General features: G+C 36.6%; 54 protein-coding genes and 1 pseudogene (2 of these 55 running past the window's edge). 15 read left to right on the top strand and 40 right to left on the bottom strand.

Features of this window, described 5'->3' with window-relative positions:
* On the bottom strand, nucleotides 1–14 hold the beginning of the coding sequence (locus ACFVRR_RS01125) for a MerR family transcriptional regulator (protein WP_387323798.1). Its footprint begins 403 nt before the window's first position; 14 of the gene's 417 nt are visible here — the first part of the coding sequence; it begins with the start codon at nucleotides 12–14; the stop codon falls past the left edge of the window.
* A 245-nt stretch (nucleotides 15–259) separates the two neighbouring features.
* Between ACFVRR_RS01125 and ACFVRR_RS01120 the strand changes: the two genes are divergently transcribed.
* Together ACFVRR_RS01120 and ACFVRR_RS01115 are read left to right on the top strand one after the other, a co-directional pair.
* Complete coding sequence (locus ACFVRR_RS01120) at nucleotides 260–1,300, top strand: NAD(P)-dependent alcohol dehydrogenase (RefSeq protein ID WP_387323795.1); 1,041 nt, start codon at nucleotides 260–262, stop codon at nucleotides 1,298–1,300.
* 140 nt (nucleotides 1,301–1,440) lie between these two features.
* Complete coding sequence (locus tag ACFVRR_RS01115) at nucleotides 1,441–1,854, top strand: cupin domain-containing protein (protein WP_387323793.1); 414 nt, start codon at nucleotides 1,441–1,443, stop codon at nucleotides 1,852–1,854.
* 234 nt (nucleotides 1,855–2,088) lie between these two features.
* Here ACFVRR_RS01115 and ACFVRR_RS01110 read toward each other — a convergent pair whose 3' ends face one another.
* The 5 genes from ACFVRR_RS01110 to ACFVRR_RS01090 form a co-directional block, all read right to left on the bottom strand.
* Nucleotides 2,089–2,853, bottom strand: coding sequence for an ABC transporter permease (locus ACFVRR_RS01110; protein WP_387323791.1), 765 nt, complete (start codon nucleotides 2,851–2,853; stop codon nucleotides 2,089–2,091).
* A 2-nt stretch (nucleotides 2,854–2,855) separates the two neighbouring features.
* Nucleotides 2,856–3,614, bottom strand: a complete 759-nt coding sequence (locus tag ACFVRR_RS01105) for an ABC transporter ATP-binding protein (protein ID WP_387323789.1) — start codon at nucleotides 3,612–3,614, stop codon at nucleotides 2,856–2,858.
* Between the two features lie 82 nt (nucleotides 3,615–3,696).
* On the bottom strand, nucleotides 3,697–4,041 hold the full coding sequence (locus ACFVRR_RS01100) for a DUF1048 domain-containing protein (RefSeq protein ID WP_097976037.1): 345 nt from the start codon (nucleotides 4,039–4,041) through the stop codon (nucleotides 3,697–3,699).
* Nucleotides 4,042–4,059: 18 nt separating this feature from the next.
* Nucleotides 4,060–4,437 (bottom strand): DUF1048 domain-containing protein, encoded by a 378-nt coding sequence (locus ACFVRR_RS01095; RefSeq protein WP_387323787.1) that lies wholly within the window; start codon nucleotides 4,435–4,437, stop codon nucleotides 4,060–4,062.
* A 1-nt stretch (nucleotide 4,438) separates the two neighbouring features.
* Nucleotides 4,439–4,762, bottom strand: coding sequence for a PadR family transcriptional regulator (locus ACFVRR_RS01090; RefSeq protein ID WP_098231526.1), 324 nt, complete (start codon nucleotides 4,760–4,762; stop codon nucleotides 4,439–4,441).
* 493 nt (nucleotides 4,763–5,255) lie between these two features.
* On the opposite strand from ACFVRR_RS01090, the gene ACFVRR_RS01085 reads away from it, so the two are divergent.
* Entirely contained in the window at nucleotides 5,256–5,561 is a 306-nt protein-coding gene (locus ACFVRR_RS01085; RefSeq protein WP_387323785.1) for a DUF899 family protein, read from the top strand.
* A gap of 50 nt (nucleotides 5,562–5,611) precedes the next feature.
* Here the strand turns inward: ACFVRR_RS01085 and ACFVRR_RS01080 are convergent, their stop codons facing one another.
* Entirely contained in the window at nucleotides 5,612–6,952 is a 1,341-nt protein-coding gene (locus ACFVRR_RS01080) for an aminotransferase-like domain-containing protein (protein ID WP_387323783.1), read from the bottom strand.
* Nucleotides 6,953–7,087: 135 nt separating this feature from the next.
* Here ACFVRR_RS01080 and ACFVRR_RS01075 point away from each other — a divergent pair, with 135 nt between their 5' ends.
* On the top strand, nucleotides 7,088–7,711 hold the full coding sequence (locus ACFVRR_RS01075) for a nitroreductase family protein (RefSeq protein WP_335487680.1): 624 nt from the start codon (nucleotides 7,088–7,090) through the stop codon (nucleotides 7,709–7,711).
* Nucleotides 7,712–7,862: 151 nt separating this feature from the next.
* Complete coding sequence (locus ACFVRR_RS01070; protein WP_387323781.1) at nucleotides 7,863–8,798, top strand: DMT family transporter; 936 nt, start codon at nucleotides 7,863–7,865, stop codon at nucleotides 8,796–8,798.
* A 238-nt stretch (nucleotides 8,799–9,036) separates the two neighbouring features.
* Here the strand turns inward: ACFVRR_RS01070 and ACFVRR_RS01065 are convergent, their stop codons facing one another.
* The gene (locus tag ACFVRR_RS01065; RefSeq protein WP_387323779.1) at nucleotides 9,037–9,873 is read right to left on the bottom strand and encodes an alpha/beta fold hydrolase; all 837 of its coding nucleotides are present in this window, start codon (nucleotides 9,871–9,873) and stop codon (nucleotides 9,037–9,039) included.
* Between the two features lie 277 nt (nucleotides 9,874–10,150).
* Between ACFVRR_RS01065 and ACFVRR_RS01060 the strand changes: the two genes are divergently transcribed.
* Together ACFVRR_RS01060 and ycaC are read left to right on the top strand one after the other, a co-directional pair.
* Nucleotides 10,151–10,708, top strand: coding sequence for an NADPH-dependent FMN reductase (locus tag ACFVRR_RS01060; protein WP_387323777.1), 558 nt, complete (start codon nucleotides 10,151–10,153; stop codon nucleotides 10,706–10,708).
* A 121-nt stretch (nucleotides 10,709–10,829) separates the two neighbouring features.
* Nucleotides 10,830–11,474 carry an isochorismate family cysteine hydrolase YcaC gene (gene ycaC / locus ACFVRR_RS01055; RefSeq protein WP_097976051.1) on the top strand — a complete coding sequence of 215 codons (645 nt, stop codon included), beginning with the start codon at nucleotides 10,830–10,832 and terminating at the stop codon, nucleotides 11,472–11,474.
* Nucleotides 11,475–11,661: 187 nt separating this feature from the next.
* Here the strand turns inward: ycaC and ACFVRR_RS01050 are convergent, their stop codons facing one another.
* The 5 genes from ACFVRR_RS01050 to ACFVRR_RS01030 form a co-directional block, all read right to left on the bottom strand.
* Entirely contained in the window at nucleotides 11,662–12,369 is a 708-nt protein-coding gene (locus ACFVRR_RS01050) for a response regulator (RefSeq protein ID WP_387323773.1), read from the bottom strand.
* On the bottom strand, nucleotides 12,366–13,967 hold the full coding sequence (gene dcuS / locus ACFVRR_RS01045; protein ID WP_387323771.1) for a DcuS/MalK family sensor histidine kinase: 1,602 nt from the start codon (nucleotides 13,965–13,967) through the stop codon (nucleotides 12,366–12,368). Before dcuS ends, ACFVRR_RS01050 begins: the two co-directional genes overlap by 4 nt.
* A 269-nt stretch (nucleotides 13,968–14,236) precedes the next feature.
* Nucleotides 14,237–15,946 carry an NAD-dependent malic enzyme gene (locus ACFVRR_RS01040; RefSeq protein ID WP_387323768.1) on the bottom strand — a complete coding sequence of 570 codons (1,710 nt, stop codon included), beginning with the start codon at nucleotides 15,944–15,946 and terminating at the stop codon, nucleotides 14,237–14,239.
* A 225-nt stretch (nucleotides 15,947–16,171) separates the two neighbouring features.
* Nucleotides 16,172–17,140, bottom strand: a complete 969-nt coding sequence (locus tag ACFVRR_RS01035; protein WP_387323766.1) for a 2-keto-3-deoxygluconate permease — start codon at nucleotides 17,138–17,140, stop codon at nucleotides 16,172–16,174.
* 471 nt (nucleotides 17,141–17,611) lie between these two features.
* Nucleotides 17,612–17,812 (bottom strand): hypothetical protein, encoded by a 201-nt coding sequence (locus ACFVRR_RS01030; protein WP_387323763.1) that lies wholly within the window; start codon nucleotides 17,810–17,812, stop codon nucleotides 17,612–17,614.
* 76 nt (nucleotides 17,813–17,888) lie between these two features.
* Here ACFVRR_RS01030 and ACFVRR_RS01025 point away from each other — a divergent pair, with 76 nt between their 5' ends.
* A complete protein-coding gene (locus ACFVRR_RS01025) occupies nucleotides 17,889–18,608 on the top strand; it encodes a 3-ketoacyl-ACP reductase (RefSeq protein WP_069033091.1) in 720 nt (239 codons plus the stop codon).
* A gap of 620 nt (nucleotides 18,609–19,228) precedes the next feature.
* Here the strand turns inward: ACFVRR_RS01025 and bcaP are convergent.
* The 3 genes from bcaP to ACFVRR_RS01010 all read right to left on the bottom strand — a co-directional run bounded on the left by bcaP (nucleotide 19,229) and on the right by ACFVRR_RS01010 (nucleotide 23,273).
* The gene (gene bcaP, locus ACFVRR_RS01020; protein WP_387323761.1) at nucleotides 19,229–20,638 is read right to left on the bottom strand and encodes a branched-chain amino acid transporter BcaP; all 1,410 of its coding nucleotides are present in this window, start codon (nucleotides 20,636–20,638) and stop codon (nucleotides 19,229–19,231) included.
* A gap of 431 nt (nucleotides 20,639–21,069) precedes the next feature.
* Entirely contained in the window at nucleotides 21,070–21,987 is a 918-nt protein-coding gene (locus ACFVRR_RS01015) for a response regulator (RefSeq protein ID WP_387323759.1), read from the bottom strand.
* Between the two features lie 5 nt (nucleotides 21,988–21,992).
* The gene (locus ACFVRR_RS01010) at nucleotides 21,993–23,273 is read right to left on the bottom strand and encodes an ATP-binding protein (protein WP_387323757.1); all 1,281 of its coding nucleotides are present in this window, start codon (nucleotides 23,271–23,273) and stop codon (nucleotides 21,993–21,995) included.
* Nucleotides 23,274–23,427: 154 nt separating this feature from the next.
* On the opposite strand from ACFVRR_RS01010, the gene gltP reads away from it, so the two are divergent.
* Nucleotides 23,428–24,714 carry a glutamate/aspartate:proton symporter GltP gene (gene gltP / locus ACFVRR_RS01005; RefSeq protein WP_387323754.1) on the top strand — a complete coding sequence of 429 codons (1,287 nt, stop codon included), beginning with the start codon at nucleotides 23,428–23,430 and terminating at the stop codon, nucleotides 24,712–24,714.
* Nucleotides 24,715–25,131: 417 nt separating this feature from the next.
* Here gltP and ACFVRR_RS01000 read toward each other — a convergent pair whose 3' ends face one another.
* Entirely contained in the window at nucleotides 25,132–26,031 is a 900-nt protein-coding gene (locus ACFVRR_RS01000) for a DMT family transporter (protein WP_387323753.1), read from the bottom strand.
* 1,287 nt (nucleotides 26,032–27,318) lie between these two features.
* Here ACFVRR_RS01000 and ACFVRR_RS00995 point away from each other — a divergent pair.
* Nucleotides 27,319–27,516, top strand: a complete 198-nt coding sequence (locus ACFVRR_RS00995; RefSeq protein ID WP_387323750.1) for a hypothetical protein — start codon at nucleotides 27,319–27,321, stop codon at nucleotides 27,514–27,516.
* A 322-nt stretch (nucleotides 27,517–27,838) separates the two neighbouring features.
* Here ACFVRR_RS00995 and ACFVRR_RS00990 read toward each other — a convergent pair whose 3' ends face one another.
* Nucleotides 27,839–28,078 carry a WGxxGxxG family protein gene (locus tag ACFVRR_RS00990; RefSeq protein ID WP_387323748.1) on the bottom strand — a complete coding sequence of 80 codons (240 nt, stop codon included), beginning with the start codon at nucleotides 28,076–28,078 and terminating at the stop codon, nucleotides 27,839–27,841.
* Nucleotides 28,079–28,274: 196 nt separating this feature from the next.
* Between ACFVRR_RS00990 and ACFVRR_RS00985 the strand changes: the two genes are divergently transcribed.
* On the top strand, nucleotides 28,275–28,787 hold the full coding sequence (locus ACFVRR_RS00985; protein ID WP_387324896.1) for a DUF3231 family protein: 513 nt from the start codon (nucleotides 28,275–28,277) through the stop codon (nucleotides 28,785–28,787).
* Between the two features lie 49 nt (nucleotides 28,788–28,836).
* Nucleotides 28,837–29,037, top strand: coding sequence for a cold-shock protein (locus ACFVRR_RS00980; RefSeq protein ID WP_387323746.1), 201 nt, complete (start codon nucleotides 28,837–28,839; stop codon nucleotides 29,035–29,037).
* A 389-nt stretch (nucleotides 29,038–29,426) separates the two neighbouring features.
* Here the strand turns inward: ACFVRR_RS00980 and ACFVRR_RS00975 are convergent, their stop codons facing one another.
* Together ACFVRR_RS00975 and ACFVRR_RS00970 are read right to left on the bottom strand one after the other, a co-directional pair.
* Nucleotides 29,427–29,675, bottom strand: coding sequence for a hypothetical protein (locus ACFVRR_RS00975; RefSeq protein WP_387323744.1), 249 nt, complete (start codon nucleotides 29,673–29,675; stop codon nucleotides 29,427–29,429).
* Between the two features lie 883 nt (nucleotides 29,676–30,558).
* The gene (locus ACFVRR_RS00970; protein ID WP_387323741.1) at nucleotides 30,559–32,499 is read right to left on the bottom strand and encodes a PhoX family protein; all 1,941 of its coding nucleotides are present in this window, start codon (nucleotides 32,497–32,499) and stop codon (nucleotides 30,559–30,561) included.
* 1,305 nt (nucleotides 32,500–33,804) lie between these two features.
* On the opposite strand from ACFVRR_RS00970, the gene ACFVRR_RS00965 reads away from it, so the two are divergent.
* Entirely contained in the window at nucleotides 33,805–35,271 is a 1,467-nt protein-coding gene (locus tag ACFVRR_RS00965) for a spore germination protein (RefSeq protein WP_387323739.1), read from the top strand.
* Between the two features lie 278 nt (nucleotides 35,272–35,549).
* On the opposite strand, the gene ACFVRR_RS00960 is transcribed toward ACFVRR_RS00965, so the two are convergent.
* From ACFVRR_RS00960 to ACFVRR_RS00950, 3 genes and pseudogenes are all read right to left on the bottom strand, one after another.
* Complete coding sequence (locus tag ACFVRR_RS00960) at nucleotides 35,550–36,224, bottom strand: DUF6944 family repetitive protein (protein ID WP_387323736.1); 675 nt, start codon at nucleotides 36,222–36,224, stop codon at nucleotides 35,550–35,552.
* A gap of 50 nt (nucleotides 36,225–36,274) precedes the next feature.
* On the bottom strand, nucleotides 36,275–37,462 hold the full coding sequence (locus ACFVRR_RS00955) for an oxalate decarboxylase family bicupin (RefSeq protein ID WP_387323735.1): 1,188 nt from the start codon (nucleotides 37,460–37,462) through the stop codon (nucleotides 36,275–36,277).
* A 277-nt stretch (nucleotides 37,463–37,739) separates the two neighbouring features.
* Nucleotides 37,740–38,448 (bottom strand): annotated as a pseudogene (locus ACFVRR_RS00950) (cupin domain-containing protein); the annotation flags it as partial.
* A 418-nt stretch (nucleotides 38,449–38,866) separates the two neighbouring features.
* On the opposite strand from ACFVRR_RS00950, the gene ACFVRR_RS00945 reads away from it, so the two are divergent.
* The gene (locus ACFVRR_RS00945) at nucleotides 38,867–40,399 is read left to right on the top strand and encodes a multicopper oxidase family protein (protein WP_387324893.1); all 1,533 of its coding nucleotides are present in this window, start codon (nucleotides 38,867–38,869) and stop codon (nucleotides 40,397–40,399) included.
* Between the two features lie 695 nt (nucleotides 40,400–41,094).
* Here the strand turns inward: ACFVRR_RS00945 and ACFVRR_RS00940 are convergent.
* From ACFVRR_RS00940 to ACFVRR_RS00870, 15 genes are all read right to left on the bottom strand, one after another.
* Nucleotides 41,095–43,473: a YhgE/Pip family protein gene (locus ACFVRR_RS00940; RefSeq protein ID WP_387323733.1), complete on the bottom strand. Its 2,379-nt coding sequence runs from the start codon at nucleotides 43,471–43,473 to the stop codon at nucleotides 41,095–41,097.
* Between the two features lie 77 nt (nucleotides 43,474–43,550).
* On the bottom strand, nucleotides 43,551–44,123 hold the full coding sequence (locus ACFVRR_RS00935; protein WP_387323731.1) for a TetR/AcrR family transcriptional regulator: 573 nt from the start codon (nucleotides 44,121–44,123) through the stop codon (nucleotides 43,551–43,553).
* Between the two features lie 572 nt (nucleotides 44,124–44,695).
* The gene (locus ACFVRR_RS00930) at nucleotides 44,696–45,739 is read right to left on the bottom strand and encodes an FUSC family protein (RefSeq protein ID WP_387323729.1); all 1,044 of its coding nucleotides are present in this window, start codon (nucleotides 45,737–45,739) and stop codon (nucleotides 44,696–44,698) included.
* A 589-nt stretch (nucleotides 45,740–46,328) separates the two neighbouring features.
* Nucleotides 46,329–46,736: a phBC6A51 family helix-turn-helix protein gene (locus ACFVRR_RS00925; protein ID WP_387323727.1), complete on the bottom strand. Its 408-nt coding sequence runs from the start codon at nucleotides 46,734–46,736 to the stop codon at nucleotides 46,329–46,331.
* A gap of 13 nt (nucleotides 46,737–46,749) precedes the next feature.
* Nucleotides 46,750–47,181 carry a hypothetical protein gene (locus tag ACFVRR_RS00920; protein ID WP_387323725.1) on the bottom strand — a complete coding sequence of 144 codons (432 nt, stop codon included), beginning with the start codon at nucleotides 47,179–47,181 and terminating at the stop codon, nucleotides 46,750–46,752.
* A gap of 131 nt (nucleotides 47,182–47,312) precedes the next feature.
* Nucleotides 47,313–47,660 (bottom strand): DUF2577 domain-containing protein, encoded by a 348-nt coding sequence (locus tag ACFVRR_RS00915; protein WP_387323722.1) that lies wholly within the window; start codon nucleotides 47,658–47,660, stop codon nucleotides 47,313–47,315.
* Nucleotides 47,660–49,576, bottom strand: coding sequence for a phage tail tape measure protein (locus ACFVRR_RS00910; RefSeq protein ID WP_387323720.1), 1,917 nt, complete (start codon nucleotides 49,574–49,576; stop codon nucleotides 47,660–47,662). Before ACFVRR_RS00910 ends, ACFVRR_RS00915 begins: the two co-directional genes overlap by 1 nt.
* The gene (locus ACFVRR_RS00905) at nucleotides 49,566–49,931 is read right to left on the bottom strand and encodes a hypothetical protein (RefSeq protein ID WP_387323718.1); all 366 of its coding nucleotides are present in this window, start codon (nucleotides 49,929–49,931) and stop codon (nucleotides 49,566–49,568) included. The genes ACFVRR_RS00910 and ACFVRR_RS00905 overlap by 11 nt, the downstream gene beginning before the upstream one ends.
* Nucleotides 49,932–50,092: 161 nt before the next feature.
* Nucleotides 50,093–50,803, bottom strand: coding sequence for a hypothetical protein (locus ACFVRR_RS00900; protein ID WP_387323716.1), 711 nt, complete (start codon nucleotides 50,801–50,803; stop codon nucleotides 50,093–50,095).
* Between the two features lie 370 nt (nucleotides 50,804–51,173).
* On the bottom strand, nucleotides 51,174–51,575 hold the full coding sequence (locus ACFVRR_RS00895) for a hypothetical protein (protein ID WP_387323714.1): 402 nt from the start codon (nucleotides 51,573–51,575) through the stop codon (nucleotides 51,174–51,176).
* Nucleotides 51,576–51,840: 265 nt separating this feature from the next.
* Nucleotides 51,841–52,068 (bottom strand): helix-turn-helix domain-containing protein, encoded by a 228-nt coding sequence (locus ACFVRR_RS00890; RefSeq protein WP_387323712.1) that lies wholly within the window; start codon nucleotides 52,066–52,068, stop codon nucleotides 51,841–51,843.
* 96 nt (nucleotides 52,069–52,164) lie between these two features.
* Nucleotides 52,165–52,893, bottom strand: a complete 729-nt coding sequence (locus ACFVRR_RS00885; protein ID WP_387323710.1) for a hypothetical protein — start codon at nucleotides 52,891–52,893, stop codon at nucleotides 52,165–52,167.
* A 331-nt stretch (nucleotides 52,894–53,224) separates the two neighbouring features.
* Nucleotides 53,225–53,695, bottom strand: coding sequence for a hypothetical protein (locus tag ACFVRR_RS00880; RefSeq protein ID WP_387323708.1), 471 nt, complete (start codon nucleotides 53,693–53,695; stop codon nucleotides 53,225–53,227).
* Between the two features lie 652 nt (nucleotides 53,696–54,347).
* The gene (locus tag ACFVRR_RS00875) at nucleotides 54,348–54,587 is read right to left on the bottom strand and encodes a hypothetical protein (RefSeq protein ID WP_387323706.1); all 240 of its coding nucleotides are present in this window, start codon (nucleotides 54,585–54,587) and stop codon (nucleotides 54,348–54,350) included.
* Nucleotides 54,588–54,604: 17 nt separating this feature from the next.
* The gene (locus tag ACFVRR_RS00870) at nucleotides 54,605–54,979 is read right to left on the bottom strand and encodes a hypothetical protein (RefSeq protein WP_387323704.1); all 375 of its coding nucleotides are present in this window, start codon (nucleotides 54,977–54,979) and stop codon (nucleotides 54,605–54,607) included.
* Nucleotides 54,980–55,127: 148 nt separating this feature from the next.
* On the opposite strand from ACFVRR_RS00870, the gene ACFVRR_RS00865 reads away from it, so the two are divergent.
* Nucleotides 55,128–55,355 (top strand): helix-turn-helix domain-containing protein, encoded by a 228-nt coding sequence (locus tag ACFVRR_RS00865; protein ID WP_387323702.1) that lies wholly within the window; start codon nucleotides 55,128–55,130, stop codon nucleotides 55,353–55,355.
* On the opposite strand, the gene ACFVRR_RS00860 is transcribed toward ACFVRR_RS00865, so the two are convergent.
* Together ACFVRR_RS00860 and ACFVRR_RS00855 are read right to left on the bottom strand one after the other, a co-directional pair.
* The gene (locus ACFVRR_RS00860; protein WP_387323700.1) at nucleotides 55,356–57,509 is read right to left on the bottom strand and encodes a type IV secretory system conjugative DNA transfer family protein; all 2,154 of its coding nucleotides are present in this window, start codon (nucleotides 57,507–57,509) and stop codon (nucleotides 55,356–55,358) included. It abuts the gene before it with no gap.
* On the bottom strand, nucleotides 57,506–57,671 hold the end of the coding sequence (locus tag ACFVRR_RS00855) for a hypothetical protein (protein WP_387323698.1). It continues 272 nt past the right edge of the window; the window shows 166 of its 438 coding nt (coding positions 273–438); its start codon lies off the right edge, out of view — the gene reads right to left on this strand; its stop codon occupies nucleotides 57,506–57,508. Before ACFVRR_RS00855 ends, ACFVRR_RS00860 begins: the two co-directional genes overlap by 4 nt.

Below are 57,671 nucleotides of genomic sequence, written 5' to 3'. Positions count from 1 at the left end.
GAATATGTCTTCAATATTAATCTTCCTTTCATTTAGATCTAGACCTCGAGTTAACTCTATTATTATGAATGGATTTTATCACGTTATTTTTTTGATGTCATTTTTAAGTACACAAAAGTTCTTCATTTATAAAAATTTAATTTAATCACTTGACCTAGAGTTAACTCGAGGGAATATCATTGTGGTGAAAGAGAATTGAATTATTCACATCGAATGTTTAATTTGTTTTCTTGAAAAATAATTTTATGGAGGTTTTATTATGATAACTGCAAAAGCAAGAGCTGTAGATGGTCCTGACAAATCCTTTCGAGTTGCTGAAATCAAACGACGTGATCTTGATTTAAATGATGTTCTAATTGAAATTAAATATGCTGGAATATGCCATTCTGACATTCATACTGCACATGGAGAATGGGGTCATGTGCACTACCCACTAGTACCAGGACATGAGATTGCTGGAATAGTTACAGATGTAGGTGCAGAAGTAACAAAATACAAGGTTGGTGACAGAGTTGGAGTAGGCTGTATGGTAGACTCATGTGGCCATTGTGAAAACTGTCGTAAAGGAGAAGAACAATATTGTCTCAAAGGAAATACTCCCACTTATGCTGGTGTTGACAAATACGGCGAGCCAACTCAGGGTGGTTATTCAACCCACATTGTAGTAACGGAGGATTTCGTAGTTAGAATTCCTGATAACATTGAACTAGGTGCTGCTGCACCATTACTTTGTGCTGGTATTACTACATATTCACCATTAAACCATTGGGGAGCAGGACCAGGTAAAAAGATAGCTGTAATTGGTATGGGCGGTCTTGGTCATATGGCTGTAAAAATTGCAAATGCAATGGGTGCAGAAGTAACCGTTCTATCACAAACATTGAACAAAAAAGAAGATGGCTTACAATTTGGAGCAAGCCACTACTATGCTACAAACGATGCAGGAACATTTGAAAAGCTTGCAGGAACTTTCGACTTAGTTATTAACACTGTAAGTGCAAAGATTAATTTGGATGCCTATTTAAGATTATTAACTCTTGATGGTACGTTAGTAAATGTCGGTGCTCCAGCAGAGCCGTTGTCACTAAGTGTTTTTTCACTTATAGGACATCGTCGCTCATTTGCAGGTTCAATGATTGGAGGAATTCGTGAAACTCAGGAGATGTTAAACTTCTGTGGAGAACATAATATAGTTCCTAATATAGAAGTTATTTCTGCTGATCAAATTGACGAAGCATACAAGCGAGTTCTAGCTTCTGATGTGAAGTATCGATTTGTTATCGACACTAGCACTATGTAAGTTTTAATTTTTTCTCGAGATGTCCTAAAATCATTGCTTTTATGGCATCTTTTTTAATATGAAATGCCTAAGTAAAACTGTCTTATAATCACGACTAACTGTTTAACGGTTAAAAATATAAATTATAGGAGGAAGTAATAATGATAAAACATGAAGAAGTTAAGAATGGTGTCATATTCCCTGTTGGCGATAAAAATGAAGCTTACGCACAATTTTTTGTAGGACAAAGTTATCTTAAAACCTTAATTGCCGATCCTAAAGTGAATGTTGGTGTTGGGAACGTGACCTTTGAACCTGGTTGTAGAAATAATTGGCATATCCATCATGATGGATTTCAAATTTTATTAGTAACCGGCGGAGAGGGTTGGTACCAAGAAGAAGGTAAACCCGCTCAATTCTTAAAGGCTGGTGATGTGATTGTTACTCACGATGGTGTGAAACACTGGCATGGTGCTGCAAAGGATAGTTGGTTTGAACATATTGCCATAACTGCAGGTACACCAAAGTGGTTGGAATCTGTTTCAGACGAAGAGTATGAAAATTTAACCAAATAAATTTTATAAACTAGCGCAAAAAAACCCCTGTATTACAAAAGGATTTTTAAAAATAGTCTATCGTCTAAATACTTTTTCTTCAATTTTAATATATTGTAATATGCATTTTCTTACCAAATATTACCTTTCCAAAAGAGGGACTACGGTTTCTCTTTTTTTATTTAAAATCTTTGGAAATATATACCAAGAAAAAAGTACAGACTGAAAGTATTCCCCACCCTGTACTTCGTCATTTTATTTCATGCGTTTTTTATATACCTTCATCGAAATTACATAAAACAAAATACCAATTGCCACTAACCATATTAATGCTGTTACAATCGCACCAAAGTCCGGCTGCCCAGCTAAAAGGGAACGTACACTTTCGGCAATTGGTGTCATTGGCTGATTTTCGGCAAAAGCTCGAAGTTTGCTACCCATATTATTTGTTGGAACAAAAGCAGAACTTACAAACATTAAGCCCATTAGCAGATATGAGAACACGCTCGCACCTTCATACGATTTTGACATTAGCCCGCATGCTACTGCAATCCAAGTGAAAGAAAATACCGTAAGCAGGATCATACCAGCTGCTAATAACCATTCCACAAAATTAGCGTGAGGACGGAATCCCATGATAAATGAAATGAGAATCACTGCAGCAACTGATAATATGTTTAATAGTAAAGTTGAGATGACATGCCCTCCCAATATCGATGATTTGGCGATTGGCATGGAATGGAATCGATCAAAGATCCCTCTAGTCATGTCTGTATTCACTCGAACTGCTGTATAGGAAATCCCCATTCCAATACACATAAGCAACACACCTGGTACGATAAAATTCACATAATCTACTTTATCCATTGTCATTGCACTACCGAAAATATAGACAAAAGCAAGCATAAGCATAATCGGCATAAGAATCGTTGTGATAATTGTGTCAATACTTCGAAGTGAATGCTTCATCACCCGAGTACTCATTGTAATGGTATCGCTGAAAAAATGGTTTCCACTCATTACTATTCTCCTTTCTTTCCGGTAACAGCGAGGAAAATTTCCTCAAGGTTCGGTTGTTTTTCCACGTATTCCACTTTTTTAGGTGGAAGAATTGCTTTTAATTCATCTAATGTTCCTTGAACAAGAATCTTTCCTTCATGTAAAATCGCAATGCGATCAGCTAGTTGTTCGGCTTCTTCTAAATACTGGGTAGTGAGAAAAACGGTAATACCAGCATTCGCCATATCACGAATCACTTCCCACAAAGCTAACCGTGCTTCAGGGTCAAGTCCAACAGAAGGCTCATCAAGAAAAACAAGTTCAGGAGACCCAAGTACTGTCATTGCTAAATCCAAGCGTCGTTTCATACCGCCTGAATAAGTAGCAAGAGCACGATTACCAGCTTCAACTAAATCAAAACGTCGTAGACTTTCTTCCACAGCTTCTTTCCGATTAGGTAAGTGGCGAAGTTTTGCTACTAGATCGAGATTTTCACGTCCTGTCAAAATATCATCTACTGCAACGTTTTGTCCCGTTAGACTAATTTTTTCACGTACTTGTTGTGGGTTTGTTTGAAGGTTGGCATTACAAACTTCAATTTCCCCTTTATCCGCTTGTAATAATGTAGTCAAAATTTTAATGATAGTTGTTTTACCGGCACCATTAGACCCTAGTAAAGCGAAGACAGTGCCTTTTTCTACATCAAAATCTACACCTTTGAGAACTTCAATTTCCTTGAAGGATTTTTTTAGCCCTTTCACTGAAATTGCTATATTGCTCATAATTATTTCCCTCCCATATATGAAGTTGAAGGCGCGTTTCACTGCGTCCTTGCGCCTTCAACTATTTTTGTATATATCAAGCTTATTTTTTCTTACCCACACGATCTAGAATGCTTTTGTTCAAATTATTGCGTAACTTATCATCCCATCTTTTCGCTTGATCGGTAAGTCCATTAGCAAATGCTGTCAAGTCTTCTCCCGTTACTTCCAATACGTCTTTACCATCTGCCGCACCAGCTTCAAACAAATCAATGAGATCATATTGGATTCTCAGCATATCCATGCCACTTCCAGAGGCGAAACTCCACATATAATTGCAGATTGTTTTGTAGGCTTCTGAGTAGTTTCCAGGCAAAGCTTCCACACGCGCCATCATTTCTTTGTACTCTTTTTTGTCATCAAGTATCTTTTTGATAAAATTTATCATGATCTTTAGCCCCCTAATTTATTTTTTATTCGTCCATATTTTTACTTGTTGTTCTACTCTACTCTCAATATCTTTTTTCAAATCTACTTGCTTTCCTAATATACTTGCCGATTCTCCATCTAGTTTTGAGAGAGCCATCAATTCGTCAGCAAATGCCGCCACGTCTTCACCCGTAACATCTAGCACATGCTTACCTTCTGCTGAACTTTCTTCAAACAATTCATACAAATTGATGATTTCCTCACCAAATCCATATCCGAAATTCCACATGTATTTTTGAATCTTTTTGAACACAAATGCGTAATCTTTCGGAAGGGCATTTACTTTTTTCATAAATGCTTTATATTCCTTCTTGCTTTCTAAATCGCCAATGATTAGCTCTATAAATTTCTTCATATTACTTCTCCCCTTTTAAGCTATTTATTTTCGATGAAACAAAATCCCATTTTTTCCAAAATTGCTGTAATTCCTCATGCCCAGCTTCCGTTAATGAATAAAACTTACGAGGTGGGCCCATTTCAGAACGTTTTTTCTCGATATTTACTAATTCCTTCTTTTCGAGCCTGATCAGAATCGTATAGACTGTACCTTCGACAACCTCTGTAAAACCTAAATCATTAAGTAGTCGAGTAATCTCGTAGCCGTAAGTATCACCTCGACTGATGATTTCAAGTACACAACCTTCTAACGAACCTTTGAGCATCTCTGTTAAATTTTCCATGACTTACACCTCCTCTATTCGTTGGTTAAATTAGTTTTCGGTCTAAATTGAATAGATAAAACCGTTTTTCAAGCTAATTAGTAATACAGATATTCAGTGTCACTTAGTACCAGTTAAAAAAAATATCTATAGCCTATAGTTCAAGGTTATCATATGATAATTTTTAGATGAACTCTATTTAGCGTTACTGATATTCAGTGTTACTTAGTAATAGTATATTGTATTACTAAGTAGAGAAAATGTGAACCATTTTATAAAAAAATTTATAAAATTTTCAACTATTTAGTATTACAGATATTCAGTATTACTTAGTACCATTACATAGTATCACTAAGTAGCTTTGTAATCAAGTTGTTAACAAAAAAATTTTAAATGCTTTGTTTTATCCTGGAAACGAAGGTTTTTGAGTAAATTTTATATGTACAAGCAAAAGAATATGCAAGGATTTTTCGGAAAGAATAGATGGGTAAATCAAGTTTGAAGAGGTGTTGTTATGGAACATAAAGTGCCGCATAGAAAAGAATGGATTGAAGCAAGGAAAAAACTCTTACAGAAAGAAAAAGACTTCACAAAGTTAAGGGATAAACTTACACAGCAGAGACGAGATTTACCATGGGAAGCCGTTAGCAAGTCTTACATATTTGACGGTCCGAACGGTAAGGTATCATTAGCAGATCTATTTAATGAAAGAAGTCAGTTGATCGTTTACCATTTCATGTTCAGTCCAAATAGTCCTTCGAATCATTTAGATTCTCAGGACTATTTTTATATCATCTACTATAAGGGTAGAGTCTACTAGTTGGTGCTTTTGGTAATTTAATAGGTTACTTTACCGATACGTATCATTGTTCATACATAGTAATTGTTAGTGTTATTTAATGAATTAGCAATTTGTCTTATTCCTTTTTCAATATCTGTAGGTTCACAATTGGAAACATTGATTTTTAATAATTTTTCTTGAAAAAAGTTATCTAAATAGTTTTGCTTAATAGATTTCACCTGAATATTTTGTTCATTTAATTGTTTAATTAATGCAGTCATATCAACTTGTTTGGGCAATACAATATGACTGTGCATTACGAGGTCGGTTGCGTACTTGAAATTTATTAGATGAGTTTTTAAAGACGTTTGAAGTATTTGAGCACGAGCTAGATATTTATCTCTAACTTGTTTTTGATAGTGTTCAAACATACCACTTTTTAGATACAGCTCTATAGCTGCTTGTGAAATCATTGAACTATCGATATCATTTACTGTTTTATATTGCTGAAAAGTTTCTATTAACGAATCAGGTAAAACTGCTATACCAATACGTAAACCTGGGAACATTATTTTCGAAAAACTTTTCAAGTAAATAACACGGCCATGCAGATCATTTGCAAACAGTGGATCATTTTTATTCATATATTCAAAATCTGCTAAATAATCATCCTCTACAATATAAACATTGTATTTATAAGCTAATTTTAAGATTTCTAATTTTTCTTTTTTATTATAGGAAGTACCTAATGGGTTTTGAAATCTTGGCATAGTATAAAAAAATTTTATATCACCCTCACGGAAAATTTTTTCGAGTTCTTGTAAATTAATCCCCTCTATTGTTCGCTTTATCCCTATTACAGGTAATTTATATAATTTTACTAAGTCAATGTATAAATGATAGCTTGGCTGCTCTATTAAAATCTTAGTTTTATTATTTGAAAAAGGCATAGTACTCAGTAAAAAAAGAGCTTGCTGAACGCCTGAAGTAATAAATATTTGTTTTTTTTGCGTAAATACTTGATATGATTTTAATAATTTTTCAACCTCATTTATTAACGATGGTAAGCCCTTATTGGTACCGTATCGAAATAAGTCAGCCTGAAACGTATCAATTGCTTTATTTAAACAATGTTGAAAATCTTGATACGGAAACGAATGCCAATTAGGAGCTGAAGTCGCAAAATCAATTTTACTCGTTTTAAATGGCTGTATAAACATCTTATGCTCAACTACATAAAAACCACTTTTGGGTCTTGCATAAATAAGGTGTTGATTTTCTAATTTCTCAAGTGCAGTAAGGATACTACTATTACTACAAGCAAATTGATTCGCTAAATTTCGTATTGATGGAATCTTTGATCCCGCTTTTAACTCTCCAGATTGAATTTGAGTAAGTAAAGATTGATATACATATTCATATTTGAGCATTTTATAACTCCTTTAAATAATCCTATATTTTCCCTGTATCGGTACAGATGTTAAATTTTTAAACGTTACATTTTAAAAAGCACATAAAATATAAGTATCGGCCGGTTCAAAATTTAGTATAGGGAGAGATGTATTTTGCCAGAACAAAAAACAAAGCAAACTCTTTCATTGAAAGATTCAATCGAATCACGTCGTAGCATTCGAAAATTCATTCAAGAAACAATTCAAGACGAAGAAATCCAAGAAATTTTTAAACTTGTTAGATTAACACCGAGTGCATGGAATATTCAACCATGGCATTTTCATATTATCAAGGATATTCAACTAAAGGAAAAACTTCAAGAAGCAGCTTATGGTCAGAGACAAGTAACCTCTGCTCCAGCAGTTGTAATTATTTCAGTTGATATGGAGAATTCAATTAGCCGTTTATCGGAAACAATCCATCCTGGTATTTCTGAAGATCGAAAGCAAATTGAAATAGCTAATCTTTCATCAGTTTTTGAAAAGATGAGTAAAGGAGAAAAAATAGCATGGGGTCTAACACAGGCAAATATTGCACTCGGTTTTCTTTTACTAGCAATTCAAGGACTTGGTTATTCTAGCGTGCCAATGTTAGGTTTTGATCAAGCGAAGGTTAAAGAACTGTTAGGTCTACCCGAGCATGTAGCTTTTGCTGCTATGGTACCATTTGGTCGCGCTGACTCAGACGGTTATGAACATCATCGTTTTGAATTAGATAAGATTATTACTTTTCATTAATCACAAGGAGCAGGCTTTTTAAACCTGCTCCTTTCAACAATATGGTTGAATCCTCCTGTACCGATACAGATACAAATTATTTACCTCGATAAGAATTACTTTTTTACATAATATTAGCATTAACAGTTCTGATTAATAGGGGGAAAACATTATGACTGATAAAAGAAAAGCTTATATAGCAATTACTATTTGTTCATTAATCATTGGGTTATCATTTCTTTTTGTAAAACAAACGTTAACAATAGCATCACCACTTGATACCTTAGCACATCGTTTTACAATTGCCTGGCTTGCTGCCACGATCATTTTAATCTGTAAAAAAGAAAGTATTAGGATTAAGAGAGGTGATTTATTTAAAATTTCATTTCTTGCCACATTTTATCCAGTACTATTTTTCTCATTGCAAATTTTTGGACTAATGCATACAACCTCCTCTGAAGCAGGTGTTATACAGGCTACAGTTCCAATATTTACTTTGCTACTAGCTAGCTTACTATTAAATGAATCATCAACAATTGTACAAAAAATTGCGATATTCATTTCTGTTCTTGGGGTCATGTATATTATGTATATGAATGGAGTTAAGAACATTAATACTAGTATCGTAGGTAGTATCTTAATCTTATTATCAGCGCTAGCAAACTCAATATATAATGTTTTAACAAAAAAACTCCTTCAACAATATTCATTATTTACGATCACATATTTCATTACTCTTATTGGGTTTATTGTATTTAACGGAATTACTCTATTTTTGCATTTAAGGAATGGAACAATTCAACAATTTATCCAGCCTCTTAAACACAATGATTTTATCATTGCTATTTTATATTTAGGGATTTTTTCTTCTTTAGGTACATCCTTTCTTTCAAATTATGCTTTATCAAAATTACCGACTTTTCAGATAAGTGTATTTCAAAATCTATCTACACTTATTACAATTTTAGTTGGTATTCTGTATCTCAAAGAGTCATTCCATTATTATCATATAATTGGTAGTTTTCTTATTATCTTTGGTGTTGTTGCTGTAAATTACTTTAATAAGAAAGTAATCCTAGATAAGCATATTCGTAAAATAAATATGTAAGTTTATTATTCATAAAAATTTTGATAACAATTTAGATGAAGTTCAAGTTGCTAACTAAGATACTAAATCTTTATATTAAAAAACATAATAGCTTTTTCTCTTTCAAGTAATGTTTTAGATAGAGTAACGTGAAATAAATAAATGATTTAATAATTAATATTTAGTTTATACGTGAAAATAAACAGGTCCTTAATAATCGAGGACCTGCTTGTTTTCGTTTATATAAAAACTAGATTAATTAGTCTTTTATAAATGTTAGTAAAGCTTCATTAAATTCTTTTGTATGAGTTGCGTTTAACCCATGCGGACCACCCTTAATTAGAGCGAGCTTACTACCAGGAATGGCTTCATATGTACGTTTTCCACTTAACTCAAAAGGTACAGTTGCATCAGAGTCACCGTGAATAATAAGAGTAGGTATATCGAACTTTTCCAAGTCCTTTCTAAAATCTGTCTTACTAAAGGCCGTTATGCAATCTAGCGTTCCCTTAGGTGAGGCACTAGCTGCAATATCTCGATTATATAATCGGAATGGCTCACTAACTAAATCTGTTTGATTACCCGCCGCAAAAAATCCTTTCGTAAATTTGTCAAGAAATGCAATGCGGTCATTAAGCACGCCACTTTTGAATTCTTCAATTGTTGCATCATCCAATGCACCTTCAGGATGATCCTCTGATTTGTATAAATAAGGAGGAACTGCACCAGCAAAAACAGCCTTCTCAATACGATCTGTTCCATACGTACTAATATATCGAGCTACCTCGCCTCCACCCATAGAAAAACCAACAAGTGTGACATTTTGAAGATCTAAATGTTCTAACAGTTTATGTAAATCAGAAGCAAATATATCATATTCATATCCCTCCCACGGCTGAGATGATTTTCCAAAGCCTCGACGATCATATGTTATGACTCTGTAACCTGCTTCAATAAGAGCTGGCACCTGATATTCCCAAGAACGTCCACTTAAGGGCCAACCATGTATTAAGACTACGGGTTTCCCTGAACCATGGTCCTCATAATAAAGTTCAATTGGAGCATGATTTTCATTACCTACAGTAAATTTTGCCATCTAAATTTCCTCCCATGAATTTTCATTATTAAACCTATATTCTTGCTTCTCTGATCAAAAAAACTCTTTACTCTAAAACATTTAAACTATTTTTTTAGTAAATGTTTAAGATTATTATATTCGCAACTACTAAAATTGTAAAATTATTCCAAAAACGTTAAATCAATTAATATCTTTGTTTACAATTTAAATAGTCTGAACATTAGGTATAAAGCCACTTTTTTAACTTTGGAATATTATGGTAAAATTAGGATGATTTTAACAAAGGAGGGTATGTATGACTAAGACAATTGGTCTTATTTGTGGTAGTTTACGTAAAAACTCTTATAATCGAATCATTGCTCAATCATTAACAGAGATGGCTGATTCCCATCAATTCCGTTGGATCGAGATTAATGATCTACCTTTATTCAATGAAGACTTAGAAACAAATATTCCGGAAGCAGTTACATCATTTAAATCTGCTATCCAGGACGTTGACGGTATCATTATTGTAAGTCCAGAGTACAATTCTGGCATTCCAGGCGTATTAAAGAATGCATTGGACTGGGCATCAAGACCACGGGAATCCGCTGTTCTAAGTAGAAAACCGGTTGGATTAATTGGTGCAACTCCTGGAGGATTAGGTACTGTCTATGCTCAAATACAAATCAGAGAAATACTAGAAACAATGCAAGCTCATGTTCTTCCATTTCAAAAAATGCTGATTTCCCAAGTACATGAAAAGATTGATTCCGATCATAAAGTACTGACTGACGAACGAACAAAACGATATCTTCATCGTTATTTACAACAATTTATCAATTGGATAGATAAAACTCCTGTTTTAGATTAATAGAAGGAGAGCAATTTTTTCTGATTTTTGCGAAACTGATTGACGTACAAACGAAGAAATTTATGATAATATTCCAGGTTTAAACTTTCTTCGATTACTTAATTTTTAGGAGGAATACATAATGTCTGATCTCTATTCTCGTATTAATAAAGATGATGCTGTCGTCCTTTTAGTGGATCATCAAACTGGTCTTATGGCTGGACTAGTTCGTGATTATGGTGTTGATGAATTCAAGAACAATGTTTTGGCGCTTGCTCACACTGCTAAGTTTTTTGATTTACCTGTTATTTTAACAACAAGCTTTGAAAACGGGCCTAATGGACCACTAATGCAAGAATTAGTTGATCTTTTTCCTAACGCGCCAAAAATAGCACGTCCTGGACAAATTAATGCATGGGATAATGATGATTTTGTAAAAGCAATCGAAGAAACTGGAAAAAAACAACTTATTATCGCTGGCGTAGTTACGGATGTTTGCGTTGCTTTCCCAGCACTTTCCGCAATAAAAGCTGGTTATGAAGTATTTGCTGTTACTGATGCTTCAGGCACTTTTAGCAAACAAGTTGCAGATGCGGCGAATACGCGAATGGCACATAGTGGCGTGCAACTTTTGAACTGGTTTAGTGTAGCGTGCGAATTACAACGCGATTGGCGCAATGATGTCGAAGGTTTTGGTAATTTGCTTGCTAGTAATCTTCCAGGTTATCAAAATATAATTGGAAGCTATATGGCAGCTCAGCGAAATCTGAGTAAACAAAATGTATAAATTTAGTGTAGCGCTGGTTTAATCAGCGCTTTTTTTTTATTTGAAAGTAAAGCTCATCCGACGTTTAGGATATAGCTAAACTTATAGTTAATTTGTAAAATGGTAGCGCAGGCATATGCACCCACACTACCATTTTCTATTTTACTATTTAATCAATTTCTTATACACTAACTTTCGGTATAAACACTTACAGAAAGTTTTTTATTAAGTACTCGTTAATTTGGTTATATTCATGCTGGTATACAGGTCTTCCGATGGTCCCATATATAACTTTGACATCAAGGATTCCTAAATCCTTTAAAAAGTTCAGATACTTTCTCGCTGAAACCCTTGAAATGCCAACAACATTTGCCACTTCTTCGGTGGAAAACGGTACCTCTTTCAATTCCTGAACAGCCTCCCATACTTGCTTTAAAGTATCCTTAGTCAATCCTTTTGGGAGCTCTTCAACTATTGCAGTTTCATCCCTATGTAAAAGATAATTATCGAGCTCTTGTTGGCTGACTGCTTTCAGTTTATCGGTAAACCGGGTCTTTTGCTGATAGCTGACAAGAGCAGCATTGAACCTTTCAAATTCAAAAGGCTTTATTAAATAATCAACAACACCGTATCTTAATGCCTTTTTGATTCGCTCTAGATCTGATGCTGCCGAAATAATGATTACATCAACTTCAAGTTCATTTTTCCGGAGGTACGTCAATAGCTCTAAACCCTGTTTGCCTGGCATAAAAATATCCAGAAGTATAAGCTGTATCTCTCCCTTTCCAAGTAAAAGGATAGCATCATCAACTGAATTGGCTACTGTAGTCAAACGGAAACCACCAATCTTAGAAAGGTATCGTTTATTGATTTCCGCCACCATAGGGTCATCTTCAACAATCATAACATTGATCATGCCTTTTCATCCTCTGCTTTATAAGGTATGTACACCGCAAAATTCGTTCCCTTTCCCGGCTTAGAAGAAATGATTAGGTCCCCTTCTAGTCTTTCAATCCCCTGAGCTAAAAGATAGAGTCCGACCCCGCGGTTATCTCCTTTTGTGGAGAAGCCTTTATCGAATATTTTATTTTGTATTGCTTTTGTCATTCCCATACCTGTATCCTTAACCTCGATTGTTAAAATATCCTCAGCGTAATCAAGCTTTAAGTCAACTTTTTTGACAGCACTGTTCGCTATCGCTTCCATTGCATTATCGACAAGGTTTCCAATAATCGTTATGAGTTCTTGGGTGATTCCCGGGTTCACAGGCTGGGGAATCTTATTAGAACAATCAAATGAAAGTGATGCACCTGACTCTCTTGCAAAGCTTAGCTTGCCAATCAAAAATCCTGCTAGAACCGGATCCTGGACATTCTTGGTTACAAAACCCATTTCCATTTCCCGGTGGTTAACTGTTTCACTCACATAGTTCGTAAGTGTATCGTATTGTTCTGTACGGACAAGGCCAAGAATAACATGCATCTTATTCATGAATTCATGGGCATGAGCACGGAGGGCATCCGCATAATTGCGCACACCTGTGAGCTGTTCGGCCAATAACTGAACTTCCGTTTTATCACGGAATGTAGCGATTGCTCCAACCGCTTGATTCCCCACCACTACCGGTACCCTGTTTACCAAAATAGTAACTCCATGCAGATCCTGTTCCTGATCAACCTCTGTTTCTCCAGACTGCAAAATACGGGTTAAGCGGGTCTCTGGCAAATAATCTTCTATTTTGAGTCCTTTTGGATTCCCTTCTAGGCCGGCTTTATTAAAAAGCTTTTGGGCAGCCCTGTTTACAAGGGTAATTTTTCCTTCTTGGTCAATGGCTATAATTCCTTCACGCACCGACTGGAGCATGGAACTCCGCTCTTCAAGCAGCCTAGCAATAGCGAACGGCTCGAGGCCCAATAGGATTTTTTTGATAAACCTGGCCAAGCCCACCGCACCGGTTATCCCGATTAATATTCCAATTATTGTCCCTATCATCATCCCCATCCGACCTTTATGTACAGCCTTCGTTACGTTTTCCAAAGAAATCCCTACCGCAACAGCGCCGATTTGTTTTCCATTTGAATTCATTATTGGTGCAAATGCCCTCATGGATGGGCCGAGAATCCCCTTGGAGATAGATACGTATTCTTTCCCTCGAAGCACCGGTCCTTCATCTCCTCCTCTGAATCTCTTTCCAACTTCACTTGGATCCGGATGGGAAAGCCGTATTCCTTTCATATCCATGACGACAATAAAGTTAACATGCGTTAAATCTTTTATTTGATTAGCAAAAACTTCTATTTCTGTCGAATTTGTTTTCCCCTCAAGAGACCCAATCACTTGCGGGTTAAGAGAAACGATTTTTGCAATATTGAGTACCTTTTCTTTCTGTGTCTCTTCCACACTGGAGGTAATTCTTTTACTAATTAGCAAATCGGTTATACCTAGTGACAAAGCGACAACAAGGCCTACAAAAATAATGATGATGGCTTGTAAACTAAATCTGCTCTTTTTCATAATCTCCTCCAGTTTATCTGCTTAATGATAGTATGAATAAGGTTTATCTATTACATACTAAGAGACCGCGAAGCTCTATGGAAGAGCTTTGCAGTCTCTATATTAAATCAACTTATTAGTGAAATTTCTCCCACCACGATTTGGTTAATCAAGTTATGGTAAAGAAATAAAGATGGAGTCAATATAAATCTCCATCTTTATTTTTTATCCAATATTTAGTCTCTGTTTTATTATTAGGGATAACCGTTAATAGCTTTCCCCTTTGACTTCTATACTTCTATAGCTACACTCTTAATTACTTTATACTCAGCTTTCCACATAGCATCTTCTATCGCATTTTCAACATCTTGAATATCTGCTCTTGCAATTCCTTCGTTTATAGCGGCATAAGCTACTTCAACGGCTACGTATTTTGAGACTTCATGTAGCTTTTCAATGGATGGCAGCAGGGATGCGCCAGGTTTACTGGTGTCAGACATACTTGCAACCGCATAAGCGGCAGCTGTAAACATTCCTTTTGAGAACACTTCAGCTTTTGCAACAATCGCCCCCAAGCCTAGGCCTGGGAATACAAATGCGTTATTTGACTGTCCAATTTCATAGGAAACACCTTTGTATTCTACATTGGCAAACGGGCTACCGGTTGCAATTAGAGCCTTACCATCGGTCCACTTAATCAGATTTTCCGGCACTGCTTCAGTCAATGCAGTCGGATTGGACATAGGCAAGATGATAGGACGCTCAACGTGCTTAGCCATTTCTTTAATAATTTCTTCAGTGAATGCGCCGGCTTGTCCTGAAGTACCAATCAGGATTGTTGGCTTCACCCTCTGAACTACTTCCATTAATGAAATGATCCCTTCCTCATTCTTATCCCAGTCCTTAACTTCATCCACCTTTCTTGCATAAGGCTTTTGGAAGTGCAGAACATCTGGTGTGTTATCTGTTAGTAGCCCCCGATAGTCTACAGCCCAGAAACGATCAAAGGCTTCTTCTCTGGTCGATCCTTCTAGAACCATGGCATCTGCCATTTGGTCTGCGTTACCAATGCCGGCTGCCCCTGGTCCAAAGACAACAATGCGCTGGTCCTTCATGGATTCTCCTGTTACTTTCAAAGCGGACATAATAGCAGCAAGAGTAACGGCACCTGTCCCCTGGATGTCATCGTTGAATGTAAGGATTTTGTCACCATATTTGTCCAATATATTTCGAGCATTGACGTTGCCAAGGTCCTCCCAGTGAATGAGAACATCTGGAAAGAACTTTCTTGCAGTCTGAACGAATAACTCAATGAATTGATCATAACGATCACCCCGGACACGTGCGAATTTGTTGCCGATATACATAGGATCTGCAATCAAAGCTTGATTGTTCGTACCAACATCCAACACGATTGGTAGAACACGGTTTGGATCAATACCAGCTGCAGCCGTGTACACGGCAAGTTTACCAATCGCAATATTAATACCGCCTATCCCTTGGTCCCCAATACCAAGAATGCTTTCAGAGTCAGTCACGACGATTAAATCAATACCATTTTTGGGTTTTCCAAGATTATAAAATGCCTTTTCAATACCCTCAGGATTATCAATGGAAAGATATAAGCCATCTGAGCGACGGTATCTATGGGAGTATGACTGGATTGCATCACCGACAGTTGGCGTATAGATGATTGGGAGCATTTCTGCCAGGTGTTCTTTCAAAAGACGGTAAAACAAGACAACATTACGGTTATATAAATCATAAAGCAGCCCGTTTTTGAACAAATTGGTCGTCCGCATCGAATATTGTTCATAGACCCTACTAACTTGTTCATCAAGGGTTATTACTTGTGGCGGTAACAAACCTTCAAGTCCAAGGTCTTCCCTTTCCTCTTTCGTAAAAGCTGTTCCTTTATTCAAAAAAGGATTGGAGAGAACTTCTTTTCCTTTTGTTGTAGTTATAATAACATTCTCAGGTACACTCTCAAGTACATTCATGGTGTTTCCTTCCTTCTATCTTAAATTAGCTATTTTAGACAATACCGAAACCATCTTAATAAAATTTTCCTTATCTCACTATTTTTTTAACTAAAAACCCATTTTTGTAACTAAAAAAAGCAGAAAGTAAATCGCTGACTGCTTTGTTTTAGTTTCAATTTTAAATTGCCATTAAAAGCTTAAGCAGCATGATGGCCAAGATTTTAGTGGATTTTTACTTTATTGTCATGATGCTCTTGCAATTGATTTATTAGCTTTTTTCTTTTCGGACATTTTAAATACATAATTAACAATAATAGGACAAACTATTGCAGATATTACACATGCTGCTGCAACTTGTGCAGTAGCTCCTGGTGCTATTGCAGCTAAGGTTGGATCTGCTACTGCAACAACAGCTGGTGTAGCTACAGCATTCCCTGCAGTTGACCCTGTTGCTAAACCAACGATCGGATTTTCTTTAAATAACTTTAATAGTACATAAGCTCCAATTCCAGTGAATGCAGCTATTAATCCTAGTAATATCCCAGGACCTCCAGCTTTTATAATAGTTGAAAGATTCATTCCTGCACCTAATGGGAATGAGAAGAATGGGATTAATAATAATTTACTGCTTCCAAGGAACTTTCTCATATCAGAATCAATATTTCCTAAAATCATTCCTATTACGATCGGAATTAATACTCCTATAAGTGTTTGAAAAGGAATTGTGGCAAGACCAGATGCACCTAATGCAACTAATGTAAAAAATGGACCATCTTTTAAAGAAAATAAAGCATATGCGCCTACATCGGTTTCGTCTCCATATGATGAAGCAAGAGATGCATATAATCCGCCATTTGCATTTAATAATGCTGCTAGGATCGCTAATGGTGATAATCCTAATATTCCGGCAGGCCCAAAAAGCATTGCTACAGTTATACCGATACCTGCACCCACTATAAATTTTCCTGTTAATAATATTGCACCTTTTTTTAATGCCTTTGGTGCTAATTTGAAATTAATTTGTGAACCAATTAAAAACATAAAACACGCCAAAATGGTAGACGATGCTTCTTTACTAAATAATGCCGTTGTAAAACTTCCAATTTGTAAAAATTGTGGGAAAAAGGTATTCGTTAATACTCCTAAAAAAAGTGGAACAACCATCAGACCACCTGGAATTTTATCAAGCGTTTTCTTAATTGGAATTTGCATTTTTAACCCTCCTAAAATAGTTTTATCATCTCGAATGAATCCATTGTTTTACCAATCGCTCAAATAATTGTAGAAAGCGGTTCCATTTTTCTTGCATGATGTACTATGTTTTGTTACCTGTCTATCATATTCTGATGAAAAGTATTTTCATAGTTTATGAAAGTTTTGTAATCCTTTTTGTAAATAAAAAAAGTAAGCAGTTTGAATAACTGCTTAAAAAAAGTTTTTTAATAGGTATTCATTGGATTACATGAATGATTCCCACATGAGGGCTGGTGAATTTTATCCCAATCAAACTAAAACCATAAAAAAGCCACAAGGAAAATTAATTCCCTTGTGGTCATCTATATTTTTATGGGGGAGATTGTATAAAAAAAGATTAATAGTTTTTAGTAAAAAGGGTGTTTATCTGAAACACCCTTTTTAAATTTGTTTTGACTGCTAAACTGCTTGATTTATTTTCTTACATTATTACATTTTGATCGAAATAACGCCTGTGAAGTCGCCATAGATTTTCTTCGATCCAACCATTTTGTAAGCACGGATTTTGTAGTAGGATGCTAACGATTTTTGGGTCCATTTGGCATATAACGTAAAATCTCCACCAGTTACAACATCTTTTCTAAAATTCCAAAGAGTTGTACCCTTAGTTCTAATTAGCAAAGACCGCAAGCTGTTTCCATGCATGCTTGCGGTCTTTCTGTTACAATAACTACTTCAATTAGTAATAATTTTTAGGAGTGATAAAATGATTTCTTTAAATGGAAAAACTGCAATAGTTACTGGAGCAGGAAGAGGCATTGGACGTGCTACGGCTATTGCCTTAGCAAAAGAAGGCGTTCATTTAGGTCTAATCGGCTTAAATATATCTAATCTAGAAAAGGTAGCTGCTGAACTAGCACAATTTGATGTAAAGGTTTCGGCAGCAACAGCAGATGTAACCGATCTTGAATCCGTTACCCATGCTGTTGAACATATCAAATCAGACTTAGGCCCAATTGATATCCTAATCAACAATGCTGGTGTTGCTAAATTTGGTGGGTTCCTTGATCTAACACCAGAAGAATGGGAAAAAATCATCCAAGTCAATTTAATGGGTGTGTATAATGTAACAAGAACAGTATTACCGGGAATGATTGAAAGAAAATCAGGAGATATCATCAATATCTCTTCATCTGCTGGCCAAAAAGGTGCTCCTGTTACAAGTGCTTACAGTGCTTCTAAATTCGCTGTTTTAGGACTAACAGAATCACTTATGCTAGAAGTAAGAAAACATAATGTCCGTGTTACTGCTTTAACACCAAGTACGGTCGTTACTGATTTAGCCATTGATACAAATCTTGTTAAAGGCAATGAAGAAAACGTTATGCACCCAGAAGACCTTGCAGAATTAGTCGTGGCTAGTTTAAAATTTAATCCAAGAGTTTTCATTAAAACAGCTGGATTATGGTCAACAAATCCATCATAAAACGAAGCAGATCCATTGGGGTCTGCTTCTTTAGTTCGAGCAAAATACTCTTATATGTATCAGTGATTCAAGGACATATTTTATCAATATCAACAATTAACTGGTTAACTTCATTCTGTGCTAAGCGTACAAGCATTTGATCGTAGAAAGTAATAATTTGCCCATCCTCTCCATGCTGATGTTTTTTTAAAATAATGACAAATAGTATTTAACTGGTATTCATTAAGGACCGACTTTGTTTAGAAATTCTTAACTTTCTGTAAGGAAAATTCATTGATAGTAGAATCAAATTCACCTGCAATAATGTTCCCTTTTCACGAACAGCCTCTCTCAAAGTCAGTATAGGATAGTTTTCCTACAGAATATGTTAAATAAATCAATACTAAATAGAAGCAGCTCATTCGTTTATTAAAAAAGAGGTGCGACTTATTGTTGGTGTTTATGGACTGATCAAATAGATTAAAAGGCTTCAGTTATTGATACGGAATAGCCTAAGCTTTCTAATCTTCGAACCGAATGGCAACTATAGATTCCTGTCTTTGTTTATCAAAGTAATCTTCGCCTAGGTCAAAAGGGCTTCCCAAAAGTCAGTTCTCCTAACTTAAGGGATAGCCCAATTTTTATTTATACATTTTTATTTGTGGTGCTTCAGTACTGTTACTCTGATTTAATTTACTGTTTTTATAACCGTAAGTAACATAAATTACTAAACCGATTACTAACCAAACCAAGAATCCCTTCCAAGTAAATGCTGAAAGTTGTAGCATTAAATATACACAGAATACAACAGCTAATACTGGTACTACAGGTACCCAAGGAGTTTTGAATCCGCGCTTTAAGTCTGGGCGAGTTTTTCTTAATACAAGAATACCAAGAGAAACAGCAGAGAAAGCGAATAGAGTACCGATATTTGTTAATTCAGCTAATTTGTTTAATGGAATTAAACCAGCAAATACAGCAACTAGTCCGCCAGTTACCCATGTACTAGTTACAGGAACTTGAGTTTTCTTGTTAACATTTGATAATTTTCCTGGTAATAAACCGTCTTTACTGATTGCATAGAATAGACGAGATTGTCCAAACATCATTACGATTAATACAGTTGTAATACCGATGATTGCGCCAAGTGAAATGAAACCAGCAGCCCAATCTTGATGAATAAATGCTAGTGCAAAAGCAACAGGGTCTTTAACACCTAATTGATCAAACGGAACGATACCAGTAAGAATTAATGAAACGACAATATATAAGATTGTACAAATTGTTAAAGCCGTGATAATACCGATTGGTAAGTTACGTTGAGGGTTTTTAACTTCCTCAGCTGCAGTTGATACTGCATCAAATCCAAAGTAAGCAAATACTACTACTGCAGCACCAGCTGTTACCCCATGGAATCCCATTGGCATAAATGGAGTCCAGTTATGCGGTTGAACGTACCAAACACCAACTACGATGAATAGTGCTACTACTGCTAATTTTACAATTACCATGATTGTGTTAAGTTTTGCTGATTCTCTAACACCTCTAGTAAGAATGAACGTTACTAGTAAAACAATGATTACTGCCGGTAAATCAATGAATGTATGTTTAGATGGATCAAATGCACTTGTTAAAGCTGTTGGAAGGTTTACTCCAAAACCATGTAATAAACTTTGGAAATAGCCAGACCATCCACTTGCTACTGCTGAAGATGCAAGTCCATACTCTAGTACCATATCCCAACCTAATATCCAAGCAATGACTTCACCAAAAGCAACATAACTATAAGTGTAAGCACTACCAGCTTCTGGAATCATAGATGCAAATTCAGAGTAACAAAGTGCAGCGAATGTACAAGCTAAACCTGCAATAATAAATGAAAGAATAAGTGCTGGACCAGCGTAATCAGCTGCTGCTACACCAGTTAAAACGAATATACCTGTACCGATGATGGCACCGATACCTAACATTGTAAGATCAAACGCCCCTAGAACTTGTTTAAGTGAACTAGGCGAACTGCTTGAAACTGATTTTTTTCGAAATAAATTCATATGAGCCTCCTCTAAATTCTTGTGCTACTTTTCCAATTTTAATTTTTTAATAGTTACATAGTTGTTTGTAAAAAATAGAAAATTCCGACAACTAAAACCAGAAAAATTTAATTGTTAGAATTAAACGATTTTTATCTTATCATACGATTTTTAATTATACAAAGCATTTTTCAACAAAAAAAAATATTCAGAAATTGTGCAGAACGACTATATTCAGATCATTTTCCATTTAATTTCACCTCCTAAATCATGCACTTAAAATTTTGGCCGTTTATATTAGATAATAAAATTTTGGGAACTTTTTAGTAAGGTATTTATTTCTATATAAAACTTGCTAAAATTAAATAAACAAAGACTTCATGGGCTTATTATCCCTACCCTTGTTACAACCTGACTACAATCCCTGCAATTTGAAGAAACAAATTTATTGGCTAATCCACCAACTGCTTTGATTCTAAATAGAGCGATTGAATGAATTTTTTCATGTTGATTCGGCTTTGATTAGTGCTTTTTTCACTTTTACCTTCAAGCTCTAACATTTTCTTTCGGACTTCCGAGAAATCGAAAAACGTGGATGAATACGCTTCGAATTTTGGATTCATGTAATCTGTTAATCCTAATGAGGCAATATGGATGAGCACATGGTAAATAGCTCTGCGAACCCGTTGTTCGGAGGCTTTCGATTCTTTTTGTATTTCCGCCTCGGTAGCCTGTTCTCCAAGCGATTTTTTGGCATTTCCATAAAATATTTCTTTTAGAGACGGAAAGATGTAGAAGGATCCAAACTTTTGTTTTTGGTATTGCAGGAATTCTAAAATATTCATCAAGTCTTCACTTCCGCTTTCTCCGATAATCCCTAAATCCGAAATCAATGAACGGCCGGCTTCGATTATGTTTTTTGAATGAGAAGAGCCGAATGGTGGCGACTGATGTCCTTTTAATAAAGTTAACGATTCTTGTATGCCTCGAATTGATTTTTCCAGAATCACCCGTTCGTTAACCTTTTTTAACACTCCTGAGATTTCAATCCTGTTTAACGGCTTAGTGATGTAGTATTCTGCTCCTAAACTATATACTTCCCCTATGAGCTCTTTTGCCTCTACTTGCGAAATCATCACAAATTTCCCCTTGAATTCAGAAGAAAGAACACGAATTGTTTCAATTCCATCCCTCTTTGGCATCAGTAAATCAATAAGTACTACGTCTACTTTTTTGAGCGCAAGCAAGTCATTGTCTACCAATGATCCGTCTTCTGCTTCACCCATCACTTTGCCTAAATCCTCATCCTCAATCAAATCTATCAGCATCGCTCTAATAGCTGGATCATCGTCAATAATAAAATAATTCATTTGATTTATCCTTTCTGTATCATCGCATTAATCGGGAGCTCGATAACAAATACTGTTTCTTTATGACTTTCTTTTAGCTTAATATGTCCGCCAAGCTTGTCCACGGTTAGTTTCACATATGAAAGTCCAATTCCTGTAGAAGGATTGCCGGAAGCATCATACTTAGATGTAAACCCCTCTTTAAAAATGACTTCTTTCAACTTCGGTGCAATGCCTGGTCCATTATCACAGACATGAAATTCTACAATCCAGTCTCTTCGAATGACATACAACGATACATGTCCCTCTTTCTCAATGGCTTCCACCGCATTTGCGATCAAGTTATTTATCAAAGATAATACCCTATATACATGATATGGCGGATGTTCCCCTTCGACGTGCATAGAAAACGAAATGTGTTTATTCAATAACTCTGCATACCGTCTATTGGAAACAAGGATAATGTTACTCAGTAACTCAATGCCCATGTAGTCCCCTAGCTTTTCAGTAGAAATCAACTGTGATAGTCCAGCATAAATTCGCTGATTATCTTTTTTTACTTCATGCACGAGACTTGCAATTTGCAGTGCGGTTTGGGAAAAATGGACATGAGAAACTTCCGATTTCAACCTACGATAAAAATCATAACTTATGCGGGTGATTTCTTCCGCATTTTGCATTGTTTTCTTAAGCTGTACCGATTCCTCATACAAATTCGAAATGAACAACAGCATTTGCTCGTTTTGTCTACGTTGATCTTCCACTGCCAATTTTGATTCTCTCAGTTTAAAAATGTTAAAAAAACCAAGTACAAAAAAACTTCGAATAAACGCGATAAAGATAATCTGTTCGATTGAGTGAAATGCAATCATTTTATCGGCTATCGAGTATCGAATCACCATTTCAACTAAACTTGCACCAATTTCTATGACCATTCCTAGTAATCCGATCATAAATGGCTTGTTATGCTGCTCATTCATCTTTGTAAAATGAAAGATGAAAGCGAACACGACGTAATAAAAGAGTACCGGAAAATGACTGTAAAATGCCTCATCAACCGGTATGTCACTGATTAGGACCGCCAAAAAAAACCGAAATACAAACACACTTGTCCCAGTCAAAATTCCTGCAATATTCGGGTGGATGCCCCTTCCCAATAACAAAAATAAGAAAAATGCCGGTGTCCCCAGGCTGACACGGAATGCATCATTGAACGGATAGAATTTAAACTCTCCAGCGAGCGGAACGGAAATCATCAAAAATACAACTGCTAAAATTCGTTCCTTCAGTTCGACACCTCCAAACATTAAACATTTTACTCAAACCTTTGGAAAATTGAAATAGTTGTGAGAAAATTATTTATTTTTTATTTTTTATTTGTAGGTTTTTGTATGATTCTGTATGATTTTGAGTGGTATCGCTTACATTCATATTCTTAATAAATTTGAAGGGGTGTATGGGATGAAAAAACTAAAACTTGGGTTAGCTTGGCAGATTGTAATTGGTCTCATTTTAGGTATCGCAGTTGGAGCTGCCTTTTATGGAAATCCAAATATTGAAGGATTCCTAAAACCGATTGGAGATATTTTTATTCGTTTAATCAAAATGATTGTTATTCCTATTGTTGTCTCAAGCTTAATTGTCGGTGTTGCCGGCGTTGGAAATATGAAAAAGCTTGGTAAACTCGGTGGTAAAACGATTTTATATTTTGAAATCATCACAACTATTGCCATCCTTGTTGGATTGCTAGCGGCAAATATCTTTCATCCCGGTAGCGGCGTTGATATGTCATCATTACAGAAAACAGATATCGGAAGCTATATACAAACAACCGAAACGACGAAAAGCCACGGTTTTGCTGAAACTTTCGTCAATATCGTTCCGCCAAATATCATTTCAGCAATGACAGAAGGAAACATGTTAGCCATTATTTTCTTCTCTGTTTTATTCGGACTAGGTGTGGCAGCGATAGGTGAAAAAGGAAAACCGGTCATAAAGTTTTTCGAGGGAACAGCTGAAGCAATGTTCTATGTGACAAATCTAATCATGAAGTTTGCTCCATTTGGTGTATTTGCATTAATTGGTATAACGGTATCAAAATTCGGTGTCCAATCACTGATTCCATTAAGTAAGTTAACGATTCTTGTTTATTCAACGATGATTTTCTTTGTGTTAGTTGTTTTAGGACTTGTTGCAAGATGGGCAGGCATAAACATTATTCATTTTATTAAGTTATTAAAAGATGAACTGATCCTTGCTTATTCAACGGCTAGTTCTGAGACTGTTTTACCTCGTATTATGAATAAAATGGAGAAATTTGGATGCCCTAAAGGAATCACATCGTTCGTTATCCCAACAGGATATTCTTTCAACTTAGATGGTTCTACGTTATATCAAGCATTAGCGGCCATTTTTATTGCGCAAATGTATGGTATTGATTTATCGATTAGCGACCAAATCTCACTAGTACTTGTATTGATAGTAACATCTAAAGGAATTGCAGGGGTTCCGGGAGTGTCGTTTGTTGTATTGTTGGCAACGCTCGGTACAGTTGGAATTCCGGTAGAAGGATTAGCGTTTATCGCAGGTATTGACCGTCTTTTAGATATGGCGAGAACAGCAGTTAACGTAGTAGGTAACTCGCTTGCGGTAGTTGTTATTTCTAAATCAGAAGGTCAATTCGATAAACAAAAAGCGCAAGCTTATATTAAATCACTTGATTCAGATAAACAAACAAATGTAGCATAATCTTTCTTAACATGATAATTGAGTAGACCTAGATTCACCGACTACTAAAATTACATGCATTGACTACATTTCTTAAGCCTTCTCGCTTTTTTAATATGAGATAAGCTCTTCTTCTTGTAATCAACTAATCTATATAACAACAAATAATCGTTTAAATTAAATGCCTGTATCTTCAAAGTAATTTTCGATACAGGCTCTTTTTACCTATTTACATTGTTATGTTTAGACTGACAAAAAAGAGAAACTCACAGGAGAAAGAGTTTCCCTAATAAGTAGGTGATATTGGTAAAAAAGTAAAATGTAACTGTTCTTTATTATATAAAAATTATTATGTATTGTATTCGTTATTCGCTTTTGTTATTGGAAATATCTTCAATATTCATACCACTAAAACATTACGTTTAAGAATAGCCTTAGTTAACCCTGTATAGGCAACTTCATATTCTGATTTCTCGTTCCAAAACCTAAAGCAATCGCAGCGCCAATACAGCAAAAAAAGCAACCAGCAATCAAATACACTGATGGATCAGACTCGCCGATTAAAACAGAGGCCACTCCACCAATTGCGGGGAAAAGGGCGACCATATAGCCACTTTGAGCTCCTCCAATTTTTTCTACTAGCTTCAAATAGAATAACCATGCAGCAAAAGAAGCAACCAATGTTAAATATAACAACGCAGATAAGTACGTAAAAGATGTTGGAAAAATAAATTCTTTCCCTTGAAACAATATTATTGCTCCCATCAATAAACTGCCCACTGTAAATCCAATTGCATTTGCATAAATGGGATCAACCTTGCGATTTGCATTTCTTGCCGAGCATGCGTCACCAACTGCTGTTAGGAGAGTACCTAGGAAAGCGAAAATAATTCCTTTTATGTCATGGAACCCTTGAAAATTTTCCAGTGTCGGATAAATTAGAATACACACTCCCACTACACCAAGAATACCTCCAATTAGAACTCTCGAATGTAATTTTTCTTTTAAAAAAATCCGGAGAGCAATCGGAGTTAAAATCACTTTTAAAGAAAATACCAATGTTACGATTGCTGCAGAACTCAAAATTGTAGCGTAATAAAGACAAAGATAGCTTAATGCAAAATTACAAATACCAAATGCTATCACAAACGGGATATCTTTACTTGTTGGTCTCCCCTTTGGTCGAATGAACAAAATAAGAACTAAAAATAAAAAGGCTGTCATAACTAGTCGAAAAGTTAAGGATAATTCTAAGCTTACTGGAGTTCCTTGAATTTTTACAGCAATAAAATTAAGTCCCCATACAATCATGCAAAAAATATACATAAATTTTATCATTAATATAACCTCTTCCTACTGTTCCTCCAGTAATTGTAACAAATCAAACTAAAGTAGTTCAAAAGATTCTCGATTCATTTCTTTCAATAATTTGCTTTTTAGTTCAATTAAAAAGCGACCTTCTATTGTGAAGTAGTCGAGTAGCCTTTAACCATTTTTGGCTTTCGGCCCGCAGTCGGGTAGAAAACAAGCGCGCGCAATCAATGATTATTGAGTCACGTTTCTTGTAGCCCCCCTACGATCCTGGACGGTCGGATTTCCCGAGTCCGGTTCTGACCTTGGTTATCATCACATACTCGCCTTCCCTTGTAACCGCAGGATTAAATGTTGGTACACATATTCCCCCATCAGTTATTGGTTTACTTGTATGCTAGTCAGTGAACAAATAAAAAGCTCTGTGTCTTTGTATGTTCTGACTACCCAAGTGCCCAGAGGTCCTTCGCTCCATCATAGGAGTTACCTTGATAGAAGTGTAATTATCTTACGCTTAGGAAGGCATTACCCTTCCCTCATGGCTACTACGACCTCATGCGCCAGTCCTAAATCATCCTACCATTTTCTATTAGCCTCTTATATGATAGGTCTCTATTGGTAAGTACCTTCCCAATTTGAAGTAGGACCTTCCCGTCGTTATCTCTGAGAACCTTTCCCTAGATGCTAGAACCCTTGCCCCGGCTGCCCTTACGGTGCTTTTGACCGTTTCTTCCCGTAAGGCATCGGTCTTCCCCCGTTAGATAAAGGTCGACGCTAAGCAAATCATCCCTCAAAACAGTTTCATAGAGGGGCGTAGATTTCGGGACTGCAGTATTCGTTAATTCCTTCTGGCCTCTAGGTTTGCTCGCCACACAGACTGTTCCGACCTTATTCTCTCTGTGTAGAATAGGCCGCCGTGACTTTTACTTCCAAGCAGAACGTAGTTCGTTACCTCCCTACGCATTGGATATGCTAGTCATCCGAATCGGTCAATTGATGACAGGAGACTTTCACTTCATAAGATTCTCAGCCTTGACGGCTGCTCCACCTAACTGTCTACGCTTAAAGATTAAAGTTACCTTTAATCCTCCAAGACTCGCTACGAGCGAATGGCTAGTTCTTACTCGACGGGAATCCCACCCGTTATATGATACGACCTATGCTCGGCCGCACACGCATGCGTTAGTATATAAGAAGCAAAAAAGGACCTATCGGAGAAAATCCTTTTTTTAAAATTAAACACCTGTCCATTTCTTTTTATTTGTCCAATCATAGGATGTAGAGAAGAAATTAAAAGGAAAAGGTGTTGTTATAATGGGTTGCAACTGTAACAATGAAAGAAATAACGAAAGAAATAATGATAGAAACAGAAGAAGGGATAGAGATTTTACGTTTAATGCGAAAATCACGATTGATAAAGATGAATTCTGTCGTGCAGTAAATCGTTGCAATGATGATCGTGATCAAAACGATGACAGAAGTCGCAAAAATTCTGGTTGGGATAATTGGTAATTTTCGTACCTAACCGCGATAAAAATTTGAGCGAATTAGTACAAGCTAGTGGGGAAATAACTTATATTAGACTTACTCATTTAAAGTCTATACATTTCCCATAATGCAATAACAAAAAAGAATCTTCATAAAAGATTCTTTTTTTTATGAAATAACAAAGTATCCTCTCTTCAAATTTTGTGATTGTTTTTGACTAAATTTATTTTAGCTATCCTTACAAAAAGAAGGATGATGGCTGGAATTTGTTATTTCAAAAAATCAACTTATTTATACTACATGCAGGAGAAAATATAAGCTTTAGATAGTTTAAAAAACTTATATGTTACTTTCGGTCGTCACGATCTTTCCTTCTTAATCCTAATAACCCAGCTAACCCCAATAGTCCAAGCCAACCCCAATCATGATCGTTATCATCGTTTGTATTCGTAGTGTTAGTCACAGGTGTTGGATTGTATCGATTATTCATATTGTTTGAGTACCTATTATTATCAGCTGAGGCATTATTAGTTAAAAATGATAGCGATAATACTATTGAAAATAAAACCAAACACAATCTTCTCAATTAATTCACCACCTTTTTTTTTAGTATAGGAGCATTAATATTTTGAGTAGTAAACGTGAAAACAACCATGGTAAATAAACCCATATTATAAAAAAATCGAGAATAATTTCTTATTTTTTGATAAAGAATAGTTTTGAATCTATTCCGCGAAAAGGAGAATAGCATGAATCTAATAATGAAGGGAAGTAAGATAATTATGGGTATTTTAAGTGGAAATCCACAAGATGAGCCTTTACATTATGGTGAAGTATTTGGATTATGGAGCGCTGTATCAGTCGCGAAAGCAGCACTGGATGGATATCAAGTCTATATAAACCATACTGGTGATCAAGAGTTGAAAGCATTTTTAAAACAAGTAATTGAATCATCAATTAAGCCTTCAATAAAGGAAATAGAAGAAATATTACTACATAACGATATCGCGGTTCCTCCTACACCAGCAGAACGACCTGAAGCAGATCTTGAACAAATCCCAGCTGGAGCAAGATTACAAGATGCGCAAATAGCATATATTGTAGCAGCCGATATAGCAGCAGGTGTTGTAGCAAGTAGTCAAGGAATGAGTCAATCAATTCGTGAAGATGTTGGGTTATTTTATGGACAAATGGGTGCTAAAAAAGCAAAGGATGGAGCACTATTACTCCAAATGATGAAAGATAAAGGTTGGTTGGTCCCACCGCCTCTTCATCATGAAACAAAACAACAATAATAATAACAAGTCAATAAAATTTGCAAGTGAAAATATAAGGAGTAATAAAATGGAACATGGAAAAGTAAAGTGGTTTAATGCAGAAAAAGGTTTTGGTTTCATAGAACGTGAAAATGGTGAAGATGTATTCGTTCATTTCTCTGCAATTAAAAGTGAAGGGTTTAAATCCTTAGATGAAGGTCAAGCAGTTACTTTCGAAGTAGAGAATGGTCAACGTGGTCCACAAGCAACAAATGTTCAAAAAGCATAAATAAAATAAAGCAGGCTTAATAATATAAAAGGGTAGAAAAAAGTATTTTTTCATGTTAAAAAGATACTTTCTTTATATAATTTGTTGGTTATTCTTAATAAGTTAAGGATAGATATTCACTTTTATTAGCTAGTTTAATCCTATAAAAATTAACGACTGTTCTATAATTGGAAAATAATAAATTTCGTAACTGGACAGTCGATAAGTTTTTTTCAAGAAAGAATTGATAAGAAATAAATAGCCCCTGTATCAAAAAAGATACAGGGGCTATTTATTAAGAAAGAAAAACGGTTTCCTATTTAATTTAAGAAATTTATGATCTAGTCCTTTAAAGTGCTTACTAGCATCACTAACTTTTCTTTTTGTTCAACTTTCATAGTAAGTGCATTCTAAATCCGTTCAATACGTTCTTCTAATTTTGCTCCATTCGAATCAACTTGGAGTTTTATATCTGATAAATCACCAAATACCCATCTTTTTAATTCTCTTTCAGATTGTTCTAGATTGAATTCTAGATAGGTTATTTCTTCGAAGCTTCTTCTCAAAGCTTCTCTTGTTTTTATCCAAAAATAAGCCATATTAAATAAACTAGATTTGTATTCATTAATTTGATTTCCATCTAATTTAGATACTTTCAAAAATATCACTTCCTTCTAAAAAAATATTTCTGCCCCATTAACCCTGTTTCTTAAAATCTATATTCTGTTATACAATAAAAAAACCCTTGAATATCAAGGGTTTTTTGGTATGATCCAACTGGACTTGAACCAGCGACCCCTACACAGAGTACGAGTATTATACAGTAATTATGAATATTTTAGTTCAATTAAGTCCAGTAAATCAAGCGGTTGATGAAATTTTATTCATTGCAACTCTTTTAATTCTATTGTTTCTATTATGTCCGTGCAATTTCTGTGCATTTGAAAAGTAAAGCTTTATTATGAGGTAGGGTGAATTGCACAAATTTAAAATTGTAGAAGAAATCACAGAATTTCACAATTACTTAAACCCTTTGAAAACAAAATTATAAATGACTACATGGAAAAATATAATCATCATGAACATCTGCTTCGATTAAGCGAAGCGCTAGTAGATCTTAGTAAAAATAGAAATTACGATCCTACATTTTGAAAAATCGAAAAAACGGATTGGGCTGAATGAAATAAGTATGTATAAATTTTTTACACTGTCTTTCTCTTATCAAGGCTCTGTTAAAGTAAAATCTTAATATATAATAACTGAAAAAGACTACTTAATTTTGACAGTCCTTTCACAATCCTATTTGAACTAATGCCAGTCAGTTCAATGAGGAATTTCAATTTGATTAACTTTTAAATAATTCTTTCCCATCCTATTTTGAATCGACTTGTGTTTTAAAGCGTTTAGAAAAAATTAATAGCCAATTATGACTATCCAGACTAATTGTGTTGAGTATAGGAATAAAACTAAACGATAAACTCCGGGATTCATTGAACACCGGAGTTTAAACCTTATATTCTATTGCAATAGCTTATTACTTGTTTATTTTTTAAAGATGCTGTTCACATCTCGATTCGTATTTAGCAGGTCTTCAACTGATGGCAGACCGGAAATATACCCTACGCCACCTGTACGATCAATACCGATTTCAGTTTCCATTGCTTTAATTAATTCAGCTTTATTAACAGCTGTAATGTTTTTACCCTCTAATTCATCACCTGGATGCTGGAAGTTACTCATAATATAGGAGAACCCATTACGATTGTCGATGGCAGACAAACCTGTTGATTCTGCTCCTGCAGGATTCGATAAAATCCTTGATAATTCTTTGGTGTCAACATTATAAGCCCATACGTAGTTATTTGTATGCATGCCGCTGTCCTCACCAATGAATAATGTTCTTAGTGCTTCTGAGTAGCTTAAGTTGTCGGGATTCGCTATTTTTCCCACATTAGCTGTGTTCCCATATGCATCTGGACCAGGTAAATCCTCACCTTTTATTAATCCTAACATATTGGCTGCAATATATTGACTGTGAATCTTTTGTCCGCTACTGTCTTTTTGATCACCTGTCAAATTCAATTGATAGGTAACCCCAGATTTAATTTTTGGCAATTTTATATCATCGGAAGGATCACTAGCATTTTCAAGCATACCATTGCTTTGGTCCGAAATGGCAATATACACTTTCTTATCTTTTTCGTTTAAAGTAACACCTTCCATTTTATTGAATTCGGAGGTAGCACCAAGCATAGCTGCATAACGACGAGATTCTAAAAATGCTGCTGCCTTTTCCATTCCAGGCTTTACTTTTAGGTATTCTGTTTTTCCATATGTGTATTGCTTAATCGCTTTGAATCCTTCTTTAGGTCCTCCAGCGATTTCAAAAATATCACTGAACTTCACGCCGCTATCGATTATTGCTTTGATTTCTTCGTCGGAAGCATGTCCTAATTTAATCCATTCCAAGTTTCCGGAACCGCCATTTTCCGTCCCGTTTTGATGGAATTTCGCGGCATAAAGTGTACCGGCAGAAAGATCCTTCTCTTTATCAGCTACATACATAAACATCGTTGTGTAGGAACCGTCATCACCAAAGAAAGCAGTGCGGTTATCAGGCATCATTTTCATTAATTCATGAGAAAAACGGCCGATACTGTAGTGTTTTGAAACGGAAGCTTCTCCATGATTGTCTACCTTAATTTCCGGAATAAATCCATAGAAATAAGGATTTGCTTTTAATTTGTCCCCAAAATAGAGCTGGGCAAAGCTTTCAACGGAAGTCCTTGCAGATGAGGTTGGATTTAGTTCAAAACTACGTGCATCCGGTTCATACTCTTCAGAACCTAAGTGGGTATTCCAAGGCGATAAAGAACCATTACAAGGGATCCAAAGACCGTTTACGCTAGAGAAGTCAATTTTACTTACACTTGTAGGAGTGAGTTTGCCTGAATTCTTATCCTGCTGAATAGTTGATAAAGACATCGAAGCAGGAACGATTCCATAAGCAGACTTACCCGCGGCATCAAATGTTTGATATTCATAATGGGTGACCATATAAATCTTTCCACCAATAGGGTTTAACAGACTATTGGCATCGGGAGCATCAGATACAAAATATGTAGAGTTTCCTGCTACACTTTTATCAACAATCGGTTTCCCGTTCACATCAATAGGTGTACCAGCTGGAATGAACTCTCCATTGTTCATTACGATTTTATCTTCAGATTTGAAAAGCCTGTTATATGAAAGCGGGAAATTCTTTACTTCACCATTACTATATTTTACATCCAGAGATGCGTTCGAATAGGTTTGAACCATCTTATCAATAGTTTTTGGCGCATCCATCCCATTAAATTTTACAGAATCAATCGTTACATGTCCTTTATTTTCCATGGCTGAAACCGGCATTACAGCGGGAATCGTTAATGCTAGTGCTAATACTATCGTTGCTCTTTTTTTAGTCAAACGTCCTTTTTTCATAATTCTCCTCCTTGGATCTTTTCTAAAATCTATTTAACAAGATTAGAATAGTAGGAGTGTGTCATATTACTTTAGTAATATTGTAAATATTTTGTTAGTTTTTGTAAATTACCGTGACGTGAATCTGGCGATCGATCCGGTGACGGCTTGTATATCCGTTATAGGAAACATAAAAAGGCAGCGCCCAATGGGCTTGCTGCATTACTTTAAAATGAGTTGCGAGATTCACTCTACATGTATAGTTTGTATATGGCAATTCCTAAGATGCTGGTGAGTTTATCTTTTGGAACGCTTACTTAAAAATGCAGAGTGTTTTATTTACAATTCAGTTTTATAGGTACTTACGGTTTTTTCAACTTTTCCAAGATCAGATAATTACCGATTTTGATCAGCTTTAAACTTAGCGACTTTTTCTCCCATAACAATTCTGTTGGCTGATTTCAGCTAAACTGGAATGCTGTTAATCAATCTTTCAATATTGAAGATAATCAAGAATTAGTCTCAAATGCTCGTGAACTTTGGATTGGAGCGTATCATATTATCTTTTAATAACCATTCCTTCTAGCATTGAGATTTTCTTCTAAAATAGATAAATTTTCTTTATGAAGACCACATTATTGTTAACAAGTCCCATATTTTGTCGTCAATCAAACTGAAGGATCAAACCTGAGTGCTGTTAAGTTATCACAAGGTGAGTGATAGAATTTTGTTTGGCCCTCATGAAGTGTCATTGTCAGCAACGATAACTAAGTGACATAGAGTGTTGAGTTGAAAGAACTGAGCAACTTGGCAAATATGGTAGACATCATCTGCCTAATATTTTTCAAAAAACAACGTTTTTGAAAAACTACCCGAATTCATTCCAGAACCCGGGTAGTTTGCGTTGTCTTTTTTATAAAAATATCACTTAACATATGTAATTAAGCCGGTTGAGTTACTAATTATATGTTTGACTTTGCTAATCGTACCCAGCAGATCTCGTCTAACCTCGGTGGATGAACTTTTTTTATTACGGGAAGAAAATCACCCAATCGATCACAACATCATTATTTAATTTAATTGCAATTGTTCCGCCCCACATTTTTGTTTATTTGATAAATCACCCACAATGATTTTTAAATTCTCATGTTTGATTGAGATTGAATTTTCTCGGCGAACATATGCGGTCACAGCATCACCGTTTTGAAGAGCTCTATTTAATACTAGTTGAACAAGATGATTTTCTAGATATGTCTGAATAAAAATAACTTAGTACATACTGATTATTGGTTATTAGAAGTATTAATTGACTAGAGGTGAAAGAGAATGATTCATCATCCCCCCGCGAATTTTACAATAAGTCTTCTTAAAAATATTGAAACAATCAAGGAACAATTGAACCATACAACTGAATTAGTTGTCCGAACGATTCGAATCGGTGAAACCAAATACAATCTAGCACTCGTCTATCTAGATGATCTCGTGAATACTGATGTGATTCGCGACTTCCTCATTACACCGTTGTTTTTATTTCGAAAAATGGAAAAAAGTGATACGGGATCGTTTATCGACCACTTAGCTTCTGAACACATAAGAGTTTCTTCAGCTGAAATGGTGTCATCTTTCGAGGACGCACTGAACGGGATCGTCCGAGGGCAAACACTGATTTTAGTCGATGGATTTGACAGTGGGATCATTGCGGAAACTGCTCAATGGGAAAAACGTTCGGTTGAACAAAGTAGCAGACAGCGTTCACCAGGTGGTCCAATGATTGGACTGTCGGAGCTATTAAAAGTGAACTTGAATTTAATACGTAATATTATTCAGTCACCGAGTTTATGTGTAGAAACAAAGCAAATTGGGCGCTATACAAAAACGGAGGTTTCAATTGTGTATTTGAAAGATAAAGTCGATAGAATCGCGTTAGAAAAAGTACGAACGCGAATTGACATATTGGATGTCGAATACGTTCTAGAAGGTAGAGTGGTGGATGAGGCATTAGAAGGAAGGAAAAAAACCATCTTTCCGCTTGTATTTATTACCGAGATGCCAGATATTGTAGCTGCCTCTTTATATGAAGGGCGAATTGCTGTACTCGTCAATGGCACGCCGACCGCTTCCATTGTTCCTTCTTTATTCGTTCAGTATATGGCACAGCCGAACGAATACTATCTGAAAGCTGGAAAACTTTCTAACCGATTGATTTTATTTTTTTGTTACTTTCTGACAGTCTGCTTACCGGGAATCTATGTTGCAGTCGCTAACTTTCATTCCAATTGGTTTCCTTCCAAGTTTGCCAAAGATTATTTCACAGCATCAGATACAATCCTCTCCTATTTTTGGGAAGTATCGCTATTTATGATTATTTTATACGTTTTGATGCTCACTTCTTTTCGGATTCAAACTGATATCATCATTGTGGCTTCTTTAGTTGGAACTATGATGATTAGTTCGACAGCAGTTGATGCCGAACTAGTCCATCCTCTTAGTTTAATCATTGTAGGAATGACATTTCTGGCCAGCTTACTGTTCTCAACTGGTGGTATGGCGAGTGCAGCGCTTACATTACGTTATCCATTTTTATTACTAGGAAATTTTATTGGGTTGTCAGGAATGGGAGTTGGATTCATTTTGTTGATACTTTATATGGCAAGCTTACGATCTGTCGGTGTTCCGTATTTAGCACCACTAATCCCGTTTCGACCACAAGAATTCAAGGATGTCTTTTATCGTGGAGACTTAAAAAGGCTGATTAACAGTCCACACAAGTATCCTCATGATGATAAGGAATAATACTTAGTAACCTATCATCAACGAAAAAAGGATCTTCGATTGAGGATCCTTTTTTGCTGTTGATTGAACCAAACTGCTTGTTAGCACAATAAAAAGAGCTGCAATGGTAACCCTTGATTTTCAACTATCGCATGCGTTAGCCATCCATGCATCCTCAGATTCACAACATTGAATGGAAGTTTATAACGTACTCCCATGGTAGTTCAATAAGATATTAAAGTTTATTTTTTAAAGGTGCGTTTATAATTTTAATTTTGTCTTAAAGAAGACTACAAAACTTACGGACTATTCGATTGCATATCTTGAGTAGCTTCTTTTATCGTCCCAATCACCGAAATGACTGAGCCAATTGCTTGGATCCAACTACCTGTTATTTCTAATGTTTCTGAATTCTCATTGTTATTTCTTAAATAGGGCTCATAACCATAGCCATTCTTTTTCTTTTTATTTACTATTCCATTAGGACTGTATGAATTTTCATTTTCATTGTCATCATCGTTGTTTCCACTTTTATTTAATTCATATGTCCCACCTATAGCTTGCAATGAGTTTCCTGTGGCTTGCAAAAAGTTCCCTATAAGGTTTTCTGAATGCCCAGGAAAGGGGGCGAGCTCAAGTCCATGGCCAAAATTAATTGCTCCACCTAAAGCTTGTATCCAGTTACCAGTGATGAATAGTTTTTGGTCTATTTCTTTTTTAAAGTCAATAACCAATCCCGTAACTACAATAGAATTTCCAATTGACTGAAATTCCTTCCCAACAGTTCTAAGGACATTCCCTTGTACATCAGCTTGTAAAGCATTTCCACCTGCCTGTAAAACATTTCCCAATAAATTTAAGTCATTTCGCAAATTACTTTTTATAAAGTACAATGGCGTAGAACTGAGTGCAGCTGAAATCGTTCCGACAGCTACGATCACAGAACCAAATATTGATATAAATACGCTTCCCATGTCAACCGCCAACCTGCCAATAGGTCATATAATTTGTAATGCTTTTTCAATCATTTAGGTATATAGGAAAAACCAGGATATTTCACTACAGGCCATTTCTCTTTGCGTAAAGCACTTATTAATTCTGGTCCTACATTTAAGTTGCTTTGTATTAATTCATTTGGAGTTAACGCCATCCACTGATTTAGTGACACATCTTCAAAACGGTCACTTTTAAATATTTCTAAAACCCATAATGTATCGGTCCCCGTGTGTTGAATATAGTGTCCAGTTGCAAAGGGAACATATCCGACATCACCAGCTCGATAGTCAAATGTGCGAGCTGCTCCGTTTTCAGTAAATACAGTCATTCTTCCTTGTCCCGTAAGATAATACTGCCACTCATCGTTGTTCGGGTGCCAATGAAGTTCCCTCATTCCACCAGGTTCAATTTCTACGAGTGCTGCAGCTACAGTTTTAGAAATTGGAAAATTAGTAGAGTCCACAATTCGAACGCTGCCACCAGGGGTTTTGATGGGTGTTTGTTTAAAGAGCTCATGCTTAAAGGTTAAAGGAACTTCTCCATATGGTGACTGGACTTCTTGACTTTCAATCGCACCTGGTACCTCTCCTTGATAAATATAGACCTGCCCTGAAGGAATAGTGCTAAACGCACTCTCGGGTACACCAAAATTAGACGACAAAACCTCTTTTGGAGTGTGTGCGAACCAAGATGAAATGGATAAGGTGGACAAATCGGAAAAGTTTCCATCATCGAAGACTAGCAGAAATTCACAATCCTCTAACCCTTGAATTGAATGTGGGATACCAGCTGGAAAGTACCATAAATCCCCTGGACCCACGTCTGCAATAAAATTTTTCCCATTTTGATCAACTGAGGTGATGCGTGCCCTTCCTAATAGCATAAAAGACCATTCTGCTTGTTTATGCCAGTGGAGTTCTCGTACTCCCCCTGCTGTTAAGCTCATATTTACTCCCGCAAGTGTGGTCGCTATAGGTAACTCCCTAGCAGTAACCTCTCTGGACCATCCACCGTGTTTTAAAATCATAGAAGTATCTGAGAATGAGAATTTTAAGTTAGGGACCAAGCCATTATCTGTAATAGGTGGGACTAGCATATCTGGATTTTGAATATCACGCATAATATTACGTGGACCATTGTCAACCCCACCAGCTCCATCACTTCTGATTGGTTGAGGAATATTACCAGTTGTTGATCGAATAACTCTTTTTTCCATCAAACCACCTCTATGTTAGTTAAAATTCAGAAAAAAATCATTCTCGTATTATTATGTATTGAGTTTCGAATGTGTGCCTATCTTTAATTCACACCATAATTAAAAGCTTTTTAAAGGTACATTTAAACTATAACAAGATTGATTTTTCCATTTAATATAAAAAAGTAAAAGGATCATTGATCTTGGTCAAATATTTTTTGAAGGAACTTCAGCCCCTACAACGAAAGGATTTAACTGCTGGTTTATTCCTGCAACCAATGTAAGATTCCTTGATGCCTTAGTGTCTTCTGTCCAAGTTGTTTTCAACTCCAAATAAAAAATGATGAGACCACATATTATTTCTTGAGTAGTTTGAATATCCCAGATATTTTACTATAAACTGTTTTTCCTTTTGCAGTCTGTTTATTAATTCAGGTCCTACATTTAGATTATCTCGAATTAGTTGAAGAGGTGTAATCGCTATCCATTGATTTAGAGAAAGGTCTTTAAAGGGGTTACTCTTAAATGTCTCCAAAACCCACAAGGTTTGATCACCAGTATTCTGAATATAATGCCCCAAATCCAAACGGTACATATCCTACATCCCAAGCACGATAATCGAAAGTACGGGCAGTACCATGTGGTGCAAAAGCGATCATGCGCACCGTACCTGAAATATAATACTGCCCTTCATCATTGTTTGGATGCCAATGCATTTCTCTCATTGCGCCTGGTTTAATTTCTAATAACGATGCGGCAATTGTTGTGGAAATAGGAAAGTTGATAGAATCGACTATACGCACCTTCCCGCCCCGGGGTTACAATCGACTCTTTAGCAAGTAGTCGATGTGTAAATGGTTTCGGTACCGTATGGGTCTTCAACCTTTTGACTTTCTATGACCGGGAACGTTTGCTTGAAAAATATATAGTTGATCATCAGGAATATTTGCAATAACACTTGTTTTTACACCGAAATTTGCCGACAGCACTTCCTTTGTGTGTGCGAACTACCCTCCCCCGCTTTTTGAATAAAGAAAATCCGACCTTCGACTTTGAAGAATCGTACCCGATACTTTAATTACATTTCATAAGAATCTTCTTTACAGCTTTGACAAAATCTAAGGCAACTGTGTTTTCTTGTTAGTATCCGTCCAAGCCCACCATGCATAATTTATTAATAGTTTAAGAGGGAATTTTAAAATTTTTTTTGGAAATTTATAATTTGAATGAGCAATGATTGGTTAAACAGGAATTTAGAAAAGGAGGATGTGAATGAAAATTAATGATGGCGTCACAGATAATTTGAACATCTTTTCCAAAAAATGCACCAATCCTCATTGTAAAAATCCAAATTGTATATGTGGAGATCAATGTAAATCCACTTCCAATAACCAATGTGGCAGTAAGGAACAAACCCCCTCAAAAATAATTCTCTCTAAATTTAAAGAAGAACTCCCTATTCCACCTATTTTAAAACCTCGATGGAAAGATCAGTATTATACTTATTACGAAGTAAGTATGACTGAGTTCAAGCAATCACTTCATTGTGAGTTAAATGAGACCACTGTCTGGGGGTACGAAGGCAGCTACCCGGGACCTACAATTAAAGTAGAAAAAGGTGAAATCGTCTTTATCAAATGGATCAACAATCTCCCTGATAAGCACTTATTTCCTACAGACTATACGGTTCACGGCGCACATGAGGACGTACCTGAAGTACGTACGGTAGTACATGTACATGGTGCTTGTGTTGAATGGGAAAGCGATGGCTATCCTGAAGCTTGGTTTACAAAAGACTTTAAACAAGTTGGGCGTTATTTTAGAAAGCAAGTATATCAATATGATAATTGCGGTCAAGATTCCACACTTTGGTATCATGATCATGCACTTGGTATCACTAGGCTCAATGTGTATGCGGGATTAGCGGGATTCTATCTGATAAGTAATCAACAGGAACATTTATTAAATTTACCAAGTGATAATTATGATATTCCACTTATGATACAGGACAAAAGCTTTAATAAGGATGGTTCACTTTACTATCCAAGCCAGCCAGATAAAACAATCCCAGAATTGCAAACATCTATTATTCCTGAATTTGTTGGGGATACAATTATCGTGAATGGCAAAGTACATCCCTATTTAAAAGTGGAACCAAGAAAATATCGCTTTAGGCTACTAAACGGATCTAACACCCGCTTCTTTCGAATTAATCTTGATTCTGGTCAGTATATGTATCAAATTGCTACGGATGGAGGATTGATGCAACACCCTTTAGGGATAAAAGAAATTATGTTAGCACCTGCTGAACGTGCTGAAGTAATCATTGATTTTACGAATCTTGAGGGAAATAATATTATCATGAAAAACGATGCTCCCGCTCCTTTTCCAACCGGTGATCCTGTAGATGAAAATACAGGTACTGTGATGCAATTTAGCGTAACTCTTCCATTATCAAGTGTTGATACAAGTGTGATCCCAGCTTTTATGCTACCTGTTCCAAAAATAAATGAACAATCAGTTTCAAAGGTACGGTACCTAACTTTAAATGATAATATGGATGAGTACGGTCGTGAATATATGCTATTGGATAATAAACAGTGGGATGCCCCTGTATCTGAAAATCCAAAATTAGGTTCAACTGAAATATGGTGCTTTATTAATTTAACAACTGATACACACCCTATCCATCTTCACTTAATTGATTTTCAAATTCTCGACCGAAGAGAATTCGACGTAGAAAAGTATAACAAGGAAAAAATTATCCATTATACGGGTCCCGCGATAACTTCAGAGCCACTGGAACAAGGATGGAAGGATACCGTTCGAGCCGAACCTAAACAAGTAACTCGAATTATCATGAAGTTTGGTCCTTATACCGGTTTGTATGTATGGCACTGTCACATATTGGAGCACGAAGATTATGAAATGATGAGACCGTTTATCGTTATCCGATAATTGACTACGAATTTTATTATTTTCTAAACCCTAAAGATCTCCTAAAAAGAGCAATAATTATACTTATAAACCACATTGGACCAACACCTAATGTGGTTTTTCTATTAACCTAACCATCCATTTAGCACAATAAAAAAACCGACTAAGCAGTAGTTCATGTTGTTCAACGTAGGAGTTAGTTCAACAACGCTGGACTGCTTCGGTGATTTTTTTTATTGGACTAGTTCAATAAATGACCCAGTGGCGTTGGCAATGTTGATGGTGCTATCAATTTCAAATGAAGTTAAATAACCTTAGCTCTACTGAATATAGGGCTTTGGCTGCGTCCCTTTTATTTATTGTCTACTTGACAGGGGTAATTCCAATACAAGGGCTTTTTTATTATATAAATCTATTAATTCTATAGTTTCCAATATGTCTGTGCAATTTATGTGCAATCGAAAAGTTTTTTTCACGAGGTAGGGTGATTGGTGTAATAGGAAACTGATTGTTTAATTTATATATACGATAAACAAATTATAATTCATTCAGGATTCACTATTTTATTCCAAGATATATTGACTTAAAAAATTATTTACCACTAGAAGAAAAAACGTTTCTTATCCAACAATCGTAAACATTGTTGCCATAGAACAATGTTTACCTCAACTACGTAAAAAACGACACATAGCAAATGCTACATGTCGTTTGATTAATTATGCTTCTACAGTATTTTGATCCATTCCACTTCCGTATTGCTTTTTAAAAGCTACCGCAAAGTATGCAAAAGATAATACACTAAATAAAACAATAAAGCCCAATAAGATCATTACATTATGCCACATTAAGCTATAGTCTCCTGTGGAAATAACTACCTTAAATGCTTGAACAGTATATGTCATTGGTAAAATCGCATTAAAGTGTTGTAAGAATTTCGGAACTAGTTCTAATGGGAATGTACCAGCACTTGTTGTTAGCTGTAAAATTAACGCAATAATAGCAAGGAATCTTCCTGGTTCTCCAAAAACAGTTACTAAAAATTGAATTAACGCTAAAAACGCGAAACGCGAAACAAGACTAATTAATAAATAGTAAGGTAAAGATTTAACTTCTAGACCTAATATACTTATTAATGCCACACTTGCAATAACTGATTGAATGATTCCTACCACCATTAAAATACCTGTTTTTCCAGTAAACCAAGCAAAAGCATTTTTAGGACGTGATGCAGCAGCTCTCATTGGGTAAACAACCGACATCAATAGACCACCTACATATAATCCCATTGAAAGGAAGTATGGTGTAAAACCTGTTCCATAGTTAGGAACATTATTTATACTTTCTTTTTTCAATTTAACTGGATTTGAATACATATCTAATTGTTTATTATTTACACCAACATCTTTTGTTTGCTCTTTCGCATCACCTAATTTTGTTGATAACTCATGTGATCCATCTTTAATTTTTCCTAATCCGCTGTTCAGTTGATTTGATCCATCCGCCAGTTGATTTACACCATTTTCTAACGCTGGTGTATTATCGCTTATTTGACCTATTCCACCTGCAATTCGACTCATACCATCTACTAATTTTGGTGAATTACTACTTAATTTATTTGCTCCATCATTTAGTTGATTAATACCAGACAGTAATACCGGTGAGCTTTCCGACAGTTTATTTGTTCCATTTGCTAAAGCTTGAGTTCCTGTAGCAAGCTGTTTTCCACCGTTATTTGCTTCTCCGAGTTTTTCACCAAATTGAGTTAATCCATTTGTCAATTTTGATTGACCAGCAGCTAATTTACCTACACCTGCTTCAAGTTCATTACTTTTTTCATTTAAAGTAGTCGCTCCTGCTGCTACTTGCTTACCACCTTGGCCTAGTTGCCCTGCTGCAGATGATAAATCACCTACTCCACTTGCAACCTGCTTACTACCTAAAACTAACGCTTCGATTTTTGCATTATAAGCATCTTGTTGTTCCTTAGGTAATGAAGATAATAATGGTGCTACTTCTTTCTGTAATTGAGATAGCCCGTCAGCTACTTGGCTAGCTCCTATTTTCGCTTCATTCGCCTTATTTTGCCATGTAGTTAAATTAGTTGATAATGAATTTGCACCATCTGCTAATTGTTGAGTACCGGCTTTTAATTGAGGAAGATTTCCGTTTAATAAATTTAACCCGCCTAACACTTGTTTTGAGCCGTCAAGTAGTTGACCGTTTGCTGAATATAATTGATCTAAACCATTTGACAGAGAATTCATACCAGTATTTAACTTAGACGCTCCAGCATTTAAGTCACTTACACCTTTTGAAAGAGGTCCTACACCATTATGAAGTTGGTTAATCCCTTGAGATAATTTTCCTACACCATTTGTGTATGCTACTAAACCATTTTTCTCTTTTTGAGAACCATCATTTAATTTACTAGCACCTTCTTTTAATTCAACTGATTTACCTGCTAATAATTTAAGTCCATTTGCAAGTTTCTCTGAACCATCCTTAGCAGTTCCAACACCTTTATCTAATTTTGATGACCCATCACTAGCTTGAGCAATGCCACCAGTTAATTCGCCAATACTATCGTAAATCGTTTCTACATAATTTCGAGTTATTGTATTAGAAATTTTTTCTTTTACTTTTTCGGATGCAGAATTTCCAATTTGTGCTGATAGAAAATTGAATCCTTCATTTGGAATATATTCCATTGTTAAATGTTTTGGATTTTTTTCAGAAACAGAAGCAGCGTTTTTTGAAAAGTTTTCAGGAATACGAACTGCCATATAATATTCTTGATTTTTCAAACCTTTCATAGCCTTTTCATTACTAACAAACTTCCACTTGAAATTGTGATCTTTTTTAAGATTCTTAACAAAATCTTTTCCTATGTTTAAAGACTTTCCGTCAACTGTTGTTCCTTCATCTAAATTTACAACTGCTACTGGTAATTTCTTTAAACTTCCGTACGGATTCCAAAAAGCCCATAAAAACATTCCACTATATAATAATGGCACTAACAATACTGCAATCACTGGAATTAAAAGCTTTTTGTTTCGTACAATATGACTTAATTCATTTCCAAATTGTGAAAACACGTCTCTCTCTCCTTCTTGAATTGAACAATTGACCATATTGTTCAAATGGTCAATTTTATTTATTTAAAAATGGATTATCATTTTGACAATCCATTTAAAATATAGAAATTAAATAGTTCTGTAATACGTTGCTTATCTAGAGGCTCGTGATCTCTGCTCCATTCAATTGTTAGTGTTGTATACAACCTGTATAAGACTACAGCAGTGATTTCTGCATCACATTGAACGATTTCATTTCGATTATTCGCTTCTTCAATCTTACGCTTAAGATATTGAATAATCACATTGTTAATTCTCTTAATTGCGTCATGGACCTCAACTGTTCCAATTTCACGTTGTTCTTGAAGAAGTTTAATCGTTAAATTATGTTCTTTTTGAAATTCCGTAATTGTTTCGATTCCTTTATGAACTTGGGTAATAAAAGAATCAGAATCACAAATGGCATTTTCCGCTACACTTTTCATATCTAAAATTAGATTATCGATGATTTCATCAAATAATTCCTCTTTATTTTTGAAAAATGTGTAGATCGTTCCTTTTCCAACATTTGCTTGCTTTGCAATTTGACTCATTGTTGTAGCTTTATAACCAAATGTTCCAAAAGATCTTGTCGCTGCCTCTAAAATACCTTTCTTTTTACTTGTACTCAACGTATTACGCTCCTTTTTGACTAACTGACCAAAAATGTATTTCAGTCAAACTGATGTTTTTAATTTAACATACCTTTTTCATCTTTTCAACTTTGATTTTAAATAAATAGACTTTTTTTGTAATCTTTTTATTTTTTTAAGAATGTGATTAGTTGATTACAGCTCCATGTTTAATAATATTTGCACCATTTAACATGAGAATACGATACTCATGTGACAATAAGAACAAAGGAGTTGCTTCTGAAACAAGACTATTAGTAGTGAAAGTATTAAATAACTATGGATTAGGACAAGACTTTTGTATAATTGACAGTGTGGAATGGGCTACTATTTACTATTATTTTTAGGGTTATCCTTTCTAATCTAACTTGTTTAGAAAGGATAACTTTTTTTATTTAAAGGTATTACAATATCTTATACTGATGGGAATGTATAGTAACCTTTAAAAGGTACAAAATCTTCTTTTTGAAGGACGGCAAATTAATTGAATCATTGTATACATTTTAGGGGGGATTTTGTTCAACTGAAAAGATGTCCGAAATCTTAAGGCATCTTTGGCTAGATAACCACCTTTACACTGTTTTCGCCATTGCTCTACTAAATATCAAGTTCACTACAATCACTAGGACTGCACCGATAATGGTTGCAAATATACGGTCGAACAGAATTATAAACTGGAACGGCTTGCCGGCTTCCATGGTCAAAATAATGAGCGGAATCATGGTTGCAGAGTATACAAGATAATTTCGAACCTTTAGAAGAGGTCGGACACCTGCGAAAAGCCCGATACTTATAATTAACCCCCAAATTGGTAGCTTAGTTGCGAGAAGCAAGCTCGCAACTATCACGCCGATTACTGTACCAAGCACTCGTTGTGTTGTTTTGATTGGTAAAAGTTCTATTTTCCGCTGAGTAAGGATCACTACTGTAATTGCAATCCAATAAAAGTGGTGCTCGGGCCAAAGTATTCGCAATCCCTCAGCTATACCTAGACATAACGCGAGCCTGATTGGGAATTGCCAACCGGATAGGTGTGCAATAGAATTCCGCCATAGAATGATTTTTCTCGATGTTGGTTTCACAGTTACATCCAGCGATGATTTAAAACAACGGTGTACCCATATACCTAGCACCAAACTGACACTGACGGTCCAAATCGCCCCTGCTAAGATTGAAAAAATTAGTTCCATCCGGTACTCCGTCTGGTCGACCATGTTGAGGATGATGATTAGGAATACGACAAAGCGTGTTGTTGTCACCGCCAAGGCACGACTATATCCGCCAATTAACGCAGCAAGGCTTACCAGCAGAATCAAGACTCCAAATGTCAGATAGCCATGTCCGGAAGAGAGAACAGCAGCAATCGCAGCGAGCACTACTGATATCAGCGCTGATGCCAACTTTTTCCCGTGATTTATAAAACTCGAACCGACTTTCACACTACTGACTGCCAAACTGCCGACCGTTGCAGCAAAACCAAGGGCGGGATAGCCTAAAACTGTGGCGAACAGAACAGGTCCGGCCATACCTATGCCGGCGGAAATGAGTTCTACTATTTCTACCTTGGCCTCCTTAGACCAAGAAAACAGTAGCGCCCTATATGTCTTTACATCCATCTATTGCACCTCTTCCGACCCAAAGAATAGGGTACAGTTTAATAATAGGCTCTTTCTTTCATCCATGAACATGTGGTGATACCTATGTCCATCAGGCTAATATTTTAAAGTATCCCCAAAATGAAAATTTTATCTTTCCAGAGTTATTTATAATAATTCAGCTCATCACTTTACGAACAAATATCTCTTGTTTTAATACAATTGTCTTACCCCATAAGCAATCCATCGGTAATTTCACTTCCCCTTTATAAACACCTTTTGAGTCTTCCTTTAATTTTCCATATGCAGTGCAGTTTGAGTTATCTTTTCAAACACAGCTAGTTATCAGTTATAAAATAAAAAAAAGCCCAAACCCTTGTTACACTTAGGTTTGAGCCTTCTAATTCGTATGATCCCAACTGGACTTGAACCAGCGACCCCTACCCTGTCAATTTACGACATTCTTCCGTAAGGGCTCCGTGTGCTAAACCGGTAAGCTAACCGCAAGCAATTCCGTTCATTTTTATATCACCGATAGGTCATATTATAGTCGATTGGTGTCGTACTCTGCAACAAAAAAAAGAGACGCCACCCGTTAAGGTGACGCCGATTATCCCTCGATTGATTTCGAAAGTTTTTCTAATTCCGCCTGTATATCATCGTCGCTCATGTACGTAGATGTTTGACGGACTTCAGTCGTTTCTGTTTTCGTAATTTTACGGCCTAACAAGGTGTAGTACAAGTCGAGCGCTTTAATAAAGCCTTTATCTACTTGATCCATCAGTACTTTATCCGCCCTACTACGAAATGCTTGGAGATGCTGGTCCGATAATGCCCCTTGATACGCAATAAAGTCGGACTTTCTACGCCATTCAAGTAGTGTTCGGCGACTAACGCCTACTTCTTGCGCAATTTCCTCCTGCGTTTGATTCCCGCCTTCAAAATCGTTTAATACCAAAAGATACGCAGCTTTCGCTTGCTGATCCGTTAGCCTTTTCTTTAAATCACTTGCTTTCATATTATCGCTCTCCTTAAATTAAATGTTGTATTGATTCGTAATGTGCTAGCGCTTCTTCTTTTTCGTCAATTACCTCGGCTACATTATCGTAAACCATGTCGTAAATAGCCGGTCGATCCATAAATAACGCAATATTAGCGTATAATTCACGTACCAAATCAAACGCTTCCGTCTCATCTTCATTAAGCGCTTCTTCAATTTTATCTAACGAGTCGAGCATCGCATGGCCCGTCAGACTACTAAATACTCCTACGGACTCATTAAGTAACGTTAAATCCTGCGTATATTTATCGCGTAGCTTTTTAACGTCTAACGGCAACACTCTTCCGGCTGTCCCAATTAAAGAAGTGTATTTAATGATAGCGTTACGTAACGGACAAACTCTTTCGAATAATTCATGCGTTAATTTCAACGATACAAAGCTAGGCGGTCTTTCCGCGGGCAATCCTTGCGCTACTCGTTCGCGCTTTAATTCCTTCAGTTCCTCGTCCAATTTGCGGATATCTTCGTCTAATTTAATTAAGTCCAAATTAAGCCCTCCAATTTAAATAAGCGCCTCTCGGAATGAAGGACGCTTTAATAAGTTTCTACGTAATAACTTACAATTCGGTCCATTACGAAAAATCGCTGATCGTTGTTATACGAAACAATTATAACTTTATCACCGACTTTGAGTCCGTCTTGGAATTCGATTGTTTGCGTAGCCCCGCCATTTATCTTTACTTGGCGTGTATGTTTCGTTAAATGTTCCGCTACTTCGAAATCATCTGCTTCAAGTTCGAACTTCCATCCGTCAATCTTAAGTTTAATCGCCGGAGGAGCTGCGGTAATTGTTGCGTAATCTACGTTCATGGAATCATTTTTACCGTGAATTTTCATTAACTGTATAAATCTTGACGCTCCGTTACCTTCTAATCGTGCCATTACGCCCACGCTCCTTCTTTTTCAAGTAATCGAGCCATAGTGTGCATCAAGTTTTTAGCGTCTTGCTCCGTGTGGCCGGTCGCTTGATAGTTAATCGTTAGATTTACGTTTCCACCTTTTCCGCCTTTGTTTTTCTTATATTCCTCGTTCTCAACGGCTGTCAAAATGCGCTCCCCACGGTGCAAATTAGCTGCATAACCGTCATATGGCACATTGCTCAAACCACTGTGATGCGATTTTCTAGTAATATGCGAACTACTTTGCATTCCACCACTTACATAACTGCCTGCCTTTGTATTTCCCCATTCAACTCTCGGAATAATAGGAACGTTAACCCCTGGAATCAAGTTGATCGTCCTAATTAACGAATTGATTTTTCCGATTACACCATTTACTGCTGTAGCTGCACTTCGTTGAATTGACGACCAAGTATTATCCCAATTTAGCGCCAATCTAACTGCCGCTTCAATTAAAGTACCTATTGGACCAAGAAATCCCCTTAAAACTCCCCATACTTCAAGCGCCTTAGCTTTTACTGAGTCCCAATTTCGAATCAGATAAACCCAAGCTGCTGCGCAAGCAAATACCGCAGTTATTATAAGTCCAATCGGATTTGACATCATCGCAATATCTAAGCCAATCATTGCAACTTTGGCAGCTATTATACCAACAGAAAGTGCAATAAACGCTTCTTTAATTGGTTGCCAATTGTCATAGACGAATTTAGCGAAATTATAAAGCTTTTCTCCGGCATTTTTAATGTTCTGTCCCCATTGCTGAATTGTCTCTGGTTTTAAGTTCGAAACAAACGTCGCTGCATTATTTGCAGCTTTCTTAATTGTAGGTAATAAAGGCAGTAGAACGGAAATTTGCAACGTTTCCATTGCGCCCTTAAATTGCTCTATAGCTCCTTGAGCATTATTCATCTTTTCCTTAGCGACATCAAGTGCAGTAACTTTAGACATTTCATCGTACATCTTTTTAACACCTGCTGCGCCTTCTTCGAAAAGAATTGTTCCGGCACGGATTGCGTCGCTTCCAAATAACGTCTTTAATTCATCACTACGTTGTTCCGGATTTAAATCTTTTAAGGCCTGATGCAAGACATCTGTTACTCCGGCAAGGTCTTTAATTTTACCTTTTGCATCGAAGAATTGGTTAGCCCCGTCCTTCGTTATCATACCGAGATCCATCATTTCTTCCCGAGCCTTTTTCGTAGAAGGTATCAAGTTCATTAACATGGTCTTGAACGAAGTTCCCGCGTCAGACCCCGACATATTGTTGTTAGTAAATAACGCTAAGGCTGCATTAGTATCTCTAAACGACATACCCAACCCCGAAGCTACCGGACCTACCGCCGCTAAGCCGTATTTCAAATCCATCATTGAACTTGCGCTCGCATTTGCTGCGCCTGCTAAAATATCCGCAGTTTTGGCCGCACTTAATCCGTCTTTCTTGAATCCGTTCATTGAATTCGCCATTAAAGCAGCTGCATCAGCCAATTCCATTCCGCCAGCCGTAGCCGCGTTTAGGGATGCAAGTAACCCACCGTTTTTAATTACATCCGTGGACATCCCGGCTTTCGCTAGTTCTTCGATCGCTTTTGCGCTTTCGAGGGCCGAGTATTTCGTAGCTTTTCCGGCATCTAAAGCGAGCTTTTGCATTTCCGCAAGCTGATCTTTGCTCATTCCCGTTAAGGCTTTTATGGTACTCATTTGGCTCTGAAAATCCATCGCCTTGTTTAATGAACTAAATGCTACGCCGACACCTGCGGCTACAGACGTTATGAGTCCTAATTGTTTAGCGAATGCGCCTGCTCCGGATTTTGCGCTACCCATTAATCGGTTAGCATTACGCATATTTCTCGTAAATCCATTATCGCGTAAAGAAAGTTGGGCGACGAGGTTAAATGACATCCGCACTCACCTCTATCTCGTCCACTAAAGCATTAATAAGGTCGTCGCTCTTTTGATGCAAATCGACTGAATTACGTAAATGATCCTCGGCTATCTCCATGCTTCCTGCGTTAATTGCTTTCGCAAATGAAACAACCTCGTTAACAAACTCGATATTTAATTGAGCAATACTTTTATACCTCGGATCTTCTCGCATAGCTTCTAAGGAAAGCTTGAAATCTTCCAATCCTCTTATCAAATTTGTTGGAACTCTTCTCGTTTTACTTAAACCCTTATTCGCGATATGATTCGCAGCGATGCCGAGCTCGATCAATCTCTGACTGCGTGCTCTAAACTTTGCGTTTAATTCTTCCATTTCTTTAACCTCCTTTATATAAAAAAGGAGCGCAATTAAGCGCCCCACTATACTACTTTTTAGGTTTAATAGGTTTTGTTACGATCGTCGGAACTTTTAAGCTTTCTTTGCCAGGACGTGTTATTTCACGCAAGCTAATTTTTTTCATCATTATTCACCTCCTATTCAATCATTGCGTCGCGTTCTTCATTGATTTCTTCCATTGTTTTCAATCCGTTTGGATTATACTTTGCATCTTCCGGGAATAGTTCGAAATACTGCTCGGGCTTATTAACGAATTTACTCGCTAGTTCACCTAGGTTCTCGCCGGCTTTCTCTACTACGATCGGAAGGAAGAAATCGCCTTCGAGTGCAGCTTCGGTATATTCTGCGATTTTCAGGGCTTCAAGTGCTTCTGGTGCCATCGAACGGACTTTTACTTCTTCGAATAAGTTCGAAAGGTCTCTACGATATTCCCCTGCATCTTTTCCAGCGTCAGCCAGGATCGGTCCGACAAGCGCAGAAAACTCAGATTTAATCTCCGAAGCGAATGCCTGCTCATCAACCGTTAATAGAAAATCAGTAAGTATCTGTTTTCCTTTTTTAGCATCCGATAATAGTACCTCTGTTTTGACTTCGGCTAGACGCTTTTTAAATCGCTCTTCTTTTACCTGATCCACTTTCGGACTTTTTGAATGGACGATATTCTCCGCTTCTTTCTTCGCTTCGTTTAACAATTCCTTAAACATCTTGCTTTGATTACGCGATAACTGCATTAATTCGATTGTTTTCCGACTTTTTAACGAGTCCGTAAGTTTCTTCTTTCCATCTGATGTATAGTCTCGATTAAGTTGGATTTCAGATTTTTTCAGATTAAACGCATCTTGTAACACGCGGTATTCTTTCGTTGAGTTGTGCTGCAGGTCTTGCGCTTTTGTAACTAACTCTTTAATCTGTTCAATTGTTTTCATAAATTTAATTCCCCCTTATTTGTTTGCGCCAAGCTTTACGCCTAGCCTTTCGATTTTATTTCGTAATTCCTCCGGTATAATATCGCCTATCTCGACAGTCATGCGCTTATATGCCGGCAATGGCTTTCGCTTTGAATTTCGTGGCTTTTTGTTTTCCATTATTCGTCTCCCTTTCTTTTTCATCTATCTAATGTCACGGAATAGACTATCCGCAACCCTTGATACATCAACGTTTGTAAATGCAAAAAACGGCTATTAACTATAAATACCTTACTACCTTAAAAAATGCTCTTTAATCCCGTGACACTTGACGTCTTTCTTTTTGTTTCCTTGCCCTTGCTTTATCTCGATCATTTAATGCTCTACAAAAATCGCAATACTTTGCTGCGTTACTACGGCTCTGAAATTGCTCGTTACACCGATGGCACGTAGATAATCTCTTTTTTGCTTTTTTAAGTGGATACCCTTGCGGAAAATATTCGAGATAATCGTTCATCAATATCGTTTCAGCCGGTAAAACGTGCTTCATAAAATACGGGCAAACATTACCTGGCAAGCTATCCGTTTTAATCTGTACGATACACAAACCACATTGCTGAATGTCGCATTCTCCGTCCTTCTTATAAAGCGCGCATTCATTTCGAGCAAGTCGCGCTAATTTACTGCGTATTGAATCGACCTTACGCTGATTCATCGTTCTCCGTCCCTTCTTCTCAAATTAAATTAATCCTCATCGCTTATTAACTTTTCTAAAGCTCCTTGTCTATCGGAATAAAGTATATTCGGCATTCGCTTTCCTCCGGTACTTGCTGCTTTTCATTTTCGACGTACTTAATACGTTGGCTTGATTCGAGGTACACCGCTTTTCTTGAAGAAACAAAGCTATTTCCGTAATATTCGTTAACTGTGATCATTTCCATTACACATCTCCTTGACAATTAGTTGATATTGACATAAAATTAAGATGGATAATTTTTTGTTATTTTTTCATAAGCTTCAAAAAAAGATAATAATTCTTCGTTTACTTTAATTCTTTCTGCTAGTTTTCCTCGCACTACATCCGAAATTCTTCGTCTGTTATTTTCGATCGCCGCTACCGTTGATTCCGAAATTCCTAAATACTCTCCAAAAGCCGCCTGTGACATTCCTAGTTTTAATCGTGTAGCCTTAAAAGTTTGTATTTGCATACGTTACCCTCCTTTTCCGTACAAGTTAGTTATAAGTAATTGGGCATAATGCCCTTCTATAATAATTGGTTTGTTTAGGGCGGCTTTTACTGAGTTTTATAGGCTTTTTTCAAATATTTTTTCTGGGCTTATTACGATATGATTCTTTTCATTTCTCTCTCTCGTTTCTTCTAAAACGTATTCATACGCATACTCAGGTAAATATGTCCCAGTTTTCTCGTACCTTACTTTAGCGTTCTCTTGCGCCTTCTTACATTCATCGCAGCAATACTCGGCGTCAATTCTTCGAGCTTTAATATGTGGTCGTATAATACGCTCGTTTGCAATCGGGAAGTAATTATCGCAAGCGTAGTATTTACAACGTTTCCACTTTCTACGTTCCTCTCGATATTCTTCAAACGTAATATAGTTTTCAGTTGCGTCCAATCGTTCCATTAAATCGTCGTATAAATCTCGTAGATTATAATCGCTACGTTCAACGTACTCGTATTCAAGTCGCGCCCATTCTTTACGGGTTCTCTTTGCGTTAGCCTCGTTATGAGCCGCTTTGATTAAGTAATCCGCATTAAAATACAGCAAGTTACCCGCAGCTTCTACCGTGTATAATGGCGCTTTTTTCAAACGATCATCCGGCACATTCGCGTACGCCTCTAATTTTATATAGCCAAGGTTACGCATACGCTCAGGTAGCTTCCCGGTACTTTCTACGTATAGCTCCATCGCCTCGTTTACAGCGTTGACTAATTCCGCACATCGCAAATTCATTTCGGGGTAGCTAATGTCTTTAGACGGTGCATATCCGTATGCCGTGCGAAGTTTTAGCATAGTGCGATTGAGCTCCGTTCGTGCCTTCGCCAAGTTTATAGCGTTATTTAATGTTAAGAATGTCGCCTCATTTTTCATTCTTTTTTCCTCCCTTGTTATCTTTTTCTTTTTATTTAATTCCTTCCGATTATTACTTCATTTATCGATAATCTTTTATTAAGTAAATTTTCGATAATAATAGACTGCAATTCTTTCGATAAGAAAGATTGCCATCTTTTGTTGGTATGTTTAAGATTGGTATGTTTAACTTGGTATGTTTAGATAGTCATCTAAGGTAACAACGGAAAGAGGTATCTAATGCCATTATCGAAAAGGCTATCTAATGACCATCTCACTTATATACCGAAATATCCGGCACTATCTTTTCGCCATTCTCGTTAACTAAATAACCATCGTCGGACACTCGCGGACAAAATGACGGATAATACCATTTCCCATTCCATACGATTTTTTGGCGGATCAAACCGTTAGCTTCTAAAATATCGGCAAGCGGCTTAATTCGTTTCGTTGCAATTCCAAGATCGGTCGAAATTTTATCAATCGACGGAAAACTTGCGCCAAATCTATCGCTCTTTGATCCGTCTGACCTCGTATGCTTACCGTCAACATATGAAAGTAAATAAAAGTAAAGCGTAATTGCGTCCCGTATTTGCGGCTTCCGTTGTTTTCGCTGAAACTGTGCATCATGTTCCGCAATAATCCGCGGAAATACCTTTCGTAATAAATCGAGATTGTACATTTCGTAATTGTTAGCAGTCAATAACGCTGCCTTGTCGTTGGGCAAAACTTTTTTTTCGTCCATTTGGACTCCTCCTTTTATTTAATCCTTTCGAAATGTAATACCCGAGCAATGGAACACCTGCGCAGTTTTTCGAAGGTTGATAATGAACTATATCCCGTTGGCGCAAAAATGGCGCAGGTTTTACTTCCTAAGCTATCGTACAAACGAGAAGTTCATTTCGGACATCGAAAAATATCCTCCTAACCTGTATGACGCATGAGCAAGCAAAGTAGCGCAGGTTTTACCCCTTCAAGAAGTATGCCGTTTTTATAAGCAAACTTGCGCAAGTTTTATATCCTCGAAGAGTATGCCGCATAAATAAAGAATTTCGGACGTTTTTTCCCCTCAAAAAGTATGACGCGATAGGTATGAATTTGGGACGTAATACTTTCAAAAAATATGCCACTCTAAAAATCAATTTCGGACACACACTCTATACTCCTTATGCCCCTATAACATGCAAACCTGCGCACAAGAACTTACGTTCTATTTTTGAGCAAAATAAAAAAGTCGACTTATACCCTCGCCTAGCGGGTACAAATCGACTCTTCGTTTAACTTATATTTCGTTCCGTCCAATGTTTTCACCACCTCGGTTGCCGCCGTGTGATGCTACGTTCTTAGTTGTTTGCCGACAACCATTTTATTATAGCAGGGTTAATGCCGTAGCCCGACTATTGAATTATTAGATTAACTAAAAGCTCCGGTTGCTCAGATAATAAATCCTGGCCGTCATCATCCAAGTCCACCATTACGCAACCTTCATTTTGCGATGGATACGCGGTATATAGTGAGACCTCTCCACTTGCGTCGGCTACCATTACCATGCCGTTCGAGAATAGCACTCCGATATCCTTAAACTCCTGATCGATTTTATTTTGAAATTTGTACTCAACGATAACTTTATTTTTCATATCCCCTTCGCCTCCAATTAGTTTTTATTTGCTAAAGTTTCGATAAATTTTACGAATACCTCAGATACAAAAAATTCTTGATTCTGCTCAATAGTATCGATATCGATACCGTCGATTGCGCCTACTACTGTCTTTATGTACTGATTGTAGGTCTCATCATCTATAACTATTTCGTCTTGATTACGGACTAATTTCTCGTCTAAAACACGGAAGACGAACTCGCTGCTGTTTTCGTATAATTGAAGTAAAATGTGAGGTGCGATAAGGAATGCTTCTACTTTTTCCGACCAGCCTTCGCCGCTTGTAAAATCTTTACCCTTAAATGTTACGTTAACTTTTTTTAATGGCATTTCAATTTCCCCCGTTTCTTCATAACTGATCCATGCAAACATTTAATTCCCTCCTCAATTCAACTTTGTTTATTTCATGTCTTAATAATACATTATGCAATAGTGGATAGTCAATACCTAATAATCAATATTTTTATTGAAATTTATATTTTTTTATTAGATAATGAAAATAAGGATTGGAGGTTTAAATATGTATATAGTCAAACCGAAGTTATCAAAAATTCTTAAAGAAAGAGATATAACGCAAACTAAACTTTCTGAAATGACTGGAGTTCCTCAGTCAGCTATATCACGTTTCGATACAAATAAGCAGCATATGGATACTCATCTAGTATCTATAAGTAAAGCATTAAATCTTACTATCGAGGAGTTATTCGAAGTAGAGAAAGATAACACAAAGAAAGACGGTGCCCAATAATTAGGACATCGTCTCTTTTTTGCGCTCACTAGGCGGAGCTGCCATATGACAAATAAACGGTTTTAAGTTTCCGCCGTCTACTCGGAGAATATTAATCGCATGATAACGTTCTAGCGCCATACATTCGGCCAAATCAAAAGGCGCAACTTCTTCCGCAAATGCTTTCCAGGTTTCCTTCGATGTTGGATACAATGTATAGTGCGGTAAAGCGTTTTTGATCGCTGTTCTTGCTTGCTTCGGTATTTGCTCCCAATAATGGAATAACCACGTAAAGCTCACACGCCATTTACGGCTTTCAACTGCCATACTTTCCCATAACTTAGAGCTGCGGTTAAATTGATGCGGTTCATCTACGATAACAAAGAACGGAAATTGATCGGATTCTTTTCGAAATTGCATCGCCAAATTTATCTTCGTCATTAACAGATTTCCGATAAGATTGATTTGCTTCGGAGTTAGGCCGTCGCTTTTGCTTACGTCGAATATGAACGCCTTTTTCTGACTTAGAATTTTAACGAAGTCTAGTTCGTTCTCACTTTTAAAGCAGTCCATTAAGAACGGATCGCCCATAATCATATCCATACGGTTATATATAGGTTTGATTAGTTTCAACCTCATGGCTTCGCTTTCTTTTGCGTATTGCTTAAGTGTTGATTTATGAATTCCATCTTCCATATCCGCAATGACTTCCAATAGATATGCCTTATCTTCCATTATCTTAAATATCTCGCTCATCTTCGTCGTTTTCATTCCGATAACAAACGCACGCAAATAACGCTCAGTCTGTACGGAATCCTCTAATGTATCCTCGAAAAACGAAAGAACGGTATCCGCTAGTATTCCTTTTGCATACGGACTATATTTCGCCTCGCACCAGTCAAAGCTAGGCTTTAATTCCGATATATTAAATATTTCGTATTGGTCCGGACTCAGCACCTTCTTAATCTCGGCTGTAACTTGCTTCTTAGCAGGATCGATAAATAACGCACCAAACCCGTTAATCACTGCTTCTATTATTCTATTTGCCCCATAGCCTGCCGTCTTACCTTGCCCCATCCCTCCGATTACACTGTACGGTAGGCATAGTTCATCCCAATTCTTAATCGGCATTAGGACGTTGACGATATTCCCCTTATAAACACTGTCTCCAATAAGCAGGCCTTCTTTCAACAACTTCGGAGAGATTTGAGTTTCTTGTATTTTAATATTTTCGATACTATATTTTTCTTGCAAAGACTTCGGAGGTAAAACAGTTATCCGTGCAAGTTCATGACTACTAAAATAGTTATTTATGAACTTCGATATCTTACGTTCCTTCATTAAATTAAAATGCTTTAGCGATCGCTTTTCAGAGTCTAACCGATTATCGCCATCGAATGCTAAGAACGCCGTTTCAATAGCCCTCATAAGCGTTTCTACGCGCTTCTCATCGCACTCTATCGCTATGCTTATTTGTACATTATAACCGCCGTATTTCATCTTCTGGACAGTCTCAGAGCGTAACTGGCCGTCCTTTAATAGCGAAGCTCTTTCGGTCGCAAACAAGTCGTATTCTTCCGGCTCGCCTCCTATTAATTCCGTTACTAGATTATGAGCGCCAAGTACTATTGAAGCCGTTGTCTTTAACGCTAAACTGCCGATTAACTTTCGATCAAACTGAAACTTTAACGGTAAGTCTCCTTTCTTAAATCGCTCATACGCTTCTTTAACTCCGATATTCCAATCGTAATGTAACGGATTTGCTACAACTTGAACTAGCGCTTTTTCGTCTTCCTTCATTAATGGTAAAACTTCGAAAAGGTACTGAAGCCAATCCGACCTTCTGTCGACTTTCAACGCCAAGAAGTAATGGTTCTTATATCCCATCGTTTTTATTGCGGTCGGCTTCAGCTCAATAGGATCGCTAATTTCCGTTAATGTTACGTTAGGGTACGAGGATAGTACGGCCTTTTCGAGCAACTCCGATGTACTGTCGTTTACCGTATAAGAAATAAACGGACTCTTTTTATTAAGCGATATTTCATACGAAAAGAAGTTCTGCTCCTTCTCCTTCATTCGTTGATATAACGTTTTATATACGCATAAGCTCTGCGTAAGATGGTCAACTTTATCGTTAAGCAGGCGTGCGTCTGGCGTTATCTTAAAGTGCTTCATTGTTTCATCGCCGCAGCTACTTGCATTAAAATTTGCATGATACCTGGCGCGAATTGTAGCCCGATAAATCCGATAGCAGCCCATTTAATCAAATGAATACCTTTATGCTTCTGACCGATCATAATTAATACGCATCCGCCGCTAATTGTTAAGAAACATAAC

This window comes from Gottfriedia sp. NPDC057948 (genome assembly GCF_042887255.1).
Classification (GTDB): Bacteria; Bacillota; Bacilli; order Bacillales; family Bacillaceae_G; genus Gottfriedia.
The sequence above is the reverse complement of the archived record's forward strand: the minus strand, read 5'-3'. Positions and strand labels throughout refer to the sequence as shown.

Bases quoted from the DNA above. Each gene is read 5' to 3' on its own strand.
- ACFVRR_RS00980 (WP_387323746.1), top strand. From the start codon at position 28,837: ATGGAACATGGAAAAGTAAAGTGGTTTAATGCAGAAAAAGGTTTTGGT.
- ACFVRR_RS00910 (WP_387323720.1), bottom strand. From the start codon at position 49,576: ATGTCATTTAACCTCGTCGCCCAACTTTCTTTACGCGATAATGGATTT.
- ACFVRR_RS00930 (WP_387323729.1), bottom strand. From the start codon at position 45,739: ATGGATGTAAAGACATATAGGGCGCTACTGTTTTCTTGGTCTAAGGAG.
- ACFVRR_RS00870 (WP_387323704.1), bottom strand. From the start codon at position 54,979: ATGTTTGCATGGATCAGTTATGAAGAAACGGGGGAAATTGAAATGCCA.
- bcaP (WP_387323761.1), bottom strand. From the start codon at position 20,638: ATGAATTTATTTCGAAAAAAATCAGTTTCAAGCAGTTCGCCTAGTTCA.
- ACFVRR_RS01065 (WP_387323779.1), bottom strand. From the start codon at position 9,873: ATGGCAAAATTTACTGTAGGTAATGAAAATCATGCTCCAATTGAACTT.
- ACFVRR_RS01040 (WP_387323768.1), bottom strand. From the start codon at position 15,946: ATGAATGTACTTGAGAGTGTACCTGAGAATGTTATTATAACTACAACA.
- ACFVRR_RS01120 (WP_387323795.1), top strand. From the start codon at position 260: ATGATAACTGCAAAAGCAAGAGCTGTAGATGGTCCTGACAAATCCTTT.
- gltP (WP_387323754.1), top strand. From the start codon at position 23,428: ATGAAAAAACTAAAACTTGGGTTAGCTTGGCAGATTGTAATTGGTCTC.
- ACFVRR_RS01085 (WP_387323785.1), top strand. From the start codon at position 5,256: ATGGAACATAAAGTGCCGCATAGAAAAGAATGGATTGAAGCAAGGAAA.
- ACFVRR_RS01115 (WP_387323793.1), top strand. From the start codon at position 1,441: ATGATAAAACATGAAGAAGTTAAGAATGGTGTCATATTCCCTGTTGGC.
- ACFVRR_RS00895 (WP_387323714.1), bottom strand. From the start codon at position 51,575: ATGAATCAGCGTAAGGTCGATTCAATACGCAGTAAATTAGCGCGACTT.
- ACFVRR_RS01095 (WP_387323787.1), bottom strand. From the start codon at position 4,437: ATGAAGAAATTTATAGAGCTAATCATTGGCGATTTAGAAAGCAAGAAG.
- ACFVRR_RS00995 (WP_387323750.1), top strand. From the start codon at position 27,319: ATGGGTTGCAACTGTAACAATGAAAGAAATAACGAAAGAAATAATGAT.
- ACFVRR_RS01100 (WP_097976037.1), bottom strand. From the start codon at position 4,041: ATGATAAATTTTATCAAAAAGATACTTGATGACAAAAAAGAGTACAAA.
- ACFVRR_RS00880 (WP_387323708.1), bottom strand. From the start codon at position 53,695: ATGGACGAAAAAAAAGTTTTGCCCAACGACAAGGCAGCGTTATTGACT.
- ycaC (WP_097976051.1), top strand. From the start codon at position 10,830: ATGTCTGATCTCTATTCTCGTATTAATAAAGATGATGCTGTCGTCCTT.
- ACFVRR_RS00955 (WP_387323735.1), bottom strand. From the start codon at position 37,462: ATGGAAAAAAGAGTTATTCGATCAACAACTGGTAATATTCCTCAACCA.
- dcuS (WP_387323771.1), bottom strand. From the start codon at position 13,967: ATGAAAAAGAGCAGATTTAGTTTACAAGCCATCATCATTATTTTTGTA.
- ACFVRR_RS01060 (WP_387323777.1), top strand. From the start codon at position 10,151: ATGACTAAGACAATTGGTCTTATTTGTGGTAGTTTACGTAAAAACTCT.
- ACFVRR_RS00970 (WP_387323741.1), bottom strand. From the start codon at position 32,499: ATGAAAAAAGGACGTTTGACTAAAAAAAGAGCAACGATAGTATTAGCA.
- ACFVRR_RS00875 (WP_387323706.1), bottom strand. From the start codon at position 54,587: ATGAAAAATAAAGTTATCGTTGAGTACAAATTTCAAAATAAAATCGAT.
- ACFVRR_RS00905 (WP_387323718.1), bottom strand. From the start codon at position 49,931: ATGGAAGAATTAAACGCAAAGTTTAGAGCACGCAGTCAGAGATTGATC.
- ACFVRR_RS01015 (WP_387323759.1), bottom strand. From the start codon at position 21,987: ATGAATTATTTTATTATTGACGATGATCCAGCTATTAGAGCGATGCTG.
- ACFVRR_RS01010 (WP_387323757.1), bottom strand. From the start codon at position 23,273: ATGTTTGGAGGTGTCGAACTGAAGGAACGAATTTTAGCAGTTGTATTT.
- ACFVRR_RS01050 (WP_387323773.1), bottom strand. From the start codon at position 12,369: ATGATCAATGTTATGATTGTTGAAGATGACCCTATGGTGGCGGAAATC.
- ACFVRR_RS01000 (WP_387323753.1), bottom strand. From the start codon at position 26,031: ATGATAAAATTTATGTATATTTTTTGCATGATTGTATGGGGACTTAAT.
- ACFVRR_RS01105 (WP_387323789.1), bottom strand. From the start codon at position 3,614: ATGAGCAATATAGCAATTTCAGTGAAAGGGCTAAAAAAATCCTTCAAG.
- ACFVRR_RS00860 (WP_387323700.1), bottom strand. From the start codon at position 57,509: ATGAAGCACTTTAAGATAACGCCAGACGCACGCCTGCTTAACGATAAA.
- ACFVRR_RS00865 (WP_387323702.1), top strand. From the start codon at position 55,128: ATGTATATAGTCAAACCGAAGTTATCAAAAATTCTTAAAGAAAGAGAT.
- ACFVRR_RS01110 (WP_387323791.1), bottom strand. From the start codon at position 2,853: ATGAGTGGAAACCATTTTTTCAGCGATACCATTACAATGAGTACTCGG.
- ACFVRR_RS00925 (WP_387323727.1), bottom strand. From the start codon at position 46,736: ATGAAAGCAAGTGATTTAAAGAAAAGGCTAACGGATCAGCAAGCGAAA.
- ACFVRR_RS01035 (WP_387323766.1), bottom strand. From the start codon at position 17,140: ATGCAAATTCCAATTAAGAAAACGCTTGATAAAATTCCAGGTGGTCTG.
- ACFVRR_RS01090 (WP_098231526.1), bottom strand. From the start codon at position 4,762: ATGGAAAATTTAACAGAGATGCTCAAAGGTTCGTTAGAAGGTTGTGTA.
- ACFVRR_RS01070 (WP_387323781.1), top strand. From the start codon at position 7,863: ATGACTGATAAAAGAAAAGCTTATATAGCAATTACTATTTGTTCATTA.
- ACFVRR_RS00885 (WP_387323710.1), bottom strand. From the start codon at position 52,893: ATGCTAAAACTTCGCACGGCATACGGATATGCACCGTCTAAAGACATT.
- ACFVRR_RS00960 (WP_387323736.1), bottom strand. From the start codon at position 36,224: ATGGGAAGCGTATTTATATCAATATTTGGTTCTGTGATCGTAGCTGTC.
- ACFVRR_RS00890 (WP_387323712.1), bottom strand. From the start codon at position 52,068: ATGCAAATACAAACTTTTAAGGCTACACGATTAAAACTAGGAATGTCA.
- ACFVRR_RS00985 (WP_387324896.1), top strand. From the start codon at position 28,275: ATGGGTATTTTAAGTGGAAATCCACAAGATGAGCCTTTACATTATGGT.
- ACFVRR_RS01025 (WP_069033091.1), top strand. From the start codon at position 17,889: ATGATTTCTTTAAATGGAAAAACTGCAATAGTTACTGGAGCAGGAAGA.
- ACFVRR_RS00915 (WP_387323722.1), bottom strand. From the start codon at position 47,660: ATGGCACGATTAGAAGGTAACGGAGCGTCAAGATTTATACAGTTAATG.
- ACFVRR_RS00965 (WP_387323739.1), top strand. From the start codon at position 33,805: ATGATTCATCATCCCCCCGCGAATTTTACAATAAGTCTTCTTAAAAAT.
- ACFVRR_RS01080 (WP_387323783.1), bottom strand. From the start codon at position 6,952: ATGCTCAAATATGAATATGTATATCAATCTTTACTTACTCAAATTCAA.